Consider the following 57,671-nt stretch of genomic DNA (forward strand, 5'->3'; position numbering starts at 1 on the left):
AATAACCGGCAGATAGGAAAGGGGCCCATGATCGTTCACTATGACAAAAATGTTGTAAGCAACCGCGCCATGGTGGAGCTGGTACGCCGTTCTGCAAAGGAGCTGGATATCCATGTACAGGATGATATGTTCTTAAACGGAGGAACGGACGGCGGTGTGCTTCATCAGGACGGAACGGGGCATCCTGCCGTGGTGCTTGGCATTCCAACACGCTATGGGCATTCTCCCTATTCCATTGCATGCTACCGGGATATGGAGCAGATGGTGGATTTGCTGGAGTGTCTGCTGATGAAGCTGGATAAAGAGGTCTGCAGGCAGATCGGATTTGAGGCGGAAGCATATGAAGTATGATTTTGATCAATTGATTGACAGACGGGGAACATATTGTACCCAGTGGGATTATATAAAGGACCGGTTCGGAGAAGAGGATTTGCTTCCCTTTTCCATTTCCGATACGGATTTCATGGCGCCCTGGCCAATCAGGAAAAAACTTATGGAGGTGGTGGAACATGGGATCTATGGCTACAGCCGGTGGAACCATGAAGATTTTAAAGGTGCTGTGGCAGGATACTTTGCTGACCGCCATAAGGTATTGGTCAGCCCGGATTGGGTGGTTTACAGCCCGTCAGTGCTGTATTCCATTGCAGTGCTTTTTCGTCTGCTGAGCCGTGAGCATGACAGGGTGCTGGTGTTTGAACCCATGTATGATGCCTTTTATCACGTAATTAAGGACAATAACCGGGAAATGGTCCCTCTTAGTCTTACGCCGGAAAACGGCAGGTATGAAATCGACTTTGACCGGTTTGAGAACCTGGTTATGGAGTGCCGGATTTTCCTGCTTTGTTCCCCTCACAACCCTACGGGCAGGGTCTGGACTACGGTTGAAATGGACCGGATGGTGGAGCTGTGCAGAAAGCATCAGGTTGCAATCATTTCTGATGAAATACACTCGGATGTGGTTTTAACAGACCGGAAGCATTGCCCGGTTCTTAAATATGGGAATCAATACGACCAGCTGTATCTGGTCAGCTCTGCCAGCAAGACCTTTAACACGCCCGGCCTTATAGGCTCTTACTGTGCACTTCCGGATGAGAGGGTCCGTAATCGGTTTATTTCCCGGATGCGCAACAGGGATTTTCTCAACTCCGTAAGCCTAATGGGGATGCACGCCATGATGACAGGCTACGGGGAATGTATGGATTACGCAGACCAGCTGTGTACCTATATCAGGGGAAATATGAAAGAATTGTCCAATTTCGTGGAAGAGGAACTGAAAGATACCGGGGTAAGATTTCATATGCCGGAGGCCACTTATCTGGCCTGGATTGATATGAGCAGAGTGTGCGCCGACAGCGGTGCCATACAGAATGCGCTTGTACATGAGGGAAAGGTCGGAATCATGCCTGGAAAGGCTTATGGGGATGAGAATTACCTCCGGATGAATCTGGGGTGTCCCCGGGGAAAGCTGATGGAAGGACTTGAGAGGATGAAGAGGGCTTTGGATAAGCTCCCGCTGATATAATGATAGAAAGACGCTCATTTTGTGAAAAATGCGGCGTCTTTTTTCTCCAATAATATTTGTTGTGAGACAAATTAAAAAATTACTATTGATAGTCAGCATTTTTTTCGATAAAATAAGCTTGCAGAAGAATATTTATGATTGTATCTCATTGTTTGAGGTATAGAAACTAACAACATATGAGGAGGTGCCTGTTATGCTTGATATTACAACAATATCGGCAGAAAGTGATTTGATTGATCAGGAGCTGAAAGAGCAGCTGTCTGATATATTAAAAAAAATGAAAGACCCTGTGACGATCAAAGCGGTGGTGGATATATCACGGGAGAAAGATCTGCAGATGGCTTCATTTTTGAAAACGATTGTCTCTCTCAGTGAAAAGCTAGGCCTGGAGCTCTACTCCCCGGAGGAGGGAGATCAGGTTCCGGAGCTGGATACGACTTTTCTGCCGGTCACCGGTCTTTACAAGGCGGGAAGCTATGGCCGCTGTGCTTTTCACGGTATTCCGGGTGGGAAAGAAATCAATTCTTTTATTTTGGCTATATATAATCTTGCAGGTCCGGGGCAGAAGGTATCGGGCGGCCTGCGTAAAAAGATTTTAAAGCTCAAGTCAAAAACCAATATAAAGATATGTGTATCCTTGTCATGCCATCATTGTCCAGGGGTAGTGGCGGCCTGTCAGCAGATTGCCATTTTAAATCCGGATATCGAGGCGGAAATGATCGATGCGGCACTCTATACGGATTTGGTTGCCAAGTATAATATTGAGCGTGTGCCGATGATCATATTCAATGATAAAGAAATCCATATGGGGAACAAAGCAATAGAGGAAATTGTCACATTGTTAAAATAATAACTAAAAATAAAATAAAAAATTTAAAATAATATACAAATTGCACAAAAATGTAGTTTAAGATGCCGATAAACTGTTTGATTTTGTAGAAAAAAATTTGAACTATTGAAAGAGTATATACAATGTGCTATATTGAGTTCAAGGTAATAATCATGCGGAGATGATGAGAGCATAGCAGAACAACAGAAATGTTGCTTCTAAACTATGCTCTTTTTTCCGTTTCGGATGATTACTGGCAGGCTTTTGCGGCCAGATGTCAAAAGGATATCGATGCAAAAAAGAGAGGAGCTCCAATGGACCAGAAATATTACGACTTGTTTGAGAGCAATCCGGTTATCGCGGCGGTAAAGGATATGAAAGGTCTTGCCGACTGCTGTAGCATGGAGGAGATCCGGGTAGTATTTATCCTGTTCGGGGATATCTGCAATTTAAGTTCGATTGTTAAGCAGATCAAAGATGCGGATAAAGTAGCTATGGTACATATTGACCTGATTACAGGTTTAAGCGGAAGAGAAATTGCAGTTGATTTCATTAAGAATAATACGAAAGCGGACGGCATTATCTCAACGAAGCCGGCACTGATTAAGAGGGCCAAAGAATTATCATTATTTACAACATTAAGAATATTTGTCCTGGATTCTATGGCTTTTGAAAATATAGATAGGCTGATGAATGTAGCCAGGCCGGATATCATTGAAATATTACCCGGTCTGATGCCAAAGGTGATTAAGAGGGTATGCAGTCTGGTCAAAGTGCCGGTGATAGCCGGAGGACTGATATCGGACAAAGAGGATGTGATGGAAGCCCTTGCAGCAGGTGCGATATCCGTATCCACAACCAATCCGATGGTATGGAAAATGTAAAAAGGAACTGAGCTGTTTTTGCAGGAAAGCAGTTGAGTATAAATGACACTGAAGAATGGGATCAACGACTAAGAAGGAGGGTTTTTATGGCGAAGTATGTAATGGCATTGGACGCGGGTACGACAAGTAACAGATGTATCCTTTTTAACGAAAAGGGTGAGATGTGCAGTGTGGCACAAAAAGAATTCACACAGTATTTTCCAAAGCCAGGCTGGGTAGAGCATGATGCAAATGAAATCTGGTCAACACAGCTGGGAGTTGCAGTTGAGGCTATTTCAATGATCGGTGCACGCGCAGAGGATATCGCAGCAATCGGTATCACAAATCAGCGCGAAACAACAATTGTATGGGATAAGGAGACTGGGGAGCCCGTATATCATGCGATTGTATGGCAGTGCCGGAGAACCGCCGAATACTGTGACTCTTTGAAAGAAAAAGGCCTGGTTGACACCTTCCGGGCGAAAACAGGTTTGGTAATTGATGCTTATTTTTCAGCGACAAAGTTAAAATGGATCCTTGATAACGTTGATGGTGTAAGGGAACGTGCAGAAAAGGGTGAATTACTGTTTGGTACGGTAGAGACCTGGCTGATCTGGAAGCTGACGAAGGGTAAGGTTCATGTAACGGATTACTCCAATGCTTCCCGCACCATGATGTTTAACATCAATACGTTAACGTGGGATGATGAAATTCTGGCAGAACTTAATATCCCGAAATCTATGCTTCCGGAAGCTAAGCCATCAAGCTGTGTATATGGGGAAAGTGATCCGCAGTTTTTCGGCGGCATCATCCCGATCGGCGGCGCGGCAGGCGATCAGCAGGCCGCATTATTTGGCCAGACTTGCTTTAATGCCGGTGAGGCTAAGAATACATATGGAACCGGATGCTTTATGCTGATGAACACTGGTGAGAAGCCGGTATTCTCTAAGAATGGTCTCGTAACAACGATTGCCTGGGGATTGGACGGCAAAGTAAATTATGCACTGGAAGGTTCAATCTTTGTGGCGGGTGCTGCGATTCAATGGCTGCGGGATGAATTAAAGCTGATCGATTCTGCACAGGATTCCGAGTATATGGCGAATAAGGTTAAGGATACCAACGGCTGTTATGTGGTTCCGGCGTTTACAGGTCTTGGTGCACCTCATTGGGATCAGTATGCCAGAGGTACTTTAGTAGGAATTACCCGTGGTGTAAACAAATATCATATTATCAGGGCAACTCTGGATTCCCTCTGCTATCAGGTAAATGATGTTCTGCAGGCGATGCGTGCCGACTCCGGCATTCAGCTGGCTGCTCTTAAGGTAGATGGTGGCGCAAGTGCCAACAATTATCTGATGCAGACGCAGGCAGATATCATTGATGCACCGGTTAACCGCCCACAGTGTGTCGAGACGACCGCGATGGGAGCTGCATATCTGGCAGGGCTTGCAGTTGGCTACTGGGCAAATAAAGAAGAAGTCATTAATAACTGGGCAATTGATAAAACCTTTACTCCGAAAATCTCAGAGGATAAGAGGAAAACAATGATAAATGGCTGGAACAAAGCCGTTAAGTATTCCTTTGGATGGTCAAAAGAAGATTAAGCCGAAGACTAATACTATTTTTGTAACTATTGACAGATGTTCAAAAATGAACAAGGGGGATACATTATGTTGCCATATATAGCAGAATTTATCGGAACCATGATTCTGATTCTTTTAGGCGATGGCGTTGTAGCAAACGTAACATTAAACAAGTCTGGTATGAAAGGTGCTGGTTCAATCCAAATTACCTTTGCATGGGGTCTTGCTGTTTTAATTCCGGCCTTTATCTTCGGTGCAGCTTCCGGTGCTCATTTTAATCCTGCATTAACAATTGCCTTAGCTGTGGATGGAAGCATGGCCTGGGGTCTGGTTCCCGGTTACATAGTGGCTCAGTTTGCCGGTGCATTTTGCGGTGCGGTTCTTGTTTATCTTCTGTTCAAGGATCAATTTGATGCAACGGAATCTGCTGCTACCAAACTGGGTGTATTTTCAACAGGACCTTCTATTCCCAATATGGGACGCAATATTTTAAGTGAAGCAATCGGTACATTCGTATTAGTATTTAGTATCAAGGGTATTTCACAGGTCAGCGGCATTGCTACCGGTCTGGATAAGCTCCTGGTATTTGGTATTATCGTTTCTGTTGGTATGTCCCTTGGCGGACTGACTGGATATGCGATTAATCCGGCTCGTGACCTTGGTCCGCGTATTGCCCACAGTGTTCTTCCGATTAAGGGCAAAGGCGATTCTAACTGGGGATATGCACCAGTTGTGATTGTCGGCCCGGTCATTGGTGCGGTTGCTGCGGTACTGCTGTATCAGGCAATTCCCTGGGCATAATATTGAGATAATCATATAACCATCCTGATCGATAATATCATATATGGATTGCGGGAGAATGGAGCGGCGCAAATAGGCGTGGAAACACGTCTTGTTTGTGCCGCTTCTGGTAATATATGAAAGGGAGGACACAAAAGTATGTATGACGTAATTATTATTGGAGCGGGTGTATCTGGCAGTGCCGTCGCACGCGAACTTTCCCGATATAAGGTGAATGCCTGCGTTCTGGAAAAAGAAGAAGATGTGTGCTGTGGAACCACCAAGGCCAACAGTGCCATCATCCATGCCGGCTATGATGCGGCAGAAGGATCCTTGATGGCCAGGCTGAATGTAGAAGGAAATCAAATGATGCCAGAGCTTTCTAAGGAACTTGATATTCCTTTTGAGCAGTGCGGGTCTTTGGTTGTATGCCTGGATGAAGCATCGCTGCCGAATCTGCAGACCCTTTATGACCGGGGCGTTAAAAATGGCGTAAAGGATCTGGAAATCATTACAGACCAGGAAAGAATCAGGGAAATGGAGCCAAACCTGGCAGATGAGGTGATTGCAGTTTTATCTGCTCCGACAGCGGGGATTGTATGTCCCTTTCATTTGAATATTGCATTGGCAGAAAATGCTTATACCAATGGCATTGACTTTAAATTTGATACTGAGGTAGAAAGTATAACGCAGATCGAAGGTGGCTGGAAGCTGGAAACAAGCAAGGGGGTGTATGAGACCCGGTATGTGGTGAACGCGGCCGGTGTTTATGCAGACCGCTTTCATAATATGGTCAGTGAATCAAAGATCCATATCACTCCCCGGCGGGGCGATTACTTTCTATTGGACAAAAACGCAGGAAAGCATGTAAAACGGACAATTTTTGCACTGCCGAGTAAATATGGCAAGGGGGTACTGGTAACTCCTACGGTTCATGGAAATCTTATCATCGGCCCAACCGCTGTTGATATAGAGAATAAGGAAGGCACAGCGACCACCAGAGAGGGCCTTGATGAACTTTCAAAGGCTTGTCTGAACGTGAAGAATCTGCCGTTTAGACAAGTGATCACCTCTTTTGCGGGCTTAAGGGCCCATGAAGACCATCATGAATTTATTATCCGGGAGCTTGATGATGCACCGGGATTTGTGGACTGTGCAGGTATTGAATCACCTGGTCTTACCAGCAGTCCGGCAATCGGCAAAATGGCAGCAGAAATTTTACGGGAAAAGCTGGATTTAAGCGTAAATCCTGATTTTAATGGAACCCGCAAAGGAAACATTGATTTAGATACTTTGTCAAAAGAGGAGAAAGCTGCTCTGATTGAGAAAGAACCGGCATATGGAAATATTATCTGCCGCTGCGAAATGGTAACGGAAGGGGAGCTTTTAGACGCCATTCACCGGCCCTTGGGTGCCCGAACCTTAGATGGTATCAAACGCCGGACCAGGGCAGGAGCAGGACGCTGTCAGGCAGGTTTTTGCATGCCTAAAACAATGGAGATTCTTCACCGGGAACTGGGTATTCCCATGACTGAAATAACGAAATCCGGCGGGAATTCACAGCTGTTAGTCGGATATAACAAGGACAGAATATAAAAAGGGGGCGCGCTACGGATGAAAGAATATGATATTGTGATAATTGGCGGCGGACCTGCTGGCCTTGCTGCGGCGATTGCGGCCCGGGATAACGGCTCTGAAAGCATATTGATCCTGGAAAGGGATAAGGAGCTCGGGGGGATATTAAATCAGTGCATTCATAACGGTTTTGGACTGCATACATTTAAGGAAGAATTGACAGGACCGGAATATGCGGCTCGTTTCACGGAACAAGTAGAAAAACATAAGATTGAATATGTTCTAAATACAATGGTTATGGAAATCAGCTCTGACAAGGTGGTTACGGCAATGAACAGGGAGGAGGGACTGTTTGATATCCAGGCCAAGGCGATCATCCTGGCCATGGGATGCAGAGAACGCTCCAGGGGGGCGCTCAATATACCTGGATACCGGCCGGCCGGTATTTTTTCAGCCGGTACAGCACAGCGTCTTGTTAATATGGAAGGCTACATGCCCGGGCGAGAGGTAGTGATTCTTGGATCCGGTGATATCGGATTGATTATGGCCAGACGACTGACTCTGGAAGGAGCCAGGGTTAAGGTGGTGGCTGAAATCATGCCATATTCCGGAGGGCTTAAAAGGAATATTGTCCAGTGCCTGGATGATTATGGAATTCCGCTTAAATTGAGCCACACGGTAGTCGAGATCAGAGGCAGGGAGCGGCTGGAGGGAATTACTCTGGCGGCAGTGGATGACAGGGGGAAACCAATTGCCGGAACAGAAGAGGAATATTCCTGTGACACCTTGCTTTTATCGGTCGGACTGATACCGGAAAATGAACTCTCCGGTGCCATGGGAGTGGTTTTGAATCCGGTCACATCAGGCCCGATTGTAAATGAAAGTCTGGAAACAAATGTGGAAGGAGTCTTTGCCTGCGGAAACGTGCTTCATGTGCATGATCTGGTGGATTTCGTTTCGGAAGAAGCTGCTGCAGCCGGAAAGAATGCTTCAGCATATGTGAAAAACGGGACGCAGAAAACGGGCGGCCGGGAAATCAGTCTTGAGGGTACTGATGGGGTCCGTTATACGGTTCCAAGCACGATTGACCCAGAACGTATGGAGGCAGCTCAAATTGTCCGGTTCCGGGTTGGAAATGTTTATAAAAACTGTTATATCGGTGTATACTTTAATAACGAGAGGGTATTGCATCGGAAGCGGATGGTGATGGCACCAGGAGAAATGGAAGAAATAAAGCTGGAAAAAGAAAAGTTACTGTTGCATCCGGATGTTGACAGGATTACAATAAGGATAGAGGAGGCATAGGTCATGGAAAAAAGAGAACTTATCTGTATCAGCTGTCCTATGGGCTGTCCTCTGACCGTGGAACTGGAAGGCGGGGAAATCGTGAACATTACAGGAAATACCTGTAAGCGAGGTGAGGTATATGGCCGAAAGGAAGTTACCAATCCCACAAGGATCGTCACATCCACCGTGAAGGTGGAAGGCGGTAAATCCGACATGGTATCGGTAAAAACCAGAGAGGATATACCCAAAGATAAAATCTTTGAATGTGTAAAAGCACTCAAAGGCATCACGGTGAAAGCGCCTGTCCGGATCGGCGATGTGATCCTTCCTGATGTGGCAGGAACAGGAGTAGATATCGTAGCGACGAAAGAGTGTAGATGACAATGGGCCTTTTTGAAGCTCTGTGTTGCTGTGAATGATTAGTCGAAGGAGGACTTTCTATGAAGATTAAGAAAATGGATATCAACAATATGAACGGATTAACCGAAGATGAAGATACAACCTGCGGCTTGAATGACATGAATTGTCTTGGAGAAGAAGAGGATAAAACCTGCGGTATCAATGATATGAACTGCTTAGAGGATGAAGAAGAGGATACAACTTGCGGCTTAAATGATATGAATTGTTTGGGTGAAGATGAATAAATTCATAATATAACGAATGGACAAGGGGGTTCTTATGAAAAAATTTATCAACGATACGGTATTGGTGGAAGAACAGATGATTTTAGGGATGGTGAAGGCTTATCCCGGGCATTTGAAAAAGCTGGATTGCGGTAATGTTGTTGTGCGGGCCGAGAAGAAAGAGGGTAAGGTAGCTTTGATCAGCGGCGGCGGAAGCGGGCATGAACCGGCTCATGGCGGTTTCGTCGGAACCGGAATGCTGGATGCCGCAGTTGCGGGTCCGGTCTTTACCTCCCCGACTCCGGATCAGATCTATGAGGGCATTAAAGCGGTTGCTACGGATGCTGGTGTACTTATGATCGTTAAGAATTATACCGGTGATGTCATGAACTTTGAGATGGCCGCAGAGATGGCGGAGATGGAAGGCATCACCGTGAAGCATGTTGTCACGAATGATGATGTGGCAGTAAAGGACAGTCTTTATACGATCGGCCGCAGAGGAGTGGCAGGGACAGTCTTTGTGCATAAAATAGCCGGTGCTATGGCCGAGACTGGTGCAGATCTTGATAAAGTGCAGGCAACTGCGCAAAAAGTAATTGATAATGTAAGAACGATGGGAGCAGCGATTGAACCTTGTACGGTACCGGCAGCAGGGAAACCGGGATTTACTCTTTCCGATGATGAGATGGAAATCGGAATCGGCATCCACGGAGAGCCGGGAACCCATAGAGAGCCGGTTAAAAAAGCGGATGAGATCGTTGATATGCTGCTGAGCCAGATTCTTGAAGATATCGATTATGCAGGCAGCGAAGTAGCAGTTATGATTAATGGTGCCGGCGGAACACCGCTGATGGAGCTTTATATCATTAACAATCGGGTTTCTGATGTTCTGGCAGAAAAAGGTATACGGATACATAAAACCTTTGTCGGAGAATATATGACCTCCATCGAGATGCAGGGCTTTTCAATCTCCCTTCTTCGTCTGGATGATGAAATGAAGCAGCTTTTAGATGCGGTCGCAGATACGCCTGCTTGGAAATAAAGGGATATTTTTTGTGTTTTTTCAGTCCCCGCTTATTGCGGGGACTTTATCAATGTAAATATGGATCAGAAAGGTGGTTGCCATGGCAGACAGTAAAAAGGTATTAGAAATCTTGAAAGCAATCAGTTTAAAAATGGAAGAACAAAAGGATTATCTTACGGAACTGGACCAGCCGATTGGAGACAGTGATCACGGTATTAACCTGGCCCGTGGTTTTGCTGCGGTAAATGAAAAGCTAACCGGTCTGGAAGGCAAGGATATCGGGACTATATTAAAGACAGTAGGTATGACGCTTGTTTCGACTGTCGGCGGGGCATCTGGTCCGTTATACGGATCTGCTTTCATGAAGGCTGGACAGGCCATGGCTGGAAAGGAAGATGTAGACATCACCGATTTTCTGACGGCCATAAAGATTGCCATCGAAGCAGTAGAACAGCGTGGTAAGGCAGTGGTGGAGGAGGCGACCATGCTGGATGCTATGGTGCCGTCCTATCAGGCTATGGATCAGGCTGCCCAGGAAGGGAAAACAGTTGGGGAAGTTCTTAACGCAGGAGTCAAGGCAGCATGGTCAGGAGTGGAGCATACAAAGGATCTGATTGCCACCAAAGGCCGGGCCAGTTATGTGGGTGAACGGGGCCTGGGGCATCAGGACCCGGGGGCTACGTCTTATTCTTTTATGCTGGAAGTGATTTCTAAAGTAGCAGGCTGAAGGGAGGTGTATCATTGATGGTTGGATTAGTCATCGTATCTCACAGTGATTCGCTGGCAAAAAGTGTTGTGGAGCTGACAAAAATCATGGCATCCAATGCGCAGATTGCCCCGGCAGGCGGGCTAGAAGACGGAAGCTTTGGCACCAGCTTTGAGAAAATCCAGGCTGCGATTGAATCTGTTTATACCGACGACGGAGTGTTGGTGCTCATGGACATGGGCAGTGCCGTCATGACCACTGAGATGGTAATCGAAATGCTGGACGACAAAAAGGTGGAAATGGTAGATTGCCCATTAGTGGAGGGAGCGGTTGTAGCCTCCATAGATGCGGCTGCCGGAATGGATTTTGAAACGATTAAGGGAGATCTTGCGAAAGTAGGAGGGACCAGGAAGTTTTAAATATGGCAATAAGAGAGCTATGAACCACCGAAAAAATGGTAACATAGCTCTTTTTGTATGATCAATGATTGATCAAGTAATCTTAAACCAAGGACTCACGGAAAGGGGAGGCTGACATATATGAGACGGCAATTCGATAAGCAGGTGAAGCAGATAAAAAAAGAAGAAAATAAATTGCTTAACAAAAAGGAAAATCCATTATTAAAAGCTTCCATAGAGCCTGTTGCTGATAAAATTCAAAGTTATATTCCAAACAAATTGAAAACGGCCCTGGAGACGGCATTCTATAAAGGCTTCCGGTTGGTTTTTGAAAAAGGGTATATTTATATAGAGAAAACTTATGATAAAGATAAGATACAGTTGGAATATGATTTAAATAATTATGCCATTGACAAAGTAACCAAAAGAAAATATCTGAAACGCCTGGACCGGCATTCCAAGCAGTCCCAGATGTTTAATTCTTCCATTTCTGTACTGGAAGGAGGAGTTTTGGGTGCATTGGGAATCGGCTTGCCAGATATCCCGCTTTTTTTATCCTTGGTCATGAAATCTGTTTATGAAATTGCTTTAAGTTATGGATATCATTATGAAACAGAGGAAGAAAAAGCTTATGTCCTGCTTTTGATCTGTACTGCAATGGCGAAACAGGAGCAGCAGAAAGAATTCTATCAAAAACTTGAAAAATTAGGCGAGGACATCGATTATAAAATTATTCCGGAAATTGACTTGGAAGAACTTATAAAAACCACAGCTGGAATCCTATCAGAGTCATTATTAGTCGCAAAATTCATTCAGGGAATCCCATTGATAGGAGCGGTGGGTGGCTTTGTAAATTATAACATCATTCGTAAGATCAGCAAATTTGCCGGTGTGAAATATAAAAAGAGATATTACATGAATAAACAAAAAAGTGCTGCCATCAAGCGGGACACTGAATAATTATAACTTTTAGGGTTTGGGTCCTGCCCGATGATGAGGGAAAATATTAAAGCCGGGATATACGGTAGATGTTTATTTTACAGATAAGGAACCGGAAGTAAAAACCAATAAAGAGCTTCCCGGGACACGGAAGAATATTCGGTGAAAGCCGAGGATAAAGAAGTTGACAAATTTGGAATATACAATATACTTACTATAAAAGAAATATAGACATTTCTTGCATTGGGGATGATGATGGATGTATATTGTAGCTTATCGTTTGTTAAATTTACTGAATGACTGTGAGTTTGGTTCTACGGATGCACATATCGCGAAAAATCTGCTGGATATGATATACGAGGTTGAATTTATACCGATTGACCAGGTCGCGGCAAAATGCCACATTTCCAAGTCAACACTTTCTAAATTCATAAAGCGCCTTGGTTTTGAGGATTACAAAGAGTTTAGGGATAATGTGAGGAATGAGAAGAAAAGAAGCAGATATACCGGAAACGAACAAAAATTGTCGATGAACGAGTTTATTGAAGCACAAGGAATTGAACGATATTTGAATATCCTTTCTGGTGATATTAAGAATTTTCTGTCCGGAATTAGTATGGAGCAGATTCAAAAACTGGCAGAAGCAATTTATGATTATGATAAAGTTGCTGCATTCGGAGCCGTTTATTCGGAAACGGTTGCTATGGATTTTATGTATATGTTTGCCGAGGAGAGGAAATATATAAAAACAAATCTCTTTGATACAAAGCAGGAACAATTTATTAATCAGGCGGATGAGGATACTCTGATTATTATATTTTCTAATTCGGGACAGTACATCTATCGGGATGGGCTGAAAGCTTTGAATTCATCCAAATTATTTATCAAAAAAACCAAGGGCCGGATAGCACTTATTACTTCGAACAAAGAGGCTGCATATGACCCCTGTATCACGTACCCGGTCTTATATCACTTAACCACGGATGTGCAGAATCATCTGATTGTTGAACGTATCGTCGTGAATCTGATTGTGGACAGCTACAGAAAAGTCAGGAAAGAGAAAAGAGAAAAATAGATGAACCGATAAAAGACAGACTTTCATGAAGAGTCTGTTTTTTTGTTAGAAATAACTAAATTTTGTTTGAATTATTAAGGTGAAGTTGCTAAAAAAGTTTCCAAAAAGCGAAATTCAAAGATTTTTGAAATGATTTTATTTATAATGAGTTGCAAGTTGTTATGCATCATAAGTTGTTAAATTTAGTCATGAAAGGAGTTAGAGATGTACGAGGGCTATCAATAGCCGTAGAATTATGGGGAGGGTGACATTGCCAATAAAAAGATAGTGAAAACGTTAGGAGGAAGGGATATGTATTTTATTATTGCTTCGCATGGCGAATATGCCGAGGCCTGTAAAAAGAGCTGCGAAATGATTACTGGAGCAGCACCCCAGTTTTCAGTAGTGACTTTTACAGAAGAAATGACGAAAGAATCGGTTGAGAGTGCTTACAGAAAGATTCTTGAGGAAAAAGGAGCAGAACAGTGTCAGGCGATTATTACTGACATAAAGGGGGGGACGCCTTATAATGCAGCAATTGCCATAAGACATGAGTATCCATCTGTTGCGCTGGTATCAGGACTATGTCTGGGCATGCTGATTGCATTGAATGTAGGTGATACGCTGGAGAATGCGATTGAACAGTCAAGGGAAATAATTACCGGAGAAGGGGTATCTGCCGCAAAACAGACTACGAAAGCAGTTGTATCTGCTGAGCCGGTGGAAAATAACGGGATTGTGAATTTCAGGCTGGATGAACGTCTGATTCACGGCCAGGTGGCAACCTTCTGGACGCGTACTCTTGGCGTTACAAGAATTATGATAGTAGACAACAATATCCTGATTGATGAAATTGGCAAAAATGCTCTGCAGGCAGCAGTTCCGTCAGGGATCAGGCTAAGCGTCCTGTCAGTAGCGAATGCAGCGAGGAGGCTGAACAAAGGTGCGTACGCAGGACAGAGAGTATTCCTCATAGTAAGGAGGACGGATACAATCCGTGAGTTACTTGATGCAGGGGTCAAAGTAAAGGAAGTAAACATTGGAAACATGGGAGTGAAAGACGGACGGAAGCAAATAACGAAATCCGTATACTGCACGAAGGAAGAAATTAAGGACATTCTGGATATAGAGAAATCCGGCGTGCAGGTATATGCCCAGATGGTACCGAATGACGATAAGAAGAAATTCACATCTTTTTTAAACAAGGAGGCATAGAGAATGGGAATTCAAGTGTGGCAGATTCTAGTATTGACATTATTAGCTTTCTTTTTTATTTGTGAGGGCTTATCCACCTCTATATTTGCAAACCAGCCGGTTATCATTGGAACAATTACCGGTATTGTTATGGGCGACATAGGAACAGGGCTGGCAGTAGGGGCGACTCTTCAGCTGATGATCCTTGGAGTAGGTACATATGGAGGGGCATCCATACCAGATTATGTAACTGGTGCCATGATTGGGACCGTATTTGCAATCACATCGGGAAAGGGAATGGAGTTTGGTATGGGACTGGCGGTGCCTGTAGGACTTTTGATGGTACAGCTTGATGTCCTTGCAAGATTTTCCAATGTGTTCTTTTCCAAAAGAGTCGAGGCAGCAATAGAAAGATTGGACTTTAAGGGGATTACAAGGAATACATGGCTGGGCGCTTTTTCGTGGGGGCTTTCCAGAGCGATTCCGGTTTTCCTGATGTTAATTTTCGGGCAGAACCTTGTAAATGCCATTACAGAGTATATGCCGGAATGGTTAATGAGCGGTCTGTCAGTTGCAGGAGGACTGCTTCCTGCTGTGGGCATTGCAATCCTGCTTAGATATCTTCCTGTTAAAAATTACATTGCTTATCTGCTCATTGGATTCATTGCAGCAGCGTACTTGAAAGTACCTATGGTTGGTGTAGCAATCATGGGAGTTGCATTAGCAATCATCGCATTTAAGCAGGAGGCGGCGAAAAACCAGAACGTTGTTGTAGTAAATCAGGGTGCAGTTCAGGAGGGATTGTTAGATGGAGAATATGAAGACTAATCAGGAAAAGATTACAAGCCAGGATATAAACAGTGTAAGCAAACGATGGATTCTGGCATCACAGATTACATGGAACTATGAAAAGATGATGGCAATAGGCTATCTATATTCCATTCTCCCGGTTCTGCGTAAATTATATAAAAAAGATGATGAATTAAAAGCAGCAATGAGAAATCATGTGCAGTTTTTTAACACGACTCCCCATATGGGCGGATTTATACTGGGCATTGATATTGCAACAGAGGCAGAAGGAAAAAACAGCAGCACAGATGGGGTTGAAACGGCAAATGGCATTAAAACAGGTCTGATGGGGCCTTTTGCAGGCGTCGGTGATACCATATTTGGAGTCCTGATACCGACGATTTGCGGTTCCATAGCCGCATATATGGGACAGCAGGGGAATGTGACAGGTGTCGTTATCTGGATATTGGTTAACATTGCAATCATGGCATTCCGTTATATCACAGTTGGAATTGGATACAGAGAGGGAACAAAATTAATTGTTTCTGCAAAAGATAAACTGGATGCATTGACAAGTGCGGCAACACTGCTTGGTATTACCGTGGTCGGTGCTTTGATTCCGACTGTAGTAAATGCGAATGTTACAGCAACGTTTATATCTGGTGATGTCACTTTGGCAGGACAGGACATTTTAGACCAGATCATGCCAAGCCTTGTTCCGGTTCTGGTTGTAGCCGCGATCTATGTTTTACTTGGTAAGAAAAAGATGACCTCTACGAAGGCAATCTTGATTGTTATGGCAGCATCCATCCTATTTGCTGCAATTGGATTTTTGGGATAAACAGACAACATATCGTTTCCGGCAATGGGCAGAAATGTTCCGGTCAGGGAATGGTGGATAAATTAAATGATACAGTTAGGAGAGATATTATGGGATTAGAGTTTTTTAACAAATCAAAAAAGATTATGGAACAACTGGAGGCAGCAGAACAGGAGCACATTCATGAGGCGGCCATATTAGTTTCTGATTCTATCAGAAACGGAGGAATCCTGCAGGCATTTGGAAGCGGGCATTCCTATGCAGGTGCAATTGAAGTATGCGGAAGAGCCGGAGGCTTGATACCAAGCAAGCTTATCCGTGACAAGGCGGAAGGAATGTATGAGAGTGTGGAAGGAAATGCTCCGTTTTTAATGCGGCAGGTGAACATAGGAGAGAATGATATTTTCATTCTGATCTCTAACTCCGGCAGAAACCCATTCGCAATAGAAATGGCTGATTACATAAAGAAAAAAGGCAACAAGCTGATCGTAGTAACTGCACTGGAAGTATCAAAAAGCTCAACTTCCAGACATTCTTCCGGTAAGCTTTTATATGAGTTCGCAGATGTGGTTTTGGATAACCATTCCACATTTGGGGATGCAGCCCTGGAAGTTGAAGGGTTGGACTACAAAGTTTGCGGAACCTCCTCACTCAGCACATGCCTTCTTTTGCAGCAAATGATTTATGAAGCGGTACAAGATATGATAGCAAAAGGATATGAGCCTCCGGTTTACAAGAGCGCTAATATTGACGGAGGAAGAGAATTTAATAATACTCTTGAACAGAAATATGCAGATAGAATCTGGCATATTTAAAAACAAAGAGTGATAACAGCGGTTGAAGAGGCGAGCGAGTTTTTGATATAATAAAAATTCTGAGAGTATGAGGTGATTATGAAACATCCGGTATTAGAAGTATGTACAGATTGTGTGCAGTCTGCGGTAAATGCGGATCACGCAGGAGCAGACAGGATTGAGCTTTGCAGCAATTTGGTAATCGGCGGTGTGACTCCAGGAATGGCGCTGTTTAAGCTGGTAAAAAAATATACGGATATAAAAGTCCGTGTCCTTCTGCGTCCCAGATACGGTGATTATTGTTATAATGCTTATGAATTTGAACAATTAAAAGAAGAAGTACAGATGTATCGTGAGTTGGGAGCTGACGGTGTGGTAATGGGAATCTTAAAGCCGGATGGCAGACTGGACGGGGAAAGAATGTCCGAACTGAAAAGATTAGCCGGAAACATGGACACTGCACTGCACAGAGCATTTGATGCCTGCATAAACCCAATGGAAACGATGGAACAGGCAGTTTCTTTAGGAATAAAAACCATTTTGACTGGCGGTCAATGTGGAAATGCATGGGATGGCAGAGAATTATTAAAAGAGCTTTATGAGAAAAGTGCAGGAAGAATCGAAATCCTGGCAGCAGGAGGAATTAATGCTGAAGTAATGGATAAATTAATTCCGCTTACCGGAATCACCTCTTTTCATATGTCCGGTAAAATTGAGGTGGACAGCATGATGACATATCGAAAAGCAGGAAGCAGCATGGGGCTTCCTGAAAGAGATGAATATGCCCTTTGGCAGACATCAGAGGAAAAAGTAAAACAGGCTGTTCAAGTTTTAAAAAATGTTTCGAAAAAGTAAAGCGGAATAGAATTCCGGCAGGGGCTGTGTGCTGATTATTTAGCACACAGCCTTTTGAGTTAATAACAAATTGCGAATTACTGGCTATTCAAAGGAGGTCGTAGACAGAATTGCTTTTTATATAAATCTGAAATAAAATCAATTAAAACATACCGGGTTTAAAGCGAAAATACCAAGTGGGGGTGACGAAACGTTTTCATATTTAAAAAAATGCCCATCTTTGCAGGAAATAAAATATTTGCTATAATAAAAATTACCATATTTCAAAATGCAATCGCGACGGATATATGGAGCTTCATATAAATGATACCGGAAAGAGGAAAAGGAATGAAAAAGCCTTCTAAATTATCTGTTCGGATGTTTCTATTGTTACTGCTATGTGTGGTCATGCCTTTGGCAGGGACCTGTATTTACGTACGAGTCAGCATGGAACATTTTATCCAGGAAAAGCTGAGTGAAAAAGTTATTCAGAACATTTCAAGGGGAGAACGGAATATCTGCGATAATTTACAGAACATAGCCGCTCTGACCAACGTCTTTGTATATGACGAAGAACTGCAAAGGCGTATTACAGATTCCAATACGTCTGAATATGACAACACAAAGTACTTTGACCAGATGATACATAAGCTGAGCATTGCCAGCGGATTTGATTTCGTTCAGGATATGAAGATCATTCTGTTTGATGATTACAGCAGGATATACTCCAACTGGAGCATGAATTACCAGGATTACCAGTTTCTCCTGGATCAGGATTGGGTGAAAAAGAGCAGGGAGAACAATGGGCATATTGTATGGGCTATGTTTAATCCGGCCTATATTATTGGTGAACAGAAAGATCAGACCTACATTTCTCTGGCAAAATCCCTGCTCAATGATTATACAACGGGTAATGTCATAGGAACGCTTATCATCAGCATTGACCAGAAAAAATTCAGCGACCTTTTGATGGAATACGCCTATGCCGGTGACATGGCTTATGTCTGTGTGGGAGAAGGAACTGTGCTAATGCAGAATGACACCCAGGGGCTCATTCATGAAGAGGATATAAGGAATCTGTTCCGGGAGACGGAGAAGAAAAAAAGCGGGAGCCTGCGGTATCAGTCTGCAGGAGGAAACTTTCTTATAAGTTATTACACCATACCAAAGCCGTGGGTATTTAACGATCAGCAGATGAAAGTCTTTCATTTCACCAATTATCAGGAAGTGACCAATCAGGTGGAAATGATCGGGAGCAGGATGAATCTGATCATCCTGATCGTCATATGCGCGCTTGTCTTAATTCTGTATCTTTCCATCAGGATGCTGGTTAAGCCCATTGTAAAACTCAGCGGCCAGATGGAAAATTACACGCTGGATATGGATTTAAAAGATATCGATATGAATCGGTCCGATGAGATCGGCCAGTTAAACCGCTCCTTCCGGCAAATGTCCATTAACATCCGCCATTTGTTTGAAGAGCTTAAAAATGAGCACGAGATAAAGGAAAAATACCGGTATGAGTCTTTGCGGGCACAGTTAAATCCCCATTTTCTATTCAATACCCTGTCTACTATCCGCTGGATGGCGATCATAAGAGGAGCGGATAATATCGTAGATGGAATTGATGCTTTGGCCCATATATTAAAATACAGCATGAGCAGGGAAAACTGCCTGGTAACGGTGGCGGAAGAGGTGGAGAATATCAGGAATTATCTTTATATCCAAAACTGCCGCTACGGAAATCACTGCAGGCTGGAAATGGAACTTGAGGAAGACATCATGAATTTGAAAACAGCTAAATTTATCCTTCAGCCCATTGTAGAAAATGCTATCATTCATGGATATGACAAGGAAAGGGAAGAAATCCTGATCAGGATTTACGGATCTGCAGAGGAGGACAGCCTTAACATATATGTGGAGGATGACGGTGTAGGTATTTCCCCTAATGTTATCAGGCAATTTGAGGCCTCCAGAGAAGGCCGGATAAAGGAAAGCAAGCTGACAGGCATCGGAATCAAGAATGTGGATGAGTATATCCGAATTACCTTCGGCAATGAGTATGGGCTGACCATAGAAAGTCTTAAAACAAGAGGGACGGTGGTATTGTTCACACTTCCGGTAATCAGAGAGGAGAAATCAGGGGATGAAAAGGGTGATGATTGTAGATGATGAGGTTTTGGTGCGCCTGGGAATCCAGTCATTGATCAAATGGGAAAACTATGGATACCAGATTGTCTGTGATGCATCGGATGGGGAAGAGGCACTTCAAAAGATCAGACAGTACCAGCCGGATATCGTTCTTACGGATTTAAAGATGAGCCCGGTGGATGGCTTTGAGCTGATCTCTGAGTGCAGGGAAAAACATCCTCACATCCAGTTTGTTGTCTTAAGCAGCTATAATGATTTTGACAATGTAAGAAATGCCATGAAAATGGGGGCGTTTGATTATGTTTTTAAATTGACGGTGAAGCCGGAGGAACTGCTGAAAATCATGGATGAAGCCACCTCCTCAGGGAAAGGGACCGATACAGCCCAGGAAACCACTGCACTGGCGGAACGGAATCTGGAAGTCATAAAGAAGGGACTGTTTAAAAGGATTTTAAACTCTGAAACCTTTTTGAAGAAATATTTAGAGGAACTGATGAGACTGCCTCTTTCCGTAAATTTTGACCATCCGTTCCATATTCTCTCCATTACCATCGATGATTTTAAGGTGGTGAGAAAAAAGGGGGATTTTATGGATTTAGAGCTCCTGATATTTACCATGGAAAATATCCTTAGTGAGTTGTTCAACCGCCATCACCGTGCAGAAGTGTTCCAATATGGGGAATATGATTTTGCCGTGGCAGTAAACCTGGAAGAAAATCAGGATCATAAGGCCTTTTTTACAGCAATGGAGAAGGAGTTCGGCATCTTTTTAAGCTGCGCCAGACAGTATTACGGTCTGGAGGTAAGCGGAGCATTGAGCAGGGAATGTACGGGGATCAAAGGGTTAAAGGAGGCCATTGCTCAGAACCGGGGTACATTAAATATGCGCTTTTTTTCGGAACCTGGAAAGCTTCATCCATACGAGAGGAGCGTTAAGGAAGAGGCGGTTCTTCCGGCTGAGTTTCACAGCTCTGTTTTAGAACGTCTGGCGGCGGAACACGACTTTTTCGGGATGAGGAAGTTTCTGGAGGACTTATTTGAATTCCTGAAAGAAAAGAACCGGTGGGAGCCTGAGGAAATCCGTTATCTTTTAAGAAAGGCCTATGGAACCCTGGCAGCCTCCTTTGCCCGCAGCAGAGCCGATATAGATCTGTTCCTGGATAAGAACGGAATAAACATGGAGGCATCCATCAATGATTATACATATCTTGAAAAAATCAGGCAATCCGTACTGGAATTGCTGGAACAGTATAAAAAGGAGTATGAATCAAACAGCGGCAGAATATTGAGAAAAGAGGTTGCCGAAGCAAAGAGTTTTGTCCGAAGTCATATGAAGGAAGAACTGCAGGTTGCAGAAATTGCGGCTATGGTGAACATGAGCGGCAGTTATTTTTCCCACGTATTTAAAAAGGAGGAAGGGATTAGCTTTTTGGAATATGTATACCGGGTGAGAATGGAGCATGCCAGATACTTACTGGAAAGCAGCGATTTAAAGATAAATGAGATTGCAGATGAGGTTGGAATCTTTAATCCCAATTATTTCAGCACCCAGTTTAAAAAGAGCGTGGGACAGTCTCCTTTGGAATATCGCCAGGCTTGGTTAAAGAAAGCGGAGGAAAATAGCAGAATATGAAAGAAAAACAGCAGGATTTTAAAGTATTGGCAAAATAAAAAACCAGTGAAGCCGGAAATCGAAAGAATTGAAAGAAAGACAGCAGACAGAGGGATATCACTTGTCTGCTGTTTTTGCTATAGTATAAAAGAAATCAAAACTATTGGAGGAAGGTATAATGAGAAAGTGGAAAAAGATAGGGGCACTCGGCATGGCATCTCTAATGGCAATGTCAGTGATGGCCGGCTGCCAGAGCGGCCAGAAAACAGAACAGGTAACTGCGTCTGGGGAGACAGCTAAAACAGATGAATCAAAAACAGAAGCGCCAAAAGCAGGAAATGGAGAACCTGTAGTTTTGCGGATGTGGGGAGGCGTTCCTGCGGAAGCTGGTCCTCAGGCTGTTTGTGATAATTTTAACCAGCTCTACAAGGACAAAGGGATACAGGTAGAGTACGAACGGTTTGTAAATGATGATACGGGAAATTTAAAGCTGGAAACAAATCTTCTCTCAGGAGACGGTGTGGACCTTTATATGACATACAGCACCGATGTTCTGACAAAGCGTGCGGAAGGAAACATGGCACTGGATCTTTCAGAACTGATTGCCCGTGATGATTTCCAACTGACAAAATATTTCGGGACCCTGGCAGAGGCGTATTACATAAACGGAAAGCCTTATTCCATTCCTACAAAGCTGGATCAGTATGGAATTGTTTTAAATGAAGACATGTTTGAAGCAGCCGGGATTGAGATTCCTACGGAATGGACATTTGACGAATTCCGCGAGATCGCCAAAAAGCTTACTCATGGAGAAGGCCAGGATAAGGTTTACGGCATGTTTTGGAATTCCCAGCAGGATCTGACCTATCTTTTCACTTACCTGGTGGCCCAGACAACCGGCGGAGATCCTATGTATAAAAATGACAAGGAAACCAGCTTTGATGATCCTGTGGTACTTAAATCCGTTGAACTGATCAATAACATGATGAATGTGGATAAAACATCTCCTACTCATACGGATTCTGTGACCCAAAAGCTGTCTCAGGAAAGCATGTTCCTGACCGGAAAATCTGCCATGACGGTGGGACCGTGGATTGTAAGAAGCGTTAAGGATCAGGCCAGCTATCCCCATGACTTTAAGACGGCATTCGCTCCTTATCCTGTGGTGGAAAAAGGACAGAGAAATTATACCCAGGGAGGCTATGGCGATCATCTGTGCATCAATCCAAAGTCCCAGAACATTGAGGCAGCATGGGAATTTGCAAAATGGTACGCTAATGAAGGAATGCTTCCCGTAGTGGAAGGTGGCCGGGTGCCGGCTTCCAATACTTATAATGCCCTTGAGGTAACAGAGGCGTTTGTCATGGGAGCCGAGGATTATTTAGATGCAGAAACCACCCAGAAGATCCTTATCACACCGGCAGACAATTACGCGGTACCTTCCATCACCAACCATATTGCAGAGGTAAAGAAAATCGCGGTGGAAGAACTGGAAGGGATATTTATCGGAAAGCAGACAGCGGAGGAAGGCATGAATAAGGCCAAAGCCAGAGCTGATGAGCTTTTGCAGAAATAATCAGAGAAAAATTCCCGGGGCTGCTGGTTCCATTATGCAGCCCCGGGATAATAAAAAGAAGAAAGGAGGGAACCACTGAACATGAAGAAAATCAGGCTTAGCAGACAGCTAAAGGTGGATTTAACCGGCTATGCTTTCATTCTGCCCAATATTATCGGTGTATGCCTTTTCACCTTATTTCCCATGATCTTTTCTCTGATCATCAGCTTTACGAACTGGGATTATACCAAAGGGATCGGCAACTGGGATTTTATCGGACTTAAAAATTTTATTGACATGTGGCAGGATGGATGGTTTACCAGTTCCCTGATTAACACCATCATTTTTGCGGTTGGAGTGGTACCGGTGACCGTTTTTCTGGCACTGGTGTTAGCGGTCATCATTGATAAATACTGCGTTGCCAGACTTCCCATGAGGCTGGCGCTTTTTATGCCCTACATATCCAATATCGTAGCGGTTGCCATTGTTTGGGTGATGATGTATTCCCCCTGGGGGCCATTTACCCAGTTGGTGAAGTTATTTGGAGTGGAGAATCCTCCCCAGTGGCTTGGAGATACAACCTGGGCTTTGCCCGCGCTGATGCTTATGACCGTATGGTCAGGAGTGGGGTATGCCAATATGATCTATACATCGGCACTTCAGGGACTTCCTCAGGATGTTTATGAGGCGGCGGATATTGACGGAGCAGGAGAGGTTCAGAAATTCTTTAAACTCACGATCCCGTTTTTATCACCTACTACCTTTTTCCTGATCATTACTACGTTCATCACCTCGTTCCAGGTGTTTGCGCCTATTCAGATCATGACAAGAGGCGGCCCCGGAACGGCCACCAATGTGTTGGTTTACTATATTTACACTTCGGCCTTTACCTTCTACAAGATGGGATATGCTTCCGCTATGTCGTGGATATTGTTCTTGATCCTCTTTGGCATAACCATGTTCCAATGGGCGGGGCAGAAAAAATGGGTCAGTTATTAAGAAAACACCCTGCGGGTATACCTGTATGCCCAAAGGACATGGGCAATAAAGAAGAAAGGTGGCGCCTGGAATGAAGAAATATCAACGGATCATCCTTAGGGTCCTGTTTACCGTAGTCATAGGGGCTCTGGCTGTCTCCATGGTCACCCCGTTTTTATGGATGCTTTCGGCATCAATGAAGCTTCCTCTGGATGTCATGAAGCTTCCGATTGAATGGATACCAAAATATTTTTATCCTGATAATTACAAGAAAGTGTGGAATGTGGGAGGCCTGGCAGTCAGGGATTACCATTTCGGCCTGGCATACTGGAACTCCATAAAGATCGCCGTCATCAATCTGACGGGATCCGTGCTTACCAGCACTCTGGCAGGGTATGCCTTTGCTAAAATTAAGTTCAGAGGACGAAATATCCTCTTTCTGATCTATCTGGCCACCATGATGATCCCCAGTCAGGTGACCCTGATCCCCAAGTTTGTCATGTTTAATAAAATGGGGCTCACCGGAACCCATTTAACCCTGATTCTTCCGGGGCTGATTACCATTACAGGCACATTTCTCATGCGCCAGTATTTTATGCAGATTCCGGATGAACTGAGAGAGTCGGCAAGGGTAGATGGGGCCCACGAGTTTCTCATATGGTTAAAGATCATGGTGCCTATTGCGAAGCCTAATATGGCCTCTCTTGCAATGGTGGTGTTCCTGTGGAACTGGAACAGCTATCTGGAGCCATTGGTATTTTTAAGCGATTGGCGATTGTATACAATTCCTATTGCACTTACGAATTTTATTGAAGAAAGTGTGACGGAGTATAATCTGGTCATGGCAGCAGCGGCCTCTGCCCTGATTCCGGCTTTTCTCGTATTTTTACTGGGGCAGAAGTTTCTTGTTAAGGGCCTGGTGGCTGGTGCAGTGAAAGGATAAGGTTGAGAATATGAAATATATAATGGAAAATAAGAGAGAGATACCTGTAATACGTGAGGTGGATGTGCTGGTGCTGGGAGGAGGGCCGGCAGGAATCGGGGCAGCGGTTGCAGCGGCAAGAGAAGGCGCTGTGACCATGCTGGTGGAGCAGGCTGGAGATGTGGGAGGAATCGCCACGGCAGGACTTATGAGCCACTGGACGGGAAGCACGGAAGGGGGATTTTACGAGGAAATCCTGAGCCGTTCGGCAGAGTTTTCCGGGGAAGGACGGCAGATCATTAATCCTGAGCGTTTAAAGACAGTTTTTCTCCGCATGCTTATGGAGGCTGAGGTTAGTCTCAGGCTGTATACCTTTGCCAGTGATGTTATTATGGAGGGGAATGTGATCAAGGGAGTGATCCTGGAAAGCAAGTCTGGCAGGGAGGCTGTTCTCGCGAAGATCGTCATTGATGCTACAGGTGATGGCGACATAGCGGCAAAGGCCGGGGCTCCCTATTTTAAGGGCAGAGAAGGCGACGGACTCATGCAGCCGGCTACGATCATGTTTAAGGTGGCAGGCGTTGATGAGGAGAGAGGTGTTTTTCCCGGCGGCTTTGAAGAAAGCTTTGACCTTCCCGACGGGGATTTACAGGAGCTGGGAAAGAAGCATCTGCCAGAGCCTGCGGGACATGTGCTCCTTTACAAGACAACGCTTCCGGGAGTAGTCACCTGCAATATGACCAACTGTACCGGAGTGGACGGTACAAATGCCGAGGATCTGACGAAGGCAACCCTTGTATGCAGAGAGCAGATGGATCAAATCGTTGCTTTCCTTAGAAGATATGTACCGGGCTTTGAAAACTGTTATATCATCAGCTCCGCATCCCTGGTAGGAATCCGGGAAACCAGGCATTTTAAGGGAGTTGAGACCATTCGTCCGCAGGATATCCTGGAGGCCAGGGTATTTGACAACTGGGTGGTGGCAAAGGCCTGCTTTAATTTTGACGTACATAATTTAACCGGCAATGGCCTGGACGAAACCGGCAGTCAAAAGCATTTTCCTCAGACAAAAGGATATACCATCCCTTACGGCTGTTTCGTACCATTGGAAATCGACAATCTGTATCTGGCGGGAAGAAATATTTCAGGAACCCACATGGCCCATTCCAATTACCGGGTCATGCCGATCTGCGCCAATATGGGGCAGGCGGTGGGGATTGCAGCAGCCATGTGCGCCGCTTCTGAAACAGTGCCCAGAGACTTAGAAGTGAAAAAGATTCAGAGCCGCCTTATGGAATTGGGGGTGAATCCGTGAACACATATCATTATGACTTTGTCGTAGTTGGAGGCGGTATGTCCGGCATCTGCGCGGCCATTGCTGCCGCCAGAAGAGGTGTGAATACGGCCTTGATCCACGACAGGCCTGTTTTAGGCGGCAATGCCAGCTCCGAAATCCGGATGCATATCTGCGGGGCAGACCATCACATGGCGGTTCCAAATGCCCGTGAAACAGGAATAATAGAAGAAATACTTCTGGAAAACAAGCGGAGAAATCCAGAGATGGTGTATCCGATTTTTGATTCCGTTCTATGGGAAAAGGTTCATTATCAGGAAAACCTGACCCTTTATTTAAATACTCATATGACGGAGGTCTTGTGCGATGGTGACAGGATCGAAGCGGTATGTGCCCTGCAGATGACAACGGAGAAAACGTTCCGCATTTTCGGTACTCTGTTTTTAGATGCCACGGGTGACGGCGTTCTGGGAGCTAAGGCGGGAGCAGAGTACCGGATCGGAAGGGAAAGCAGTTCCCAATATGGAGAGTCCCTGGCTCCGGAAAAAGAAGATCCCTATACCATGGGAAACTCCCTTATGTTCAAGGCTCGTGACATGGGTCATGAGGTGCCTTTTATAAAGCCTTTCTGGGCCAATACCTATACCGAGGAGCAGCTTAGGCTGCGGGATCACAGTGATGTCACCTCCGGGTATTGGTGGATCGAGCTGGGAGGCGGAGAACGGGATGTGATTTCCCAAGGGGAAGAGCTTCGTGACGATCTGTTAAAGGCTGTATTTGGTGTATGGGATCATATTAAAAACGGCGGAGAACACGGTGCGGAGCGTATGGAACTGGAATGGGTGGGCTTTCTTCCTGGAAAAAGGGAAAGCCGCCGGCTCATAGGAGATTATGTGCTGACGGAAAAGGATTGTCTTCAGAGCACCCGGTTTGAGGATGCCATAGCCTTTGGGGGATGGCCCATGGATATTCATACAGTTGAAGGCTTTCTAAATGAGAACGATGATCCTACGGTCTGGAACCAGGTTAACGGCATATACTCCATACCCTACCGGTGCCTGTATTCAAAGAACATCAGCAACCTGTTTTTAGGAGGCAGGGCAATCAGCTGTTCTCATGTGGCATTTTCCTCCACAAGGGTTATGGGAACTTGTGCGGTCGTTGGTCAGGCGGTAGGTACGGCCGCTTCCATGGCAGTAAAAAGGAATCTGGGGCCTCGGGAAATCCTTGATTATGTGGGGGAACTGCAGCAGGAGCTTTTAAAGGATGACTGCTATATTCCCTTTGCTGCCAACCAGGATCCTGATGATTTCGCCAGGCAGGCAGTGGTGACAGCGACCCACCATATTCCGGGATGTGAGCCGGAAAAGGCGGTAAACGGAGTGGCAAGAACGGTGGATGAAGAGTCAAACTGCTGGCGTGCCACCATAGAAGACCGCCCTTCCCTGCTTCTATCCCTGCCAGGGAAGACGCCTATCCGGGAAATACGTCTGGTACTGGATTCCAATTTAAGCAGGGAGATTACTCCTTCCATAAATCAGGACGTGCTATCCAGACAGAAGTCCGGGCCGCCGTCGGAGCTTTTAAAAGAATATGAAGTGGATATCCTTCTGGAAGGGAAAGTTGTGGAGCATATGGCCGCCCAGTCCCATGGACAGAGGCTACAGCAGCTTTTCATTGACGGAACGGTAGGAGACGCCATCCGGATCAGTCCCATTTCTACATATGGAAGCAGGGAAGCGGGGATCTTTGAAGTGAGGATTTATTCCTGTAAATAAGTGTTACGATCGGTTAAGTAAAAATCCTGTTTGCCGGCGGAAGTCTTAACACTTCCGCTGTCAAACAGGATTCTTTTTTCTCTAAATAGTATTATACTCCCATGTCCAGGGTTTTCGAAAACAAGGTACTTCCCTTACGCAGCTCCTGACGTGCAGTCTGTATCAGGGAATCCATCTTTTCAAGCTCCTCTAACAAGAGTTTTTCTTCCCCGCTGGTATCCAGGACTTTGCTGATACCGCCGTTTTTAATGATGATCCGCTTGTCTGCCATAAGTGCAAGAAGAGGATCGTGAGTTGCCATTAACACGATCTTATCGGAGGAGATTAATAGCTCAAGAGCCTTTTTACGGTCAATTCCGGCATTTTCGATTTCATCGATAAGAACAATGGGAGAAGAGCTTAAAATAGCAGTATCTGCGATCATCAAGGCTCTGGACTGTCCTCCGCTTAAACTGGTGACAGGAGTGGTTAAGTCAAATTTTTCACCTGCCAGATGATTGGCGGCCAGGATGATCTGTTCAATAACAGTCTGGGGGTTCTCCACCAGCCGGCTTACGGCATGCATCCTTAAAAATTCTTCTACCGTAAGGTCCATAACAAAATTCATATTCTGGGATAACTGTGCCACCAGCCGGTTGTTGGAGGAGAAACGCCATTTATTATCCGGTTTCTTTCCATTAATCAAAATGCTGCGGCCTGTAGGCGTATCCTTTTGGGCCGCCCATTCGATATCTGCCAAAAGGCGGCTTTTGCCGGACCCTGTAGGCCCTACGATGGATATAATCTGAGAGGTTTCCACCGTTAGTTCTGTAAAGCCTTCCGGATTGCCGGATTTGTCATTTCCCGCAAGGATTGTCATGGAAAGGACCCGGTTGCTTTTTTCAAGCCCCAGAAACGCACTCATCTGTTCTAAGTAAACAGGAAGATTGGACAGGAGTTTTTCCTTGTCAATGGCCTGGTCCTCTAATTCCTCTTCTGTAAAATGCTCTAAATATTCCCGGAAGGTCTTATCTCCATACCCTGCAATATCCAGCCTGTTTTGTTCAAAGTATGCGCTTACAAAGGGATATTCTTTAAGAAGCTGGTCTAAGCTTAATTCTATCATGTCTTATCTGCCCCCAAATTGATTTTTTTAACGTTTCCCATCTGAAATGCTTCTCCGATCCTTGTTTCTCCAAGACAATAGGAGCAGAGAGCAGAAGGCATAGGGAAGCGAAGCTGCATGCCCTGGACAGATTCAATGTTCTGGTTTTCATCATAGAGAAGGCTTCCAAGCTCGTAGGCTCCCTGCCCGGTTAAGCCGTTTACATGCATGGTGACGGCACGGGGATTTACGGAGCTTACACAGGAGGCGAAAACCTCACGTTCCGCCTGGGACACAATATCCCCCTTTGTAATCACCACAAAATCAGCGGATTTTAACATGGGGCCGATCTTTTTCGGAGTATTGATGCCGGAAAGATTGTCAATGACGCATACTCCCTTGATTTCCTTTAAATAGGGGGAACAGCGGTTGCAAAGACCGGCGGATTCTGTGATGAGCAAATCCAGATTTTCCTCTTTGCCCCAATTTACCACCTCTTCAATATTGGAAGCAAAGAAATGATCAGGGCATAAGGCACCGGAAAGTCCCTTTTTAACCGGTATACCGGCTTTTTCATAGGCAGCATCGTCATCCGTATAAAGACAGTCAAATTTGACAACACCTACCTTTATATTTCTGCTCTGATAAGAGGCGATGGTTTTTAATATCACAGACGTCTTCCCGGAGGAAGGTGGGCCTGATACAATAATCAGATTCATAAAGCCTCCTTTTCCGCTGCCTGATAAAACAGCTGTTCAGTAGTATTGATAAGCGCTCCGATATCATGGCTGTGAATATAATCCCAGCCAAGCCACATGAATTTCTGATCTGGTCTTAAGTGGTTGTCCACCAGCGGATTGGTAGAAGGAAATTTCCCGTTAGAGGAAAGGATTTCACCTATTTCTTTGGAATACAGGAAGTCCACAAATGGTTTGACCTTCTCCTTGTTCTTTGTACTTGCCAAAAGGAAAATCGGGCTGATGATCGCGCCATCCTTTGGCCATACGGGCCGGAGGGGGCTTTTCTCATCTGCCATACTGGCAAAAAAGTAAGGGGAAATCGTAACGGCAGGAACCTTGTTTCCATCCTTTGATATATGGGATTTTACCATCTGGGCCGGATGCATGCTGCGCAAAAGAGCCTTTCCCATTTTTTCAATGCCTTCATCTCCATAATACCGGTGGATATGCAGCAAAAATGCGTTGAACATGTCCAAGTCCTTCATTGGCATGCTGACGCTGTTTTCAAATTCAGGTTTCATTAAATCCGCCCAGCTTTCAGGAAACGGACGGTCTCCTAAAACAGCGGTATTCACCATAATAACCGCAGGAACAATGCCGATGATGGCATATTGGTTTTTTGGATCCTTTAAAGAAATGGCGTCATTGTCAAAATCAGGATTTATTTGCTTCATATCAGAAATATCTTCAAAGGTACCGGAATCCCGGTAACGTCCCATCAGGTTTTTATCAAAAAACAAGTCAAAGCCAGCCGAAAGATAGAGATCGGATAAGGCATCAGCGTTGCCGTCTGCGGCGATGATCCGTTCCTTTACATCATCAAGTCCAAGGTTGGCAGATTTTAAATTGTAGTCCACCTTATAGTCCATGGAATCCTTTTGGGAAGCCATCCAGGCTTCAAACTTTTCCAAAAGAGGAAGGCGGATGGGGCAGGGGAGTACCCCTTCAATGCGGATATCACCGCCTTCTTCTTTTCTCGTAGGGGTAAGTCCGGAAGTGAGGTCCGGAAGGTTTTGCTTAATGGTCTCTTCCAGTTTTTCTATGAAAAGCTCCTGATTTAGCTTTCTCATGGATAAGGCCATTTCCAGAGTGACCGTCTTACCAAGGGTGTTGCGCATGATTGGATTGTTTAATTGCTCAAAACCATTTGCAACAAACAGTCCGATTGTTTCGGGGAATTTTTCGGTTATATCGTAAATGGTGTCAGTAATATTTATATAATGTGCCATTTTTCTTCCTTTCTGTATGCGATAAAATTCTGGGTTATTCGATATGTTTATCATAACATATGATTTCCCATTTTGTTGTTGTAATTACAACACATGAGGAACCGTTATTGATACTATTTATTAAAAACTATATTATAACACCTGTTTCCCATGAATGGTTAAAAGAATTTAATCGGTAAAAATCAAAAAATTATGGAATGAAAAAGAGCTGATGGAATTATGATGAATTAAATGGTTTATAGAATAGTACAAGGAGAAAGCATATGATCGTTTCGTGGATGACAACAAACCAGTGTAATCTTAAGTGCAAACATTGTTACCAGGATGCCGGCAGTAAAAAGGCAGATGAATTAACAACGGAAGAAGCCAAAAGGCTGATCGATGAAATCGCCAGGGCTGGTTTTCGCATTATGATATTCAGCGGAGGGGAACCGTTAATGCGCCCGGATATCTATACCCTGGTATCCTATGCTGCCGGTGCGGGCCTTCGGCCTGTTTTTGGCACCAACGGTATGCTGATTACGGAGGAAGCGGCTAAGAATTTAAAGAAATGCAAAGCTGCAGTCATGGGGATCAGCCTTGACAGCCTGGATGAACAAAAACATAACAGATTCAGGGGAGATGAAAATGCATACCGGCTGACTTTAGAGGGAATCGAAAATTGTAAAAAAGCCGGCCTGCCCTTTCAGATACATACTACGGTCATGGACTGGAATCAGGAGGAAGTGGAAGATATTATTGACTTCAGCGTGAAATCAGGCGCTGTAGCCAATTACCTGTTTTTTCTGATTCCGGTTGGCAGAGGGAAATATTTAGAAGAAACCTCGCTGAAAGTCATAGAGTACGAAAGGCTTCTGCAGATTATCATGAAGAAGCAGAAGGAAGTTCCCATTGATATCAAACCCACCTGTGCCCCTCAATTTACAAGAGTGGCAAAGGAGATGGAGGTTGATACCCGTTTTACCAGAGGCTGCCTGGCCGGACTTTCCTACTGCGTGGTAAGCCCTGTTGGAAAGGTCCGCCCCTGTGCCTATATGGTTGAGGAAGCAGGAGATGTCCGCAAAGAACCGTTTGATGAAATATGGAAAAACAGCAGCCTGTTTAAAACCCTGCGCACCCGGAATTACAAGGGGACATGCCGTGACTGTATTTACGAAGAAGAGTGCGGAGGCTGCCGTGCGAGGGCAGGATATTATCATGACGGCGATTATATGGCAGAAGACAGCTATTGCGCTTACGGAAAACAATTATGCAAAGAAGGTGCCTTAATAAATTGAAGAAAAAATCCATGGCGTATGCAGTGATGCTTTTTATGATAGTAAATATGCTTGCCGGGTGCGGCAAAAAGACAGGGGAACCGGCTGCCGACATGCCGGAGGGATACTGCTTTACCGATGCCCTTGGGCAGGAGGTGACGGTCAGGAAAACGGAGCGTGTGGTGGCGTTAATGGGGAGCTTTGCAGAAGTCTGGCTGTCAGCCGGAGGCAGTCTGGCCGGTGTTACGGATGATGCATTTGATGAAAGAGGACTGGAGCTTTCGGAGGAAACTGTATCCGTGGGGAAATATAACAATCCCAATGTAGAAAAAATCATAGCCTTAAACCCGGATCTGGTTCTATTGTCATCAGAAACCAAGGAGCATGCAGCGCTTAAAGAGGTTTTAAAACAAGTAGGTATTACGGCTGCCTATTTTAAAGTCACATATTTTGATGACTACCTGTCCATGCTTAAGACCTGTACGGAAATAACCGGAAGAGAAGAGCTGTATGAAAAAAATGGGCTGGCTGTAAAAACAGAGATTGAAGAAATCCTCGACAGGGCAAAAGCTGAGGAGCCTCCCACTGTTTTACTTCTCATTACATATTCCGGCGGAGCGGTGGCGCAAAATTCCAAGACCATGACAGGAAACATGTTAAATGATCTGGGTTGTAAAAACATAGCTGACGAGAATCAGAGCCTGTTAAAGGAGTTTAACATGGAGAGCATCGTAAAAGAAGATCCGGATTATATTTTTGTGATCCCCATGGGAAATGACGATACCCTTGCCATGAAGAATTTAAAGGAAAGCATTGAAAAGAATCCGGCATGGAATGGCCTTTCCGCCGTTAAAAATAACCGTTATATTCTTTTGCCAAAGGGAAAATTCCTTTATAAACCCAATGAAAAATGGGCGGAAAGCTATCAATACCTTACGGAGATTCTATATGGGAAGAAATAATAAGGCGAGGCTGCTTATCCTCTTATCATCTGCGGGGCTTGCAGTTTCGGTTTTGCTGGGATTATGCCTGGGAACCAGTAACATCCGGCCAACTGTTCTCGTAGCTACCCTGTTTGCAGGAGAGCCTGATGATTTTTTATATCGGATTCTTCTTACAGTCCGCCTGCCAAGGGTCACAGCAGCCTTGCTTGCAGGAAGCGCGCTTGCAGTATCCGGTGCGATCATTCAGTCCGTGTTAAACAATCCTCTGGCAAGTCCTAATATCATAGGAGTGAATGCAGGAGCCGGACTTTTTGTTTTGCTGGCATCTGCATTTCTTCCGGCAGACCCGCTCCTCCTGCCTTTGTCGGCGTTTTCCGGTGCCCTCCTTGCCTGTATGCTGGTTCTTGCCATTACCATGACCGGAAGATTGTCAAGGGTTCTGTTGGTTTTGACAGGCTTTGCGGTAAACAGTATTTTCAGCGCAGGAATGAATACGATTATGATTTTATATCCCGATGCCTACGTAGGGGCAGGAAATTTTCTGGTGGGAGGACTTTCCTCTGTTACTTCAAATGTACTTGTCTATCCTTCGGTTTTTATAGCTGCAGGCTTTATTCTGGCACTGCTTTGCTCCAAGGGTTTAAACATTTTAAATCTTGGGGCAGACAGTGCAAAAACCCTGGGAATGAATGTAAATGCCTGCCGATGTGCCTATTTGGCCATTGCAGCCATACTTGCAGGCGCGGCGGTCAGCTTTGCCGGGATGATCGGTTTTGTGGGCCTTCTGGTTCCTCATGGGGTGAAATTAATGATCGGTCAGGACAACCGGTATGTCATACCCGCAAGCGCTCTGACAGGTGGTGTCTTCGTAATTTTGTGTGATCTGCTTGCCAGAACCTTATTCCTGCCCTATGAGCTGCCGGTGGGTATTTTGATGTCCTTGATGGGAGGACCGTTTTTTCTTTATCTGATTCTAAAAAACAGGCGGAAGGAATGATGGAAATTATGATCAGGCTTGAGGATGTGACTTATTCTTATAACAGGCAGCCGCTGATCCATGGGCTGGATTTAACGTTTGAAAAAGGAAAGATAACCACCATCGTCGGGCCCAATGGATGTGGAAAAAGTACGGTGATAAAGCTTTCTTCCCGTCTGTTGCATCCGGATCAGGGAAAGGTATTTTTAGAGAATAAAGAGATCGGCGTTATGAAACGAAAGGAGTTTGCCAGGAGTGTATCTGTGCTGCTTCAAAGCAGCCACATACCGGATATGGCAGTGGAAGATGCGGTAATGTCAGGAAGATATCCACATCAGTCTCCAATCAGTTTCTCTTCTGCCGAGGATAAACGGCTGACGGAATATGCCATGGAAATGACATACTGCCAGTCTCTGAGAAATAAAAATATGTGCCAGCTTTCCGGAGGAGAGCGCCAGCGTGTCTTTCTTGCCATGGTACTGGCTCAGGATACGCCGGTTATTATTCTGGATGAACCCACAACATATCTTGATATTAATGTCTCCTATGAAATTATGGAGCTTATAAACAGTTTAAACAGGAAGCTTGGAAAAACCATTGTGCTGGTTTTGCATGATCTTAATCTGGCTCTTAATTACTCAGACCGTCTGGCTGTGATGGAAAATGGAAAGGTGGTCGCCTATGAGGAAGCATCGGACCACAGAGTTCATCGCTGCATCAGTGATATCTTTAAGGTGGATATCCGGCGGCTGATGGAAAAGGAAAAGTCTTATTATTATTCCTTTAAAATATAAAATTTAGCTGGTGATTCTGTCTTAGCGAAAGTAAAATAAAAAAGCGGTTCTGCTATGTTAATTATGATGTGGCCTCCAATAAGTTAGATTTTTGGTCCAACTGATTGGGGGCAGTTCATTAAAGACATAGAGAACCGCTATTATTATTGACAATTTTTCCGATAAATGCTAGCTGAAATTCCGTAATACTGCTTAAATGCATAAGAGAAATGCTGAACAGATGAATAATTGAGCCGGTCGGCAATCTCTGAAATGTTTAAGCCGGCGTCGTTCAGATAAATTTTTGCCATGGACATCTTTGCCTCAGTTTTTTTCTGAAGAAATGTCTTTCCATAGTATTCTTTTAAAAATCGTTCTGTCTGCCGGATGCTTAAGCCAAGGCGTGCGGCCAGGCTTTCTAAAGTAAGGGTCTCATATTCATAAAGAAAACTTTCCTCAACAATGATATATTTGCTGTCCACCAGATTGGACGGAGAAAAATGTACCTTCGATTGCCGCCTGTTTTCATAGTTGCGGACAATTTTCACCACACACTGCTGAAGCAGGGTTTCTACCTGAATCATGTAACCGGTATACCGGTGCTCCAGTTCAAAGAAAATCTGCTGCATCAGCGGATATAGCTCCTGGGTATCCTGACCGAACCAGAAATGGGTATGCTGGAATTTATATGCCACGGTTTCCGTTCCCAGATTTCCGGAACCGGAATTCCGAAGCTTAAAATAGATGCAATACTCTGTCATTGGATCATTTTTAATGGGGATCTGTTCATGCTCCACATGGGGACCGGTCATGTAAAGGGTATTAGGGGTAATGTCATAAACCTGGTCATCAATATAGACAGTTCCGTGACCATAGGGAATGTAATGGATCTCGTAGCTGTTGTTCCCGTGGCTGTGCCTGGGCATGGAACGGAGAAATCGCTCGAACACAATGTTCAGGACAAGGAATGTTGTATCATTGATTGTAATCTTAATATTCAGATCAGTATATACCGTTCTCATTGCATACCTCCTGTTTCCCAGTGCTATCACCAGTTTACCAAGAGAGGAGGCCTAAGTCAAGATGTTCGAAAACACGACATTATCGGTCTTGGGTTGTCTCATAAGGCACTAATCATTTGGGGAAATATCTTTATAATTAAAGTCAGAACAAAAAACCATCACGATTTTAGGAGGAAGTACTATGGCATTAGTTACGTCGAAACAGATGCTGCTGGATGCACAGAAGGGTGGATACGCAGTAGGGGCATTTAATGTGGAAAATATGGAGATGGTAAAGGCAGTCATTGCCGCAGCCAAGGAGCTGCAGGCTCCGGTGATGCTTCAGACCACACCGTCTACTGTAAAGTATGGAACCTTAAAAACATATCAGGCCCTGGTAGCTGCGGAGGCAGAAAAGGCCGGTATTCCGGTATGCCTCCATCTGGATCATGGAAGCAGCTTTGAGCTTGCAGTGCGGGCCATCCAAGCAGGTTATACATCGGTCATGATCGATGGCTCCCATGAGGACTTTGAACAGAATATCGCCCTTACGAAAAAGGTGACAGAAGTTGCAAAAGCATGCGGTGTTACGGTGGAAGCAGAGCTGGGTAAGGTAGGCGGAAAGGAAGATGATCTGGAAGCCGAGGGAGATACGAATACCGACCCGGCAGAGGCCAGGGAGTTCGTTGAACGCACGGGGGTGGATTCATTGGCAATAGCCATTGGAACGGCCCATGGATTCTATGCAGATACGCCTGTCCTTGACAAAGAGAGAGTTTCGGAGGTTAAGTCGCTGGTTTCAATCCCACTGGTACTTCATGGTGCGTCTGGCTTAAGAGACGAGGATATCCGGGAGTGTGTGCAGAGAGGCATGTGTAAGGTGAATTTTGCAACAGAACTGCGAGTTGCCTACACAGATGCAGGAAAGAAGCTGATTGCAGAAAATCCGGATATGTTTGATCCCAAAAAACTGGGAGGCGTTGGAATGGAAGCCGTAAAGGAACTTGTAAAAAACCGCATCCTGGTTTGCGGATGCGACCATAAGGCAAAATAGAAACAGGACGGAGAATGATATGGGACCATATTTATTGGGAATCGATATCGGTACGAGCGCCTGCAAGGTGGCTCTTTTTGACCAGGGAGGAAACGTCATTTCCTCTGCCAGCGAAGAATATGAGGTTTCTTATCCAAAGCCAGGCTGGGCGGAGCAGAACCCGGAGGACTGGTGGACAGGGATTTGCCGTGGGATAAAAGGGGTATTGGAACAATCCAAAATCCCGGCAGGGCAAATTGCCGGAATCGGAATCGACGGGCAGAGCTGGGCGGCAGTAGCGGTCGACCGGGAAGGAAATGTTCTGGCTGATACGCCAATCTGGATGGATACCAGAGCAGACGATATCTGCAAGGAATTAAATGACAGGGTGGGAGAAAAAAGGATCTTTGAAATTTCCGGCAATTCTCTTCAGCCATCCTATACCACACCTAAAATCATCTGGTATCAGAGAAATCTTCCTCAGGTGTATGAGCGTACATATAAAATTCTCCAGTCTAACAGCTACATCGCATGTAAGCTGACTGGAAAGATGACACAGGATGTCTCTCAGGGATACGGACTGCATTGCTTTGATATGCATACAGGCACCTGGAATCGGGAAATGTGTGAAGCGTTTGGCATCCCGGAAGGGCTCCTGCCTGAGATCTATTCCTGCCATGAAGTGATCGGAACAGTGACGGACCATGCAGCGGCACAATCCGGTCTCGCTGCCGGGACTCCTGTCGTGGCCGGGGGTCTTGATGCAGCCTGCGGAACCCTGGGCGCCGGTGTGATCCACTCAGGAGAAACTCAGGAACAGGGCGGGCAGGCAGGCGGAATGAGCATTTGTATGGATCAATATAAGGCAGATATGCGGCTGATTCTTGGTTACCATGTGATTCCCGGCATGTGGCTGCTTCAGGGAGGTACAACAGGCGGTGGCGGAGTGATGCGCTGGCTGGAGCGGGAATTGGCTGATTATGAAAGAGAAGAAGGCAGGCGCTGCGGCAGAAGCTCATTGGAATTGCTTAATGATCTGGCGCAGGAAACTGCTCCGGGAAGCGATGGATTGATTTTTCTGCCCTATATGGCAGGTGAGCGTTCCCCTATCTGGAACCCAAAGGCAAAGGGTGTTTATTATGGCCTGGATTTCAGCAAGACAAAAGGTCATTTAATCCGTGCAGCCATGGAAGGCGTTGCCATGTCCTTAAAGCATAATCTGGAGGTTGCCGAGCATGCAGGTGCTAAAGTGAGCGTACTAAGGGCAATGGGAGGTTCTGCAAATTCCCTTTTATGGACGCAAATCAAGTCGGATGTGACGGGAAAGCCCATTGCAGTTCCATCATCCGATACCGCCACTACCCTTGGTGCTGCCATCCTGGCTGGAGTAGGCGTAGGAATCTATGGGAGTTTTGAAGATGCGGTAAAGATAACCGTTAAAAATAAGCGCTACCATGTGCCAAATCAGGACAATCGGGAGGTATATGACCGGAATTACCGGAATTATCTGGAGATATACGACTCATTACAAACAATTATGGAAAAGTAGGAGGCTGAAAATGAAAGCGGCAGTCGTTTGTGCAAATGAAAATGTAACATATCAGGATTATGAGGAACCGGTGGCAGGACCGGGACTGGTAAAGGTGAGAGTGAAAGCGTCCGGTATATGTGGTTCTGACATACCCAGAGTCCTGCATCATGGAGTTCACTATTATCCCATCGTGCTGGGACATGAATTTTCCGGTGATGTAGTGGAAGTAGGAGAGGGCGTTAAGAAAATCAAAGTCGGTGACAGAGTATCCGGTGCACCGTTGCTTCCCTGTATGAAATGTGATGATTGTCAGAATGGAAACTTTTCCCTCTGCAAGCATTATAGTTTTATCGGTTCCAGACAGCAGGGGAGCAATGCGGATTATGTAGTATTACCGGAGCAGAACGCGGTTGTGTTTGATAAGAGCATTTCCTATGAGCAGGGCGCCATGTTTGAACCATCCACGGTTGCCCTTCATGGGATTTTCCAGAATGAGTACAGGGGAGGTGAGTATGTTGCTGTTTTAGGCGGCGGAACCATAGGCATGTTTACGATGCAGTGGGCTAAAATATTTGGTTCCAGAAAAGTTGTGGTATTTGATATCAGTCATGAGCGTCTGGAGCTTGCAAAACGGCTGGGAGCCGATGAAACCGTCAACACCACTGAAGATGGCCATATGGAAAAGGCCATGGCTATTACTGAGGGGAAAGGCTTTTCCTACGTATTTGAGACGGCCGGACAGATACCCACCATGCACATGGCCTTTGAACTGGCGGCGAATAAAGCTCATGTATGCTTTGTGGGCACTCCCCATGAGGAGCTTGCGTTTACTCCGGCCATGTGGGAAAATATGAACCGGAAGGAATTTCATCTGACCGGTTCCTGGATGTCTTACAGTTCCCCGTTCCCTGGAAAAGAGTGGAGCCTGACTGCACACTACTTTGCGACTGGACAGCTTAAGTTCGATCCGGGTTTTATCTATAAAAAGGTTCCCATGAGCCAGGCACAGGAGGCCTTTCAGATGTTCAAGATACCAGGCCAGGTCAAGGGAAAAGTTCTGCTGGTAAATGAAGAATAGGAGGCAGCCATGATACTGACGGTGACACTGAATGCAGCTATTGATAAACGCTATGTAGTGGATGGGTTTTGCATAGGAGAGGTAAACCGGGTAAAGGAATGTACTTATACTCCGGGCGGAAAAGGACTGAATGTTTCCAAGCCGGCTGCCATTTCCGGTGCCCAAGTGGTTGCTACCGGTTTTATCGGCGGCCATGCGGGAAGCTATATTGAGGATTCGTTAAAGCCATTTGGGATTAAAAGTGCATTCTGTCATTTAAAGGAGGAAAGCCGTTCCTGCATTAATATCTGGGATGAGAAAAATAAAATCCAGACTGAATTTCTGGAGCCGGGTTTTACAGTTACAATGGAAGATTTCTGGCGTTTTACCGGGCAGTTTGAAGAATTGGCCAAACAGGCAGAGGTGGTGGCTATGTCTGGAAGCGTTCCGAAAGGTCTTGATGGAACTGCATACCAGCGCCTGATAAAGATTGGAAAAGACCTTGGAAAAAAGGTGATACTGGATACCAGCGGATCGCTTCTTGAGATGGGGATAGAGGCCCGGCCAACCATGATTAAGCCCAATTTGGATGAAATCCGGATGCTGACCGGAAAGTCCTGTGACAGTCTGGATGAGATGATCCGGGCGGCCGGTGAGATCCATAGGCGTGGCGTGGAAATTGTGGCAGTTTCTCTTGGAAAAGACGGATCCTTCGTTGTTTGTGATACGGGAGTTTACCGGGCCACAGTGCCAAAGATTCATGCGGTTAATACGGTGGGGTGCGGGGATTCCATGATTGCCGGTTTTGCCCTGGGGCTGAGCCAGGGTCTGCCTGTGGAAGAAATCTTAAGAAAAGCCAGCGCTATTTCAGCAGCCGCAGCATTAAGGGAAGAAACCGGATATTACAGACTTGAGGATATGGAACGGCTTCTGCCGGAGATTGAAGTATGCAGGATCGGAGGATGCAATGAACTATCTATTGGAGAATGACGATTTATGCGTGGAATTTACGACTAAGGGCGGAGGATTGACCTCAATCAGGGACAAGAGTGGACGGGAATATTTATGGCAGGGAGACCCCAGGTATTGGAGCGGCCAGGCGCCTGTGCTGTTTCCCATCTGCGGAAGTCTGAGAGAAGAACAGGCAGTGACGGAAGATGGAAAGCCGGTTCACATGCCAAGACATGGCATTGTACGGAAGGAAGAATTTAAACTGGAATTCATGTACAAAGACAAAATTTGTTTCTCCATTGTGGAAAATGAATCTATGCTTTCTCATTTTCCCTATCAGTTTCGTCTGTCCATCACTTATACGCTGAAGGAAAAGCAGATACAGGTAACCTATGGGATTTTGAACAGGGATACTGCGAATATGCCGTTTTTTATAGGAGGTCATCCTGCATTTAATTGTCCCCTGGACAGCGGGGAGGATTATTCCGACTATAAGATTGTTTTTGAACAGGAGGAAAATTGTACGGTTCCTGCTCCTGTGACAGAGACAGGACTGATCGATATGGGAAAACGAACTCTCATGCTGGAAGGCAGTGATACATTACGCTTAAATCATGATCTGTTTAAAAAGGATGCAATGATCTTTGATCAGTTAAAATCCCGGAAAATCCAGTACATCCACAGGCAGGAGCAAAAAGGAGTCCAATTGGAGTTTCCACAGTTTCCATATCTGATTCTGTGGTCCTCAAACAACAACGGACCTTTTATTGCTATGGAGCCATGGTCTGGTCTTTCCACCTGCAGCGATGAGGACGATGTGTTGGAGCATAAGAGAAATGTATTGATTGCAGAGCCAGGGCTTTTAGAAGAGTTAAGTTATACCATAACAATTTTATAATGAATAAGAAAAAATGAAGAGGAGAAGAAACAGATGGGAGAATTTATCAATCAGGCAAATGTGCCCAAAGTAACACTATATACAGGAGAGCAGATTCCCTGTGTTGGAATGGGAACCTTTGGTTCTGACCGTTTTACCCCGGAACAGGTGTCCTCTGCGGTGGCAGGAGCAATCCGCTGCGGATACCGGATGTTTGACTGTGCCGCCTGCTACGGCAATGAGGACCAGATTGGAAAGGTATTCCAGGAGGCGTTTGAGGAAGGCGTGGTGGACAGAAAAGAACTGTTTATCATGACAAAAGTGTGGAATGATATGCATGAACGGGTAGAGGAGTCCTGTAAAAAGAGTATTTTGGACTTGCAGTGCGGCTATATGGACCTGTTTTTTATCCATTGGCCATTTCCAAACTATCATGCCCCTCATTGTGATGCTGATTCCCGCAATCCTGATTCCAGACCCTTCAGCACAGAGGAATTCATCCGTACATACAGACAGTGTGAGGCGCTTGTAGAAAAAGGACTTATCCGTAACATTGGAATTTCCAATATGACCATACCAAAACTGGAAGCAGTTTTACCGCTGATGAAAATCATGCCCGTTGCCTGTGAAATGGAACTCCATCCCTGCTTCCAGCAGCAGGAGCTTTTTGATTATCTTGTAGCACATAAAATCCAGCCTGTAGGCTTCATGCCCCTTGGTTCTCCCCAACGCCCGGAGCGGGATATGTGCCAGGAAGATATTGCAGACTTACAGCAGCCTGAAATGAAGAAAATCGCAGAGGCTCACGGATGCCATCCGGCCCTCATTGCACTGAAATGGGCCAGACAGAGAGGTCAGATTCCCATTCCATTTTCCATCTACGAAGCAGAGTATGTCAGCAACTTAAGAGCCATGACAGAAGATCCGCTTACAGAGGATGAGATGAAAACAATTGCAACCCTTGAGCGCAATAACCGGTTGGTAAAAGGACAGGTGTTCCTCTGGGAAGGAGCATCAGACTGGCATGCCCTGTGGGATGAGGATGGCTATATTGTAAAATAGGGAAAAGAAAGAGGAGCAGCCGGAAAGGAAGCTTCTCTTTCTTTTTGTGAGCCATGGGGTGCATGTAAATTTGATACTGTTCTTTTGGCCGCAGTTAATGTATAATGAAAAGGAATAAGAGCGAAACGTTTCGCGGTCAGGAAAGGAAACTATGGGCGCAACAATAAGAGACATTCAGAAGCTGACGGGGCTGTCATTGGCTACAATTTCCAAATATTTAAATGGCGGCAATGTTCTGCCGGAAAACAGGGCGGCAATCGGCAGGGCCATAGAGGAACTCCATTATGAAGTCAATGAAGTTGCCCGGGGCTTAAAAACAAGGCAGACCAGAATCGTAGGGGTTTTGCTCCATGATTTGAAAAATATTTTTGCAGGAACCATTATATCCCGGATGGAAGACATCCTCCGTCAGCACGGATACGGGATGTTTCTTTGTGACTGCCGCGGAAATCCGGAATTAGAGGCAGAAGAGATACAGTTTCTTCTGAGCAAACAGGTGGATGGAATTATCACTTTTCCTACGTCTGAAAATTCCGGTTATTTAAAGCTTGCCAGGGAACGGGGGATTCCTATTGTACTGATTGACCGGATTTTCGATGATCAGGAATTTGACAGCGTGATTGTTGACAATGAAACGGCATCAAAGCTGGCGGTGGAGAAGCTTCTGGCATATGGACACCGCCGGATCGGTATGATCTGCGGGGATGAGCATTATTACACGGCCAGAAAGAGGCTTTATGGTTTTTGCCGGGCCATGGAGGTAACTGGGGGAGAAGCCTGCATTTTGAAGGGAGAATTAACTGTAGGACATGGATATGAAGCCATGAAAAAAATGTTAGGCATGAAAGAACGGCCTACAGCAGTGTTTTTAAGCAATTATGAGATTACACTTGGAGCTGTGATTGCCTTGAATGAACAGAATGTTTCTTTTCCAAAGGAAATCTCCGTAATCGGGTTTGACAATATGATGCTGGCTCAAGTGGTAAAGCCTAAGCTTTGGATGATCACACAGCCCATGGAACAGATTGCTGTAAGGGCAGCCGAGATTATGATGGAACGGTTAAAGAACGGCAGCAGACGGGAACCGCAGGTGGAAATACTCCAGACCATGTTGTCAAAGGGAGACTCCATCGGAAGGATTGTTTGACGGGGGAAAAACATGTATAAAGTATTGCTGGTGGATGACGAAATATTAATCCGGGAACGGATTTCCAGAAAAATCCCGTGGGAGGAACTAGGGTACGAATTAGCGGGTATCTGCGAGAACGGCAGGGAGGCCATAGCATTTATTGAACAGGAGCCGGTCAGCCTGATTCTCACTGATATCTGCATGCCCCATGTGGATGGACTGGAACTTGCAAAGTATGTATATGAACATGCCAAAAATACCAAGGTAGCAATTATTACGGGATATGAAGAATTTGAATATGCAAAAAAAGCGCTGGAATATCATGTGTTTTCCTATATATTAAAGCCTGTCACATCCGCAGAGCTTATGGAAAACTTGATGGAGATCCATAAGATTCTGGAGGATGAGAGGAATAATCAGCAGGTGCGTATCCGGTACGAAGACAGCTATCCATTGCTGGAAAACCAGTTCCTGCTTCAGCTGGCCCAGGGAAAGATACCGGAGGAGGCCATAGGGGAAAAGCTGAGGGAATTTAAAATCAATTTCCGTGGAGACAGCTACTGTGCTGCAATTTTCTTTCCAAGAGAGCCGGTCAGCCGGATGGAGCTGGAGCACATGACGGAATTTACCAGGGCAAAATACCCGGAGGATGTTCTGGCCTTTCAAGGAAATGACGGAACCATGATTGCGTATATTAAGCGGAGCCGCAGCAACGATCAGGATAATAATATGGCCCGCTTATGCCGGATGATGGTACAGGACATCAACAGCAAATTAGGGATCGAAGTGTTTTGTCTGATAGGGATTGCTGTCATGAATTTAAACGGCTTGAATCTTTCTTATGAAAAAGCCCTGGGGATGAAAGAATACCTTTATCTGGAAAAGGAATCCCATGTTTATGAATGGGATCAATACCAGAAATGCCGGTTCCAGCCAGATGCCGGATTTGAAAAAAATGACAGGGAAAAGAGATTGATTCTAGCCGTCCAGAGCAATTTAAAGGAAGAGATACGCCGGGAAGTATCCTCGATCCGGGACGAATGCAGCGGGAAATGGCTTTCACGGACCAAGGTTGTGATTTTCTGTCAAAGCCTTATTCTGGCGGTGATGAATTCTTTGGAACGTCTGAACATGGAGGATGCGGAGCTTTTCCTAAAAGGGCAGGAGCTTTTTTCCGGCCTTTACGGTTGCAGTTATATCTCTGAAATGGAAGAAAAGCTGCTGGATTTTTTTGATTCCGCGGCAGATCTTATGAACAGGAACCGCAGCAGCTATGGAGAAGAACGGGCGGCAATGGCCCTTAATTATATCTCGGAGCATTATTCCGAATGCAGTCTTTCCCTTCAGGAGGTATGCGGTAAGCTGGCGATCAGTGTCAGCTATTTCAGCTCCGCATTTAAAAATTACACCGGAATGACCTTTGTGGAGGCCCTGACAAAGACCAGGATGGAAGCGGCAAAGGAACTGCTGAAAAACACAACCATGAAAACCTATGAGATTGCGGAATGCTGTGGGTACAGTGATTCCAATTATTTTAGTTCAATTTTTAAAAAGACTGTAGGGAATACACCCAGAGAATATGCAAAATCCGTAACCGGACAGAAGGGTAAAAATGATTAGGAAAATAAGGTTTAAAAGCATTCGCACCAGCATGATCATTTATTTCTCCTGTCTGGTTCTGCTGATTGTGACTGCATTCATGTTTTTTTCCATAAAATATACCAAAGAGAACCTGATGGAAAACTCCGAAGAGAACAGCCGCCGGTTGATTGAACAGGTAAACTTAAGCATCGAAAATTATGTGGATCATATGGAAAATATCTCTCATGTGGTTGTCAGCAACCGGGACATGCGGGAATATCTGTTTGGTGATGATGAAACCGGAGTGTGGCCTCATCTGAAGGAAGAATTCCAGACCATTCTTCAGGTGAGAAAGGATATTTACAATATTGCGATCCTTGGAAACAATGGCAGGTATTTTATCAACGGCGGAAACCGTGCGATGAATACCAGAGCACAGTTGGAAAAGAAGGAATGGTACCGGGAAGCAAAAGAGGCAGGAAGTGAAATTGTCATTTCCTCTTCCCATGTCCAGAATCTGGTGAAGGGAGATTACAAATGGGTGGTGACTCTCAGCAGGGGAATCCAGAATCCCAAGACCCAACAGGTGGAAGGACTGTTCATTCTTGATTTAAATTATGATGTGATCAATGACCTGTGTGAATCAATCCATCTGGGAAATAAAGGATATGTATATATTGTGGATCAGAAAGGGGAAATCGTATACCATCCCCAGCAGCAGCTGATCTTAAGCGGGGTAAAAAATGAGCTGCTGAAAGAAGTTCTGAATCAGAAAACAGGAATCTCCTATAAAGATGAGAACGGGGAGAATAAGATTTATACCACCTTTCACTCAGGTAAAACCGGCTGGACCATTGTGGGGGTTGTGTATACCTCTGAGCTGGTAAAAAGAGAACAGGCCATGAGAGCCATGTACATTGGCATGGCACTGGCGCTGATCATCCTGGCAGGCGTAATTGCCATATTCCTGTCCGACAGCATAACAAAGCCCATCAAACAGCTTCAGGCAGGTATGAAGAAAGTACAGGAGGGAAGATTTCAGCCGGTATACATTGATGCAGGAGGAGATAATGAGATCGCCAGCTTAAACCGGTCCTTCAACCGGATGACGGAACATATTGATGAATTGATGAAGAGGAATATGGCGGAACAGGTGGAAAAGCGGAAAAGCGAACTGAAGGCTCTGCAGTCACAGATCAATCCTCACTTTCTATATAATACTCTGGACTCTATCATCTGGATGATTGAAACCGATGATGCGCAGCAGGCCATAAAAATGACTTCCATATTGGCCCGGTTCTTCCGGCAGGCCATCGGGAATTCCGATGTGTTTGTCACAATCAGCCAGGAATTGGAATACACAAAAAATTATCTCTTAATTCAGCAGATGCGTTATAGGGATAAGGTAACCTTTGATATCCAGGTAAATCCGGATATACTGGAATGCCACATCATAAAACTGGTTATGCAGCCCCTTGTAGAGAATGCGCTGTATCATGGACTTAAGTATAAAGAAGGGCGCGGCCATATTTGGATTACAGGGTATCGTCTGGAAAATAAAGTTATCCTTAAGGTGATGGATGATGGGATAGGGATGGAAACAGAGACTCTGCAGAACCTTTTCCGGAACAAAAATAAAACCGGGGGGAAACACAATGGAGTAGGGCTGGGAAATATACAGAACCGCTTAAAGCTGTATTACGGTGAGGAATATGGAATTCAGGTGGACAGCGAAAGGGAAATAGGAACGGCAATTACCATTGAAATCCCCTTCCTGCTGCCGGAGCGCAAGGAGGATACAGATGAAAAAGCATAAAAATGGAATTGTTTTAGTGCTGCTTCTGCTGGCTGCTTCCTGTTTTGTCTTCTCTCTGATTCGGTTGGGGGTATTCAGGGAGAATAAAAAGGTGAAGATTGTTTTTATTCCTAAAGTCATGGATGAAACAAATGATTTTTGGATGTCAATGATATCCGGCGCAAAAAGTGCCGCCAGGGAGTATCAGGCTGATATCGTTATCCTTGCTCCTCAAATTGAAAACGATTATGTAACGCAGGAAAAATACATTGATGAAGCAATTAAACTAAATCCCGATGTGATCGCATTGTCACCCATCAGATATTCGGAGATGACGGATTCGGTATGGAAAATAAAGGAAGCCGGCATCAAACTGGTTCTGTTGGATTCCATGCTGGATGAGGATCTGGCAGAGTGCTGTGTCAGCACGGATAACATAGAGGCAGGAACCCAGATGGGCAATAAAATGCTGGACTATATGAAAGATGATACGAGAATTGCCATTATGTCCTTTGTAAAAGCTTCTTCCACTGCCATTGAACGTGAACAGGGGGTCAGGACCGGACTTGGAGAATACGAAAACCGGATTGAAACTGTATTATTCAGCAATTCAGACTATGAACAGGCTTATGAACAGACAAAGCAGCTTCTGAAAGAAAAGCCGGAAATTAATCTGATCGCCGGTTTAAATCTCTATTCCACAGTCGGAGTTGCCCGGGCCGTGCGGGAAATGGATCTCAAACATAAAATATATATAGTTGGTTTTGATAATGATGTGGAGGGAATCCAGTACCTGGAAGAAGGGATCATTGATACGCTCATTGTACAGAAACCCTTTAACATGGGTTATTTAGGAATACAGAAGGCCGTGGAAATCGCAAAGGGAAAGAAGGTAGAGAAGATCATTTATTCTGAAACTGAGATCATAACGGTAGACAATATCTACACGGATGAAAACCAGAAACTGCTGTTTCCGTTTTAATCGAGAAAAAGTTTCCGTTATAACGGAATTATCAATCAGACAGAAGAAAGAAAAAGAGGAGTATTTTACGGAAAAGTAAAATATTCCTCTTTTTTTGTAAGATCCTCTATAGGAAAAAATATGAAAGAATATATAATGATAGAAGAGGGAGCGAAACGGTTCGCTCTTATAATCAGAGGAGATGGAAGGTGAAAATGTGGGCGACGTGATGCTTAGAATGAAGGGGATTGACAAGTCCTTTCCCGGTGTGCATGCACTGGACCATGTGGACCTGGAAGTGAAAAGCGGCGAGGTTCACGCGTTAATGGGTGAGAATGGTGCAGGAAAATCCACGCTGATGAAAATACTTACCGGTATTTATTCAAAGGACTCCGGCACGATTGAATTTGAAGGAAAAGAGATGGAGTTTACCACTCCTAAGGAAGCCCAGGACTCAGGAATTGCCATTGTGCATCAGGAGCTTAATATGATGAATCATCTTACGGTCGCGCAGAATATCTTCATTGGCAGGGAGATGATGAAAGGCGGGCTAATTGATGATTCCCAGATGAACAGGGAGGCCAAGAAGCTGTTTGACAGACTGAATATAGATATTAACCCAGCAGAAACTATGGGGAACCTGACCGTAGGAAGACAGCAGATGTGTGAAATTGCAAAGGCAATTTCCAGAGAAGTGAAGCTGATTGTATTTGATGAGCCTTCAGCAGCCTTGACAGAAGCTGAGATCGAGGAGCTGTTTAAAATCATCCGGGATTTAAGGACCAAAGGTCTGGGAATTGTTTACATATCCCACCGGATGGATGAAATCAAGGTAATTACAGACCGGGTGACGGTTATGCGTGACGGCAGTTATGTGGGGACACTGGTCACCAGGGATTGCACCAAGGATGATATTATCAATATGATGGTTGGTCGTGTTATTTATGAGACGCCAAAGCAGGTGAGCAATGTGCCGGAGGGCGCACCCGTTGTCCTTAAGGTGGAGCATTTAAATGCCGGAAGACTGGTAAAGGACGTCAGCTTTGAACTGCACAAGGGCGAGATCCTTGGCTTTTCCGGGCTGATGGGAGCAGGAAGAACAGAGACAGCCAGAGTGATCTTCGGGGCTGATAGAAAGGAAAGCGGAGATATATTCATCAATGGCGACAAGGCGGAGATAAAGACAACAGAGGATGCGGTAAAACACGGAATCGGATATCTGTCTGAGGACCGGAAACGGTTTGGTCTTGTTATCCAGAAAACCGTAGCCGAAAACGCATCGATGGCTTCTTTGCCGGATTTTATCCAGGGTCTGTTTATTGATCAAGAGAAAGAACAGAGGGAAGCGGAACAATATGTGAAAACATTGAATATCAAGACTCCCGGAGTGGATCAGTTGGTAATGAACTTATCAGGAGGGAACCAGCAGAAGGTAGTCATAGCAAAATGGCTGATCAAAAACTGTGATATCCTGATCTTTGATGAACCTACAAGGGGAATCGATGTAGGTGCAAAAAGTGAGATCTATCATTTAATGAATGAACTGGTAAAGCAGGGGAAATCCATCATCATGATATCTTCGGAAATGACGGAGATCCTTCGTATGAGTGACAGAGTCATCGTGATGTGTGAGGGACGTATCACAGGAGAGCTCCCCATTGAAGAAGTGACGCAGGAACGTATCATGACTGCGGCCACCTTGAGAAATTAATCCAGGAGGAGAAAGAGATGGAAAAACTGAAAAACAATCCGGTTGTAAAGGCAATCGGTACACAGAGACTGGTTGCATTGCTGGCACTGATTGTCATTTATGGGGTATTTGGCTTAATGAATCCCCGGTTTGCTACCTACAATACCATGGTAAATATATTTGACGCATCGTATTATATCGGATTTATGGCGATCGGAATCTGCTTTGTAATTGCAACGGGCGGAATCGATCTGTCAATCGGTACCGTATTGACCATGTCAGGTCTGGTGGCCGGTTATCTGAGCGTTAACAAAGGTTTTCCAATGTGGCTTACAATTATTATCTGTATTCTCATCGGCATGATTTTTGGTTTGATAAATGGCCTGCTGGTGGCTAAAATGGGGCTGCCCCCTTTTATCGCTACCCTTGGCACGATGATGCTGTCAAAGGGAATCGGTTCCATTATCACAGGCGCCCAGTCGGTTACCTGGAAATCCGGTTCTGATCCTGAAGGCTGGTACCGCTGCCTTTTCAAGATTAAAACAGCAGGTGGATTACTGATTCCCACTGGTTTTGTGCTTCTGATCGCTGCAGCCGTCATTATGGCCATCGTATTGAATAAGACGAAAACCGGGCGATATATCCTTTCACTTGGCAGTAACAAGGAGGCCACGCGGCTTTCCGGTGTTAATGTTGACAAGTACCTGATCATCGCATATATCATCAGCGGTACTTTTGCAGGAATTGCAGGCCTTGCATACTCCACCATTTATTCCACTTTGCTTCCAGGCGGAGGAGCCGGATTTGAAATGGATGCCATCGCAGGTGTGGTAATCGGAGGAACTTCAATGGCAGGCGGTACCGGTACGATTGCAGGTACTATGATCGGTGTGTTTATTATTTCCGTACTGAAAACAGGCCTGCCATTCGTAGGGCTGCAGACACACTATCAGCAGGTTGCAACAGGTCTTGTATTAGTAGTTGCAGTATTTGCTGATGTATATAGAAACCGTAAGAAAAATTAAACAAATACAGGGAATGTGATTCGAAAGAATTTACATATAGTACCATTCAAATATGAGGAGGAAGTAAAAATGAAACGAAATGTATTGGGAATTTTACTGAGCACGGCAATGATTGCCACCGCCCTGGCCGGATGCGGAAGCAAAGCAACGGGCAGTACCTCTGCAGCTCCTGAAGCCACAGAGGCTAAAACTTCAGATGGCACTCAGGCCCCTGCAGCCACAGAAGCTGCTTCTAACGGAGATATGACTGTTTATCTGGTAGCAAAAGGATTTCAGTCCCAATATTGGCAGGCAGTATATAAGGGCGCTCAAAACGCAGCAAAAGAATTGGGAGTCCGTCTGGAATATCAGGGACCGGATTCTGAATCGGATATTGCCCAGCAGGTTCAGATGGTGAACAATGCGGTTCAGATGCAGCCAAATGCAATTGGACTGGCAGCCCTGGATGTATCAGCTTTAAACGACAGCATTAAGGAAGCTCAGGATGCAAAAATCCCGATCATAGGATTTGACTCCGGTGTTCCGGATGCACCGGCAGGTTCCGTTGTGGCCAATGCGGCTACGGACAATTACAAGGCAGGAGAAGTGGCAGCCGAAAATACATATCCGCTGGTAAAGGATATCATTGCAAAAGCCACTGGCAGTGTACGGATCGGAGTTCTGAACCAGGATGCCACATCAGAATCCATTATCAGCCGCGGACTTGGTTTTATTAATAAGATTACCGAACTGATTGAAGCTGATGGAAAAAGTGTATGCGTAACCGGAAATGAAAAATTTGTAAGTGACGCTAAAGCGGACAAGGGCGGCTCTGCAGATGTTATTCTGGATGTTGCAGTTCCTGCAAAAGTTGAAGCCTCTCTGATGACAACAGACGCGCAGACAATATTAAATAAAGATGATACGATCTGCATATTCGCATCAAACCAGAAGACAGGGGAAGGCCTGATCACAGGTGATGAGAATCTGGGAAGACTGGGGAAGGAAGTAATCGGTGTTGCATTTGACTCCGGTACCATGATTAAGGATGCGGTAAAAGACGGCAGACTTGCCGGCGCTGTTACCCAGGCACCGGTAGAGATCGGATACCAGACAGTCGAGCTGGCTGTGAAAGCAGCCAGGGGTGAAGCAGTAACTGACGTGGATACAGGCTGTAAGTGGTACACCGTTGATAATATGGACAACGAAGAAATTATACAGAATCTGTATGACTAAGGAATAAATTGATCAATCGGGCTGCTGCATCAGGCGATGGAAAATCTCCGGGCAGCAGCCCTTAATTTTTATCTGGCTGAGGAGGAAGAAAGATGTTAAAAGGAATACCGGCAATTTTAAGCCCGGAACTGTTAAAAATACTTTGTGAAATGGGGCATACGGATGAGCTGACCATTGGTGATGGGAACTTTCCGGGTCATACCTATGGGCAGAAGGTGATTCGCATGGATGGACACGGCGTGGCTGAGATATTGGCTGCAATCCTTCAGGTATTTCCCCTGGATACTTATGAGGAGCATCCGGTGACTTTAATGGCGGTGGTTGCGGGAGATAAAGTGGAAACCCCTATTTGGGAGCAGTACAAAGAAATCGTGGCAAACTATGATGATCGGGGCGCTGGCTGCTTTGAAGAAATCGATAAGTGGAAATTCTACGAAAAGACAAAGGAGAAGTCATCGGTTGTCATTATGACAAGTGAAAAGGCGTTATATGCAAACATCATTTTAAAAAAGGGCGTGGTGGTATAAAACTAATGACAGGTACTTGTTTCCAAGGAGAAGAAAGGAGTAAAGGAGCCGGGGATTGATGGGCCGGTACCGGATAACCAGCTTTCCGAAGGTGAAAAATACGAAAGGTAATATCTTTACCAGCTTTTTTTGCTGTGTTATACTTGAGACAGCAGGAGTAAGAGCAGCGTAAGCTGGTGTTTGGTTCTTTTGTCATCACAGGAAGGTAAAGCATGAAAAAAAGTATTGCGGTTATTGCACTAGACCCTTTTGCGGGAAAAGCATATGCGCAGCAGGTTCGGTCGGTGTTTGGGGAACGGGCTGTTGTACGAAATTATAGCATGATGGATGGAACGGCAGCGAATATGGAACCGTGCGATTTGTATATGGGCTCGACAGATGCTTTTGATGCCATGGGGAATACGAATCGATATATTCCGTCAGATGCACAGCGGATGGAAATTCAGGTTACTTATTTTAAAGAAGCTGTACGCCGTTTGGAAGAAATTCCGAAGGGAACAAAAGTCATTTTTGTTAATATCACTGAGGTTATGGCCAGGGAAGCGGTAACACAGCTGGAACAGCTGGGGATAACCCATTTAAAGTTTATACTCTATGCGCCGGGAAGCAAGCTGACAGATATGGCAGAGATTGCGGTTACTCCGGATGAAGAGCGTTATGTGCCAAGCGGAATTCCCACAATTATAAATTTGGGACAGAGAACCTGCTCTGCCGATACCATGATTGAAGCCGCCTTCAGGCTGGGTTTTGACGATTTACTGGAAGAAGCCACGTTTAAACAGTATCAGGAATCGGTATGCACCAACACCTATTATTTTGACCAGATGTTCAATCGTTCCAGGAGATTGGAGAGTCAGTTTGATATTCTCATGGAAGTACTTGATCAGGGAGTGATCGCGGTAAATGAACATGGAGAAATATATGCAATCAACAAAAATGCAGCCGATATCACCCGTGTTCCTGAAAATCTTAGTCTTACAAACATGGGGGAAGAAGTATTCCCTTATATCCCGTTCCGGAAATGCTTAGAGGAGAAAAAGGAGACGAATCCTCAAGTTGTGAGGGTTGCAGGAAATCTGGTAAGCCTTTATGTGCGGCCGGTGTTAAGGCGGGATGTCTGTATTGGTGCTTTTGCCATCTTGCAGAAGTTTAATGAGATGGAGCGCCGGCAAAACGAACTTCGGGTTCAATTGATGAAAAAGGGCCAGGGACATAGAGCCAAATATTGTTTTGATGATGTGATTGGAGAGTCCGATCTTATCTTAAAGACTAAATTCATCTTAAATAAAATGGCCGGCACAGAATCTCCGGTATTGTTAATTGGGGAAACAGGAACCGGTAAAGAACTGTTTGCACATTCCGTCCATAATGCGTCAAAGCGCAGGGATCAGCCTTTTGTGGCAATTAACTGTGGGGCTATGCCGGAGAATTTATTGGAAAGTGAGCTGTTTGGTTATGAAGAAGGAGCTTTTACCGGCGCGAAAAAGGGAGGCCGCCCAGGTTTATTTGAGTTCGCACATCAAGGGACACTGTTTTTAGATGAAGTGGAAGGCATGAGCCCTGCGCTGCAGGTAAAGCTGCTGCGTGTTTTGCAGGAACGAGAAATCATGCGGGTTGGCGGAAATCAAATTATTCATGTTGATGTGCGGATCGTTGCTGCAACAAATGAAGAGCTTGAGCAAAAGGTAGCGGTAGGTACGTTCCGGCAGGATCTTTATTACAGACTGAACGCATTGCCGGTGTTAATCCCTCCGCTGCGAAAGAGAGCGGAAGATGTATTCTTAATTCTGGATAGTTTTCGTAAAGAACTTGGAGGAAAATTCCGTTTAAATGATGATATCAAGGAGTTATTTCGCCAATACCAGTGGCCGGGAAACATACGGGAACTGCGTAATGTCGTAGATTATTTGTGCTTTACCGGGCATACCGTCATAACAATTGATGATTTACCTCCGGTTTTTCGTATAGGTAAATACTGCGAAGAGGCGGGTGAGATAAAAGATGCTGAACTGAAACTGTACGCCGCAGATCAGCCGCTTCAGTACCAGAATGCATCACATATGCCTACCGAACAGGAACGGGTGATTCTGGAGATTCTTTACAATGCAGAACGTACAGGACAGTCCATTGGACGGGATAAAATACTGTTGGAGGCGCAGAAGCGCAAGGTAAAGTTGACTCAGCCCCAGGTGCGTAAAATATTAGGCAGATTAGAGGAAAACGGCTACGTAATTGTTGCAAGGGGCAGAGGCGGAAGTAGCATTACCAAAAAAGGAGTCGATTGGATAACCAATTAATTGGCTAAGATAGTCTGGCATATAACCACATGATTGTCTATTAACAACTAATTAACAGTCAATTAACAACCGAATAATAACCAAATTATAACCAATTAAAGACCAGGAAGAAAAGGGCTTTCTTTCTCGGCAAAGTTCTTCATGATGATTAAAAAAAGATAAACGTAGAAAAGGCAGTATTTACAAGCTTTTTCTACGTTTTTATTAATATATTTTCTATTTCATGAAAAGTTGGCACGTGTGTTGCTCTATATATAAATATAAAACTGAAAGGAGCTTCATATGAAGTATAATTTTGACATCGTAGTTGACCGAAGTGAAAACCGCGCTGGAAAATACGATGAGAGGCAAAAAAAGTTTGGTACCGCGGATGTGATTCCGCTTTGGGTCGCAGATATGGATTTCCAAACGGCACAGCCAATCATCAATGCATGCGTGGAAAAAGCAATGGAAGGGATCTGGGGATATACATATCGGCCTGACTCTTATTTTGATGCAATACTAAGCTGGCAGTTCCGCAGGCATGGCTGGAAGATTGACAAGGAAAAAGTAAGCTGGAGCCTGGGAGTTGTACCTGCACTGTCTTCAATTGTCAAGGTATTTACCAGGAAAGGGGATTCCATTATGATTCAGACTCCCGTGTATTCTGAGTTCTACGATATCACAGAGGCATGGGAAAGAAACGTAGTTGAAAACCAACTGGTTGAACAGGATGGAAAATGGACAATTGATTTTGCAGATTTTGAGGAGAAAGCAAAAGACCCGAATGTGAAAATCTTTCTTTTGTGCAGCCCCCATAATCCTCTTGGGATCGTCTGGACGAAAGAGCAGCTGCAGAAGATGTTTGAGATTTGCCATGCCAATGACGTGCTGATGGTTTCTGACGAAATACATTCTGATCTGGTGTTCCATGGCAAGAAACATATTCCAACCGCTATGATATCAGAAACGGCCAGAGATCATGTCATAAGTTGTATTTCTGGTACAAAAACATTTAATCTTGCAGGATTACAGGCGTCAACGAATGTTTTCCCGAACCTGGAGATGAAGGCGGCTTTTGATAAGTTCTGGATGAATTTAGACATTCACAGGAATAATGCATTCAGCTCCGTAGCCATGGAAGCGGCGTTTAACGAGGGGGAAGAGTGGTTAGAACAACTGCTTCCATATCTCTCTGAAAACTTTGAGTTTATCAGAGATTATTGTGAGAAGTACATTCCTAAAATCAAACCCAATGTACCGGATGCTACTTATCTGGTATGGCTGGATTGCAGGGAATTGGGAATGAATAATGAAAGATTAAGAAAATTTATGATTGAAGAAGCAAAATTGGGATTAAATGAAGGCTATACCTTTGGCCGGAGCCTTTCCGGCTATATGAGGTTAAATGCAGCATGTCCGAGAAGCGTGCTGGAAATAGCCATGAAACAGCTGGAGGATGCGGTAAATCGTCTTTAAGATAAAGGAATTATGAAAGTCACTTGAAATCAAAATTATGGGGTAAAAAGGAGAAGTGTACTTATGAATAAAAAAGATATCTGGAAAAGCTATCGGTTCCCGATCCTGTTGGTGCTGGGAATCCTGATCGGATCTGGTTTTGGATTGGTTGCAGGTGAGAAGGCTGCAATTGTTAAACCGCTTGGTGATATTTTCCTTAACTTGATGTTTACAATCGTTGTTCCGATGGTTATGGTTTCTATTTCCAGTGCTGTGGGAAGCATGGTAAATATGAAACGCCTTGGTAGTATTTTAGTGAATCTTATCGTTGTTTTTATCGGCACTGGCGCTGTCGCAGCTGTGCTGGTTCTGTTTGCAGTGAATATTTTCCCGCCTGCAGCAAGCACATCAATTGCTATGGGGGCATCGGAAGTCGGAGAAGCTACCGCTGTTGGTGACATGATTGTCGGAGCTCTTACTGTTTCTGATTTCCCGGAACTTTTAAGCCGTCAGAACATGCTTCCGTTGATTATTTTTTCTGTCATGTTTGGATTCTGTGTAAGTGCATGCGGCGGTGACGAGAGTCCTGTCGGAAAAATGCTTATAAACTTAAACAATGTCATCATGAAGATGGTCAATTTAATCATGAAATTTGCTCCGATTGGTCTGGGTGCATATTTTGCCAACTTAGTAGGAGAGTTTGGGCCAAGTTTGATTGGTGATTACGGCCGTTCCATGATTTTGTATTATCCACTCTGCTTAATTTATGTTGTAATATTCTTCCCGTTATATTCCTATATGGCAGGTGGAAAAGAAGCGGTTCGCCGTATGTTGAAATTTGTTCCCACTCCTGCATTGACGGCTTTCGCAACTCAAAGCTCAATGGCTGCTCTGCCTGTAAATCTGGACGCTTGTGACAAAATGGGAGTTCCAAAGGATATTAGAGAGATTGTTCTTCCAATGGGAGCGACCATGCATATGGACGGTTCGGTATTATCTTCCATTGTTAAGATTGCATTTTTGTTTGGAGTGTTTCATCAACCGTTCACAGGAGTTGGTACTTATGCGATGTCAATTGTCGTAGCGATTTTGTCTGCATTTGTATTATCCGGAGCGCCGGGGGGAGGTCTGGTAGGCGAAATGCTGATTGTCGGTTTGTTTGGATTTCCACCAGAAGCATTTCCGTTAATTGCGACCTTGGGTTTCCTGTTTGACCCTGCCGCAACCTGCTTAAATTCATCTGGTGATGCCATTGCATCCATGATGGTAGCCAGAATGGTTGAAGGAAAAGAATGGATTAATGATCGCTTAACAAGTAATAACAAAGAATTCGTTGAAAAATCAGATATTATTGCATAAAAGAAAGGAAAGATACCTATGAAAATAACAATAATTGGAAGCCACTTATGTCCTGACACTCTGTACGCATTGAATAAGCTGATTGATAGGAAAGCCAGCGTAGATTTTAAAAATTTATCAGCGGATTTAAAGGATTTAAAAGCATATCTTGCTGCACGTGAATCGGAACCGGCATATGAAGCGGTTAAAGAGAATGGTGATATTGGAATTCCATTTTTTATTCTTGAAGACGGAACT

Annotated in this window: 53 protein-coding genes (2 of these 53 running past the window's edge); 49 read left to right on the plus strand and 4 right to left on the minus strand. The window is 44.8% G+C overall.

Annotated features, from left to right (window positions below; all coding sequences use genetic code 11):
* The 27 genes from BMX69_RS05860 to BMX69_RS05990 form a co-directional block, all read left to right on the plus strand.
* Positions 1–351, plus strand: partial view of a M20/M25/M40 family metallo-hydrolase gene (locus BMX69_RS05860; RefSeq protein ID WP_054790549.1) — the end only. The gene continues 705 nt to the left of window position 1, outside the view; only the last 351 of its 1,056 coding nucleotides appear in the window; its start codon lies beyond the left edge, outside the window; the stop codon is at positions 349–351.
* Positions 341–1,522 carry a MalY/PatB family protein gene (locus BMX69_RS05865; protein ID WP_100041823.1) on the plus strand — a complete coding sequence of 394 codons (1,182 nt, stop codon included), beginning with the start codon at positions 341–343 and terminating at the stop codon, positions 1,520–1,522. The genes BMX69_RS05860 and BMX69_RS05865 overlap by 11 nt, the downstream gene beginning before the upstream one ends.
* A 193-nt stretch (positions 1,523–1,715) precedes the next feature.
* Entirely contained in the window at positions 1,716–2,372 is a 657-nt protein-coding gene (locus BMX69_RS05870; RefSeq protein ID WP_242941370.1) for a thioredoxin family protein, read from the plus strand.
* Positions 2,373–2,665: 293 nt separating this feature from the next.
* Positions 2,666–3,235 (plus strand): glycerol-3-phosphate responsive antiterminator, encoded by a 570-nt coding sequence (locus tag BMX69_RS05875; RefSeq protein WP_100043784.1) that lies wholly within the window; start codon positions 2,666–2,668, stop codon positions 3,233–3,235.
* 86 nt (positions 3,236–3,321) lie between these two features.
* Positions 3,322–4,818, plus strand: coding sequence for a glycerol kinase GlpK (gene glpK / locus BMX69_RS05880; protein ID WP_054790550.1), 1,497 nt, complete (start codon positions 3,322–3,324; stop codon positions 4,816–4,818).
* Positions 4,819–4,884: 66 nt separating this feature from the next.
* Positions 4,885–5,598, plus strand: a complete 714-nt coding sequence (locus tag BMX69_RS05885) for an MIP/aquaporin family protein (RefSeq protein WP_100041825.1) — start codon at positions 4,885–4,887, stop codon at positions 5,596–5,598.
* Between the two features lie 138 nt (positions 5,599–5,736).
* Positions 5,737–7,173, plus strand: coding sequence for an NAD(P)/FAD-dependent oxidoreductase (locus BMX69_RS05890; protein WP_054790551.1), 1,437 nt, complete (start codon positions 5,737–5,739; stop codon positions 7,171–7,173).
* A gap of 18 nt (positions 7,174–7,191) precedes the next feature.
* Positions 7,192–8,457: an NAD(P)/FAD-dependent oxidoreductase gene (locus tag BMX69_RS05895; protein WP_100041826.1), complete on the plus strand. Its 1,266-nt coding sequence runs from the start codon at positions 7,192–7,194 to the stop codon at positions 8,455–8,457.
* Between the two features lie 3 nt (positions 8,458–8,460).
* Positions 8,461–8,820 (plus strand): DUF1667 domain-containing protein, encoded by a 360-nt coding sequence (locus BMX69_RS05900; RefSeq protein ID WP_100041827.1) that lies wholly within the window; start codon positions 8,461–8,463, stop codon positions 8,818–8,820.
* A gap of 59 nt (positions 8,821–8,879) precedes the next feature.
* Positions 8,880–9,083, plus strand: coding sequence for a hypothetical protein (locus tag BMX69_RS05905; RefSeq protein WP_054790553.1), 204 nt, complete (start codon positions 8,880–8,882; stop codon positions 9,081–9,083).
* Between the two features lie 34 nt (positions 9,084–9,117).
* A complete protein-coding gene (gene dhaK / locus BMX69_RS05910; protein WP_100041828.1) occupies positions 9,118–10,104 on the plus strand; it encodes a dihydroxyacetone kinase subunit DhaK in 987 nt (328 codons plus the stop codon).
* A gap of 82 nt (positions 10,105–10,186) precedes the next feature.
* The gene (gene dhaL, locus BMX69_RS05915) at positions 10,187–10,813 is read left to right on the plus strand and encodes a dihydroxyacetone kinase subunit DhaL (protein ID WP_100041829.1); all 627 of its coding nucleotides are present in this window, start codon (positions 10,187–10,189) and stop codon (positions 10,811–10,813) included.
* A gap of 17 nt (positions 10,814–10,830) precedes the next feature.
* Complete coding sequence (gene dhaM / locus BMX69_RS05920) at positions 10,831–11,211, plus strand: dihydroxyacetone kinase phosphoryl donor subunit DhaM (RefSeq protein WP_100041830.1); 381 nt, start codon at positions 10,831–10,833, stop codon at positions 11,209–11,211.
* Positions 11,212–11,331: 120 nt separating this feature from the next.
* Positions 11,332–12,150, plus strand: a complete 819-nt coding sequence (locus BMX69_RS05925; RefSeq protein ID WP_100041831.1) for an EcsC family protein — start codon at positions 11,332–11,334, stop codon at positions 12,148–12,150.
* Positions 12,151–12,388: 238 nt separating this feature from the next.
* Positions 12,389–13,204 (plus strand): MurR/RpiR family transcriptional regulator, encoded by an 816-nt coding sequence (locus BMX69_RS05930; RefSeq protein WP_100041832.1) that lies wholly within the window; start codon positions 12,389–12,391, stop codon positions 13,202–13,204.
* Between the two features lie 291 nt (positions 13,205–13,495).
* Complete coding sequence (locus BMX69_RS05935) at positions 13,496–14,398, plus strand: PTS sugar transporter subunit IIAB (RefSeq protein WP_100041833.1); 903 nt, start codon at positions 13,496–13,498, stop codon at positions 14,396–14,398.
* Between the two features lie 3 nt (positions 14,399–14,401).
* The gene (locus BMX69_RS05940; RefSeq protein WP_025232742.1) at positions 14,402–15,205 is read left to right on the plus strand and encodes a PTS mannose/fructose/sorbose/N-acetylgalactosamine transporter subunit IIC; all 804 of its coding nucleotides are present in this window, start codon (positions 14,402–14,404) and stop codon (positions 15,203–15,205) included.
* Positions 15,186–16,007: a PTS system mannose/fructose/sorbose family transporter subunit IID gene (locus BMX69_RS05945; protein WP_100041834.1), complete on the plus strand. Its 822-nt coding sequence runs from the start codon at positions 15,186–15,188 to the stop codon at positions 16,005–16,007. Before BMX69_RS05940 ends, BMX69_RS05945 begins: the two co-directional genes overlap by 20 nt.
* An 89-nt stretch (positions 16,008–16,096) precedes the next feature.
* Positions 16,097–16,801 carry an SIS domain-containing protein gene (locus BMX69_RS05950; protein ID WP_100041835.1) on the plus strand — a complete coding sequence of 235 codons (705 nt, stop codon included), beginning with the start codon at positions 16,097–16,099 and terminating at the stop codon, positions 16,799–16,801.
* Between the two features lie 78 nt (positions 16,802–16,879).
* Positions 16,880–17,635: a copper homeostasis protein CutC gene (locus BMX69_RS05955; protein ID WP_100041836.1), complete on the plus strand. Its 756-nt coding sequence runs from the start codon at positions 16,880–16,882 to the stop codon at positions 17,633–17,635.
* 303 nt (positions 17,636–17,938) lie between these two features.
* Complete coding sequence (locus tag BMX69_RS05960) at positions 17,939–19,786, plus strand: cache domain-containing sensor histidine kinase (RefSeq protein WP_242941371.1); 1,848 nt, start codon at positions 17,939–17,941, stop codon at positions 19,784–19,786.
* The gene (locus BMX69_RS05965; RefSeq protein WP_100041837.1) at positions 19,761–21,398 is read left to right on the plus strand and encodes a response regulator transcription factor; all 1,638 of its coding nucleotides are present in this window, start codon (positions 19,761–19,763) and stop codon (positions 21,396–21,398) included. Before BMX69_RS05960 ends, BMX69_RS05965 begins: the two co-directional genes overlap by 26 nt.
* 157 nt (positions 21,399–21,555) lie before the next feature.
* Positions 21,556–22,953: an ABC transporter substrate-binding protein gene (locus BMX69_RS05970; protein ID WP_054790560.1), complete on the plus strand. Its 1,398-nt coding sequence runs from the start codon at positions 21,556–21,558 to the stop codon at positions 22,951–22,953.
* 81 nt (positions 22,954–23,034) lie between these two features.
* Complete coding sequence (locus BMX69_RS05975) at positions 23,035–23,931, plus strand: carbohydrate ABC transporter permease (protein ID WP_100041838.1); 897 nt, start codon at positions 23,035–23,037, stop codon at positions 23,929–23,931.
* Positions 23,932–24,001: 70 nt separating this feature from the next.
* Positions 24,002–24,853 carry a carbohydrate ABC transporter permease gene (locus BMX69_RS05980; RefSeq protein WP_100041839.1) on the plus strand — a complete coding sequence of 284 codons (852 nt, stop codon included), beginning with the start codon at positions 24,002–24,004 and terminating at the stop codon, positions 24,851–24,853.
* 10 nt (positions 24,854–24,863) lie between these two features.
* Positions 24,864–26,147 carry an FAD-dependent oxidoreductase gene (locus BMX69_RS05985; RefSeq protein ID WP_100041840.1) on the plus strand — a complete coding sequence of 428 codons (1,284 nt, stop codon included), beginning with the start codon at positions 24,864–24,866 and terminating at the stop codon, positions 26,145–26,147.
* Entirely contained in the window at positions 26,144–27,904 is a 1,761-nt protein-coding gene (locus BMX69_RS05990; RefSeq protein WP_100041841.1) for an FAD-dependent oxidoreductase, read from the plus strand. The genes BMX69_RS05985 and BMX69_RS05990 overlap by 4 nt, the downstream gene beginning before the upstream one ends.
* 91 nt (positions 27,905–27,995) lie before the next feature.
* Here the strand turns inward: BMX69_RS05990 and BMX69_RS05995 are convergent, their stop codons facing one another.
* Genes BMX69_RS05995 through BMX69_RS06005 form a run of 3 tightly spaced genes read right to left on the minus strand, consistent with a single transcriptional unit; the run spans position 27,996 to position 30,957 of the window.
* Complete coding sequence (locus BMX69_RS05995; RefSeq protein ID WP_100041842.1) at positions 27,996–29,009, minus strand: ATP-binding cassette domain-containing protein; 1,014 nt, start codon at positions 29,007–29,009, stop codon at positions 27,996–27,998.
* Entirely contained in the window at positions 29,006–29,707 is a 702-nt protein-coding gene (locus tag BMX69_RS06000; protein ID WP_054790563.1) for a GTP-binding protein, read from the minus strand. The genes BMX69_RS05995 and BMX69_RS06000 overlap by 4 nt, the downstream gene beginning before the upstream one ends.
* Positions 29,704–30,957, minus strand: coding sequence for an ABC transporter substrate-binding protein (locus tag BMX69_RS06005; protein ID WP_100041843.1), 1,254 nt, complete (start codon positions 30,955–30,957; stop codon positions 29,704–29,706). Before BMX69_RS06005 ends, BMX69_RS06000 begins: the two co-directional genes overlap by 4 nt.
* A 263-nt stretch (positions 30,958–31,220) precedes the next feature.
* Here BMX69_RS06005 and nirJ2 point away from each other — a divergent pair, with 263 nt between their 5' ends.
* From nirJ2 to BMX69_RS06025, 4 genes are read left to right on the plus strand one after another with little or no spacing between them, the layout of a single operon-like run.
* Positions 31,221–32,234, plus strand: a complete 1,014-nt coding sequence (gene nirJ2, locus BMX69_RS06010; protein WP_100043786.1) for a putative heme d1 biosynthesis radical SAM protein NirJ2 — start codon at positions 31,221–31,223, stop codon at positions 32,232–32,234.
* Between the two features lie 35 nt (positions 32,235–32,269).
* On the plus strand, positions 32,270–33,175 hold the full coding sequence (locus tag BMX69_RS06015; protein WP_166433181.1) for an ABC transporter substrate-binding protein: 906 nt from the start codon (positions 32,270–32,272) through the stop codon (positions 33,173–33,175).
* A complete protein-coding gene (locus tag BMX69_RS06020; protein ID WP_100041845.1) occupies positions 33,162–34,154 on the plus strand; it encodes a FecCD family ABC transporter permease in 993 nt (330 codons plus the stop codon). Before BMX69_RS06015 ends, BMX69_RS06020 begins: the two co-directional genes overlap by 14 nt.
* Complete coding sequence (locus tag BMX69_RS06025) at positions 34,151–34,927, plus strand: ABC transporter ATP-binding protein (protein WP_100041846.1); 777 nt, start codon at positions 34,151–34,153, stop codon at positions 34,925–34,927. Before BMX69_RS06020 ends, BMX69_RS06025 begins: the two co-directional genes overlap by 4 nt.
* Positions 34,928–35,070: 143 nt before the next feature.
* Here BMX69_RS06025 and BMX69_RS06030 read toward each other — a convergent pair whose 3' ends face one another.
* Entirely contained in the window at positions 35,071–35,928 is an 858-nt protein-coding gene (locus tag BMX69_RS06030) for an AraC family transcriptional regulator (RefSeq protein ID WP_025232769.1), read from the minus strand.
* Between the two features lie 181 nt (positions 35,929–36,109).
* On the opposite strand from BMX69_RS06030, the gene BMX69_RS06035 reads away from it, so the two are divergent.
* The 18 genes from BMX69_RS06035 to BMX69_RS06120 all read left to right on the plus strand — a co-directional run.
* On the plus strand, positions 36,110–36,961 hold the full coding sequence (locus BMX69_RS06035) for a class II fructose-bisphosphate aldolase (RefSeq protein WP_054790566.1): 852 nt from the start codon (positions 36,110–36,112) through the stop codon (positions 36,959–36,961).
* 19 nt (positions 36,962–36,980) lie between these two features.
* Positions 36,981–38,489: a xylulokinase gene (xylB, locus tag BMX69_RS06040; protein WP_100041847.1), complete on the plus strand. Its 1,509-nt coding sequence runs from the start codon at positions 36,981–36,983 to the stop codon at positions 38,487–38,489.
* A gap of 10 nt (positions 38,490–38,499) precedes the next feature.
* Entirely contained in the window at positions 38,500–39,549 is a 1,050-nt protein-coding gene (locus BMX69_RS06045) for a galactitol-1-phosphate 5-dehydrogenase (protein ID WP_054790567.1), read from the plus strand.
* A gap of 9 nt (positions 39,550–39,558) precedes the next feature.
* Entirely contained in the window at positions 39,559–40,518 is a 960-nt protein-coding gene (pfkB, locus tag BMX69_RS06050; protein WP_100041848.1) for a 1-phosphofructokinase, read from the plus strand.
* Positions 40,496–41,377: an aldose 1-epimerase family protein gene (locus BMX69_RS06055; protein WP_054790568.1), complete on the plus strand. Its 882-nt coding sequence runs from the start codon at positions 40,496–40,498 to the stop codon at positions 41,375–41,377. Before pfkB ends, BMX69_RS06055 begins: the two co-directional genes overlap by 23 nt.
* A 33-nt stretch (positions 41,378–41,410) precedes the next feature.
* Positions 41,411–42,418 (plus strand): aldo/keto reductase family protein, encoded by a 1,008-nt coding sequence (locus BMX69_RS06060; RefSeq protein ID WP_100041849.1) that lies wholly within the window; start codon positions 41,411–41,413, stop codon positions 42,416–42,418.
* A gap of 151 nt (positions 42,419–42,569) precedes the next feature.
* A complete protein-coding gene (locus tag BMX69_RS06065) occupies positions 42,570–43,565 on the plus strand; it encodes a LacI family DNA-binding transcriptional regulator (protein ID WP_100041850.1) in 996 nt (331 codons plus the stop codon).
* Between the two features lie 12 nt (positions 43,566–43,577).
* Complete coding sequence (locus BMX69_RS06070) at positions 43,578–45,167, plus strand: response regulator transcription factor (protein ID WP_100041851.1); 1,590 nt, start codon at positions 43,578–43,580, stop codon at positions 45,165–45,167.
* On the plus strand, positions 45,160–46,944 hold the full coding sequence (locus BMX69_RS06075; RefSeq protein WP_100041852.1) for a cache domain-containing sensor histidine kinase: 1,785 nt from the start codon (positions 45,160–45,162) through the stop codon (positions 46,942–46,944). The genes BMX69_RS06070 and BMX69_RS06075 overlap by 8 nt, the downstream gene beginning before the upstream one ends.
* Complete coding sequence (locus BMX69_RS06080) at positions 46,931–47,905, plus strand: substrate-binding domain-containing protein (RefSeq protein WP_054790576.1); 975 nt, start codon at positions 46,931–46,933, stop codon at positions 47,903–47,905. The genes BMX69_RS06075 and BMX69_RS06080 overlap by 14 nt, the downstream gene beginning before the upstream one ends.
* Before the next feature lie 196 nt (positions 47,906–48,101).
* The gene (locus BMX69_RS06085; RefSeq protein WP_054790615.1) at positions 48,102–49,595 is read left to right on the plus strand and encodes a sugar ABC transporter ATP-binding protein; all 1,494 of its coding nucleotides are present in this window, start codon (positions 48,102–48,104) and stop codon (positions 49,593–49,595) included.
* Between the two features lie 17 nt (positions 49,596–49,612).
* Entirely contained in the window at positions 49,613–50,599 is a 987-nt protein-coding gene (locus BMX69_RS06090; protein WP_054790577.1) for an ABC transporter permease, read from the plus strand.
* 69 nt (positions 50,600–50,668) lie between these two features.
* Complete coding sequence (locus BMX69_RS06095) at positions 50,669–51,814, plus strand: substrate-binding domain-containing protein (RefSeq protein WP_054790578.1); 1,146 nt, start codon at positions 50,669–50,671, stop codon at positions 51,812–51,814.
* 92 nt (positions 51,815–51,906) lie between these two features.
* Positions 51,907–52,341: an RbsD/FucU family protein gene (locus BMX69_RS06100; RefSeq protein ID WP_025232782.1), complete on the plus strand. Its 435-nt coding sequence runs from the start codon at positions 51,907–51,909 to the stop codon at positions 52,339–52,341.
* Positions 52,342–52,553: 212 nt separating this feature from the next.
* Positions 52,554–54,638 (plus strand): sigma 54-interacting transcriptional regulator, encoded by a 2,085-nt coding sequence (locus BMX69_RS06105; protein WP_100041853.1) that lies wholly within the window; start codon positions 52,554–52,556, stop codon positions 54,636–54,638.
* Between the two features lie 282 nt (positions 54,639–54,920).
* Complete coding sequence (locus BMX69_RS06110) at positions 54,921–56,096, plus strand: MalY/PatB family protein (protein ID WP_100041854.1); 1,176 nt, start codon at positions 54,921–54,923, stop codon at positions 56,094–56,096.
* A 63-nt stretch (positions 56,097–56,159) separates the two neighbouring features.
* Positions 56,160–57,434, plus strand: a complete 1,275-nt coding sequence (locus tag BMX69_RS06115) for a dicarboxylate/amino acid:cation symporter (RefSeq protein ID WP_100041855.1) — start codon at positions 56,160–56,162, stop codon at positions 57,432–57,434.
* A gap of 18 nt (positions 57,435–57,452) precedes the next feature.
* Positions 57,453–57,671 carry the 5' portion of a glutaredoxin gene (locus BMX69_RS06120; protein WP_100041856.1) on the plus strand. Its footprint extends 39 nt past the window's final position, so only the first 219 of its 258 coding nucleotides appear in the window; its start codon is at positions 57,453–57,455; the stop codon falls past the right edge of the window.

The sequence above is a fragment of the Lacrimispora sphenoides JCM 1415 genome, assembly GCF_900105615.1.
GTDB classification, from domain to species: Bacteria; Bacillota; Clostridia; order Lachnospirales; family Lachnospiraceae; genus Lacrimispora; species Lacrimispora sphenoides.

Excerpts from the sequence above, each read along its gene's own strand:
- BMX69_RS05930 (WP_100041832.1), top strand. The coding sequence starts at position 12,389 with ATGTATATTGTAGCTTATCGTTTGTTAAATTTACTGAATGACTGTGAG.
- BMX69_RS05870 (WP_242941370.1), top strand. The coding sequence starts at position 1,716 with ATGCTTGATATTACAACAATATCGGCAGAAAGTGATTTGATTGATCAG.
- BMX69_RS06105 (WP_100041853.1), top strand. The coding sequence starts at position 52,554 with ATGAAAAAAAGTATTGCGGTTATTGCACTAGACCCTTTTGCGGGAAAA.
- BMX69_RS05900 (WP_100041827.1), top strand. The coding sequence starts at position 8,461 with ATGGAAAAAAGAGAACTTATCTGTATCAGCTGTCCTATGGGCTGTCCT.
- BMX69_RS05975 (WP_100041838.1), top strand. The coding sequence starts at position 23,035 with ATGAAGAAAATCAGGCTTAGCAGACAGCTAAAGGTGGATTTAACCGGC.
- BMX69_RS06015 (WP_166433181.1), top strand. The coding sequence starts at position 32,270 with ATGATAGTAAATATGCTTGCCGGGTGCGGCAAAAAGACAGGGGAACCG.
- BMX69_RS06115 (WP_100041855.1), top strand. The coding sequence starts at position 56,160 with ATGAATAAAAAAGATATCTGGAAAAGCTATCGGTTCCCGATCCTGTTG.
- BMX69_RS05905 (WP_054790553.1), top strand. The coding sequence starts at position 8,880 with ATGAAGATTAAGAAAATGGATATCAACAATATGAACGGATTAACCGAA.
- dhaL (WP_100041829.1), top strand. The coding sequence starts at position 10,187 with ATGGCAGACAGTAAAAAGGTATTAGAAATCTTGAAAGCAATCAGTTTA.
- BMX69_RS05865 (WP_100041823.1), top strand. The coding sequence starts at position 341 with ATGAAGTATGATTTTGATCAATTGATTGACAGACGGGGAACATATTGT.
- BMX69_RS05985 (WP_100041840.1), top strand. The coding sequence starts at position 24,864 with ATGAAATATATAATGGAAAATAAGAGAGAGATACCTGTAATACGTGAG.
- BMX69_RS06045 (WP_054790567.1), top strand. The coding sequence starts at position 38,500 with ATGAAAGCGGCAGTCGTTTGTGCAAATGAAAATGTAACATATCAGGAT.
- BMX69_RS06060 (WP_100041849.1), top strand. The coding sequence starts at position 41,411 with ATGGGAGAATTTATCAATCAGGCAAATGTGCCCAAAGTAACACTATAT.
- dhaM (WP_100041830.1), top strand. The coding sequence starts at position 10,831 with ATGGTTGGATTAGTCATCGTATCTCACAGTGATTCGCTGGCAAAAAGT.
- BMX69_RS06035 (WP_054790566.1), top strand. The coding sequence starts at position 36,110 with ATGGCATTAGTTACGTCGAAACAGATGCTGCTGGATGCACAGAAGGGT.
- BMX69_RS06080 (WP_054790576.1), top strand. The coding sequence starts at position 46,931 with ATGAAAAAGCATAAAAATGGAATTGTTTTAGTGCTGCTTCTGCTGGCT.
- BMX69_RS06025 (WP_100041846.1), top strand. The coding sequence starts at position 34,151 with ATGATGGAAATTATGATCAGGCTTGAGGATGTGACTTATTCTTATAAC.
- BMX69_RS05940 (WP_025232742.1), top strand. The coding sequence starts at position 14,402 with ATGGGAATTCAAGTGTGGCAGATTCTAGTATTGACATTATTAGCTTTC.
- BMX69_RS05970 (WP_054790560.1), top strand. The coding sequence starts at position 21,556 with ATGAGAAAGTGGAAAAAGATAGGGGCACTCGGCATGGCATCTCTAATG.
- BMX69_RS06005 (WP_100041843.1), bottom strand. The coding sequence starts at position 30,957 with ATGGCACATTATATAAATATTACTGACACCATTTACGATATAACCGAA.
- BMX69_RS06110 (WP_100041854.1), top strand. The coding sequence starts at position 54,921 with ATGAAGTATAATTTTGACATCGTAGTTGACCGAAGTGAAAACCGCGCT.
- BMX69_RS05960 (WP_242941371.1), top strand. The coding sequence starts at position 17,939 with ATGATACCGGAAAGAGGAAAAGGAATGAAAAAGCCTTCTAAATTATCT.
- pfkB (WP_100041848.1), top strand. The coding sequence starts at position 39,559 with ATGATACTGACGGTGACACTGAATGCAGCTATTGATAAACGCTATGTA.
- BMX69_RS05890 (WP_054790551.1), top strand. The coding sequence starts at position 5,737 with ATGTATGACGTAATTATTATTGGAGCGGGTGTATCTGGCAGTGCCGTC.
- nirJ2 (WP_100043786.1), top strand. The coding sequence starts at position 31,221 with ATGATCGTTTCGTGGATGACAACAAACCAGTGTAATCTTAAGTGCAAA.
- BMX69_RS06000 (WP_054790563.1), bottom strand. The coding sequence starts at position 29,707 with ATGAATCTGATTATTGTATCAGGCCCACCTTCCTCCGGGAAGACGTCT.
- dhaK (WP_100041828.1), top strand. The coding sequence starts at position 9,118 with ATGAAAAAATTTATCAACGATACGGTATTGGTGGAAGAACAGATGATT.
- BMX69_RS05965 (WP_100041837.1), top strand. The coding sequence starts at position 19,761 with ATGAAAAGGGTGATGATTGTAGATGATGAGGTTTTGGTGCGCCTGGGA.
- BMX69_RS06090 (WP_054790577.1), top strand. The coding sequence starts at position 49,613 with ATGGAAAAACTGAAAAACAATCCGGTTGTAAAGGCAATCGGTACACAG.
- BMX69_RS06055 (WP_054790568.1), top strand. The coding sequence starts at position 40,496 with ATGAACTATCTATTGGAGAATGACGATTTATGCGTGGAATTTACGACT.
- BMX69_RS06030 (WP_025232769.1), bottom strand. The coding sequence starts at position 35,928 with ATGAGAACGGTATATACTGATCTGAATATTAAGATTACAATCAATGAT.
- BMX69_RS05885 (WP_100041825.1), top strand. The coding sequence starts at position 4,885 with ATGTTGCCATATATAGCAGAATTTATCGGAACCATGATTCTGATTCTT.
- BMX69_RS05925 (WP_100041831.1), top strand. The coding sequence starts at position 11,332 with ATGAGACGGCAATTCGATAAGCAGGTGAAGCAGATAAAAAAAGAAGAA.
- BMX69_RS05895 (WP_100041826.1), top strand. The coding sequence starts at position 7,192 with ATGAAAGAATATGATATTGTGATAATTGGCGGCGGACCTGCTGGCCTT.
- BMX69_RS06075 (WP_100041852.1), top strand. The coding sequence starts at position 45,160 with ATGATTAGGAAAATAAGGTTTAAAAGCATTCGCACCAGCATGATCATT.
- BMX69_RS05945 (WP_100041834.1), top strand. The coding sequence starts at position 15,186 with ATGGAGAATATGAAGACTAATCAGGAAAAGATTACAAGCCAGGATATA.
- BMX69_RS05935 (WP_100041833.1), top strand. The coding sequence starts at position 13,496 with ATGTATTTTATTATTGCTTCGCATGGCGAATATGCCGAGGCCTGTAAA.
- BMX69_RS06095 (WP_054790578.1), top strand. The coding sequence starts at position 50,669 with ATGAAACGAAATGTATTGGGAATTTTACTGAGCACGGCAATGATTGCC.
- BMX69_RS06065 (WP_100041850.1), top strand. The coding sequence starts at position 42,570 with ATGGGCGCAACAATAAGAGACATTCAGAAGCTGACGGGGCTGTCATTG.
- BMX69_RS05955 (WP_100041836.1), top strand. The coding sequence starts at position 16,880 with ATGAAACATCCGGTATTAGAAGTATGTACAGATTGTGTGCAGTCTGCG.
- BMX69_RS05875 (WP_100043784.1), top strand. The coding sequence starts at position 2,666 with ATGGACCAGAAATATTACGACTTGTTTGAGAGCAATCCGGTTATCGCG.
- BMX69_RS05995 (WP_100041842.1), bottom strand. The coding sequence starts at position 29,009 with ATGATAGAATTAAGCTTAGACCAGCTTCTTAAAGAATATCCCTTTGTA.
- BMX69_RS06020 (WP_100041845.1), top strand. The coding sequence starts at position 33,162 with ATGGGAAGAAATAATAAGGCGAGGCTGCTTATCCTCTTATCATCTGCG.
- glpK (WP_054790550.1), top strand. The coding sequence starts at position 3,322 with ATGGCGAAGTATGTAATGGCATTGGACGCGGGTACGACAAGTAACAGA.
- BMX69_RS05950 (WP_100041835.1), top strand. The coding sequence starts at position 16,097 with ATGGGATTAGAGTTTTTTAACAAATCAAAAAAGATTATGGAACAACTG.
- BMX69_RS06070 (WP_100041851.1), top strand. The coding sequence starts at position 43,578 with ATGTATAAAGTATTGCTGGTGGATGACGAAATATTAATCCGGGAACGG.
- BMX69_RS05980 (WP_100041839.1), top strand. The coding sequence starts at position 24,002 with ATGAAGAAATATCAACGGATCATCCTTAGGGTCCTGTTTACCGTAGTC.
- BMX69_RS06100 (WP_025232782.1), top strand. The coding sequence starts at position 51,907 with ATGTTAAAAGGAATACCGGCAATTTTAAGCCCGGAACTGTTAAAAATA.
- xylB (WP_100041847.1), top strand. The coding sequence starts at position 36,981 with ATGGGACCATATTTATTGGGAATCGATATCGGTACGAGCGCCTGCAAG.